Genomic DNA, 57,671 nt, shown 5'->3' with positions numbered 1-57,671 from the left:
CACGCGGGTGCTCACCGATCAGGACACCGGCGCCGTCGTCTCCGTCGGCCGCACTTGGCGCGTACCACCCGCGCAGATGCGCCTGCACCTCCACCTCCGCGATCAGACCTGCCGCTTCCCCGGCTGCACCCGCACGGCCTCAACAGCCGAGGCCGACCACACGATCGAGTGGCGCAACGGCGGCGAGACCTCGCTCGAGAACCTCGTCATGCTCTGCACGTCCCACCACCACGTGCGGCACGGAGAGCAGTGGAGCTACGACCGGATCGATGACCACGGGACCCTCGTATGGACGAGCCCGACCGGCCGGCGGATCAGCAACCGGCCACCGCCTCTGCCCGGGCGGCCGCCGGACCGGCCGCCGGGGCCCCGTTTCGACACTGTTCCCGCACCGTTCTGACGGTGGACGGATCTCGATACGCCCGCTCCGCGGGCTACTCGATCAGCAAGAGGTGCCCGCTGTGGGCTACTCGATCAGCATGGTGTGCCCGCGAGGCGTGCTGCTCGATCAGCCTGCAGTGCGCGCGCAGCGCGTCGGCGTGCGCCGCCGACATGCTGGTCGAGTAGCGCGCAGCGCGTATCGAGACCCACCGTGACCAGGCATGCCCCGAAGCTCTGACGCGGGTGGATCTACTTGGAAGAGACGCCCGCAGACATGCTGGTCGAGTAGCGCGCAGCGCGTATCGAGACCCGACCCCCGGACGGCGGTGGATCTCGAGACGCCCGCGAGGCGGGCTACTCGATCAGCATGAGGCGCGTGCACGGCGCGTCCGGGTGCACCACGGACATGGTCAGGCGCGGGCGGCGGCAAGCAGGGCGCCGAGGCGGTCGAGCTGGGCCGGGTCCTCGAGGGCGGAGCCGACGGCGGCGACGCGGACGCCGGCGTCGAGGAAGTCGGAGACGTTGGCGGCGTCGAGGCCGCCGGTGGCGACGAAGCGGATGCCGGGGAAGGGGCCGCGGATGTGCTTGAACCAGCCGGCGCCGAGCCAGGTGGCGGGGAAGGCCTTCAGCCAGGTGAGGCCGAGCGAGGCGGCGAGCTGCACCTCCGAGGGGGTCGCGACTCCGGGCAGCAGCGGGAGGTCGACGGCGCCGGCGGCGGCGAGGATGCGCTGGTCGAGGCCCGGTGAGACGAGGTAGCCGGCGCCGGCCTCGCGGGCGAGCGCGACCTGCTCGGGGCGGACGATCGTGCCCGCTCCGACGGTCTTGCCGCGCTCGGCGCCCAGGCGCGCGACCTCGCGGAGGGCGACCTCGTCCACCGCGGTCTGCAGCGGCACCTCGACCGAGTCGATGCCGAGGTCCCAGGCGGTCGTCGCGAGCGCGATCGAGCGCTCCACGCCCATGCCGCGCAGGATCGCCATCAGCGGGGCGCCCGCGAAGACCTCGTCGAAGGGGCTCGCGGTCGGGCTCGCAGTCGGGGTGGTCGCGGGGGTGGTGGTGAACGCAGTCATCGTCGTGCCGTTCTCTCGTCGAGGGAGTCGCCCGCCACGGCGAGGGTGAGGGCGGCGCGGTCGTGGCCGCGGCGCAGGCGTGCTCCGGGGTCGGCGCCCTGGAGCAGTGCGGCCAGGTAGCCGCCGGCGAAGGCGTCGCCCGCGCCGACCGCATCGAGCACCTCCACCTCGTGCGAGGGCTCGAAGACCCAGTCGGCAGCGTCGGCACCGGTATCGGCATCAGCACCGGCATCGGCACCGGCGCAGAACACCGTCGCGCCGATGTGGCCGTCCTTGACGACCAGCTCGGCGACGTCCGGGAACAGCGCCCGGACGTCCTCGGCGGTGCGGGTGCCCCACAGCGTCTCCGCCTCGTCGCGGCCGACGAAGACCACGTCGGCCAGCCGGACCAGCTCGGCGAGCACCGGCGCGGCATCGGCGACGCTCCAGAGCGCGGCGCGGTAGTTGACGTCGAGGCTCACCGGAATGCCGAGCTCGCGGGCGCGCAGGGCGGCGCGACGGAGGAAGCGGTCGGCCGGCTCCGAGAGCGCCGCGGTGATCCCGGACAGGTGCAGCAGCGCCACGTCGTCGAACGGCGCGGCATCGGCGTCAGCGGTGTCGAGGTACGCGGCGGCCGAGCCCGCCCGGTAGTACGAGACTCCGCGCCCGGGGTCCTTCACGTAGACGCCGGTGGGATGACCGGGGTCGCGGACGACGCGCGAGACGTCGATCCGCCGCGCCGCGAGCTGCCGGAGCACCCGCTCGCCGAGCGCGTCGGCGCCGAGCCGGCTGTGCCAGCGGACGGGGACGCCGAGCGCCGCCGCGTGCGCGAGCACGTTCGACTCCGCACCGCCCGCGTCGACCAGGAAGTCGTCCGCGTCGGCGACGGACCCGCCGCAGGGCACCAGCACGGCCATGGTCTCCCCCATGGCCAGCAGCACCCCGCCGACAGCGGATCCGGACGTCACGCCAGGTCCTTCACCGGCGCCGCATCCATGTCGTCGAACGCCTGGTTCTCGCCCGCCATCGCCCAGACGAAGGAGTACGCGGCGGTACCGACGCCGGAGTGCAGCGACCAGCTCGGCGAGAGGATCGCCTGGCGGTCGGCCACGACGAGGTGCCGGGTCTCCTGGCGCTCCCCGAGCAGGTGGATCACGCGCGCGTCCTCGGGCAGGTCGAAGTAGAGGTAGCACTCGGTGCGGCGGTCGTGGGTGTGCGCGGGCATGGTGTTCCACATCGAGCCCTCGTGCAGGGTCGTCACGCCCATCACGATCTGGCAGCTGCGCACGCCGTTCTCGTGGATGTACTGGTTGAGCGTGCGGCGGTTGCTCGTCGCCTGCTCGCCGAGCTCGCGGACGGTGCCCTCGCCGGGCGCGACGAGCACCGAGGGGTAGGTCGTGTGCGCGGGGGCCGAGAAGAGGTAGAACTGCGCGCCGGAGTCAGTCGAACCGGCGTCATCCGAGCCGTCGGCGTCCTCGAACGCCACCGCCTCGATCCCGCGACCGAGGTAGAGGCAGGCGCCCGAGACGAGCGTGTACGTCTCGCCGTCCGCGGTCACCGTGCCGGTGCCGCCGACGTTGACGATTCCGAGCTCGCGGTGCTCGAGGAACGTCTCGCTGCGGATCTCCTCGTAGCCGGTCAGCTCGAGGCGCTGCCCCGCGGGGACGGCGCCGCCGAGCACGATGCGGTCGTGGTGCGTGTAGACCAGCGTGATCTCGCCGGCGACGAACACCTCCGGGACGAGGTACTCCCGGCGCAGGTCCTCGGTGCTCATGCCGGGGATCTGCGAGGGGTTGGTGGCGTAGCGCTGCTCCATGGGGAGACTCCTGTCGGGTCGGTTCTGGTCGGGTGGGTTCGGGGAGCCGGTCGGCGTCAGCGCACGAGCCAGCCGCCGTCGACGGGGAGGATCGTCCCCGTGACGTAGGCGGCGGCGTCCGACGCGAGGAACACGAAGGCTCCCTGCAGGTCGGCGGGCGTGCCCCAGCGGCCGGCCGGGATGCGCGCGACGATCGACGCCTCGCGGGCCTCGTCGGCGCGGATCGCGGCGGTGTTGTCGGTGGCGAGGTATCCGGGGGCGATCGCGTTGACGGTCACTCCGGAGGCGGCCCACTCGTTGGCGAACGCCTTGGTCAGCCCCGCGACCGCGTGCTTCGACGCGGTGTAGCCGGGCACGGTGATCCCGCCCTGGAAGGACAGCATCGAGGCGACGGTGATGATCCGCCCCGAGCCCTGCGCGATCATCCGCCGGCCGGCCGCCTGAGTGAGGTGGAAGACCGAGTCGAGGTTCACCTTGAGCACCTCGTCCCAGTCGGCGGCGCTGTGCTCGGCCGCGGGGGTGCGCTTGATCGTGCCGGCGTTGTTGACCAGCACGTCGATCCGGCCGAGCTCGGCGACGACCTCGTCGATCGCGGAGTGCAGCTCCTCGGACGTCGCGGTCGCGAAGTCGCGGCGGATCAGGTGCGCCCGACGGCCCAGCCCGCGGATCAGCGCGGCGGTCTCGCTCGCGTCGCCCCGGTCGATCAGCGCGATGTCGGCGCCGGCCCCGGCGAGCGCCAGCGCGGCGCCGCGGCCGATGCCCCGGCTGGTCCCGGTGACGGCGGCGACCCGGCCGTCGAGCCGGAAGGCGTCGAGGGTGAAGGCGGCGGGGGTCATGGTCGTCCCTTTCGGAAGGTCGTGGTGAGGGAGCCGATCCCGTCGACGCGGATCGTCACCGCGTCGCCGTCGGCCAGCGGGCGGTGCGCCGCGAGCGCCTCCGGCAGCTTCTGCGGGCTGCCCGTCGCGATCACGTCGCCCGGCTCGAGGGTCATCCCCTCGCTGAGGTGGTGGACGAGCGCCGCCATGCTGAAGACCAGGTCGGCGGTGCTCTGCGAGACGGTGACGACACCGTCGCGGACCACCTCGACGCGGAGGTCGCCGGTGTCCGCGATCTCGTCGGGCGTCACGAGCCACGGGCCGAGCGGAGCGAAGCCGTCGGAGCACTTGCCGAGCGTCCACTGGCTGGAGCGGCCCTGCCAGCTGCGCTCGGAGACGTCGTTGATCACGGTGTAGCCGGCGATGTGCGAGGCCGCCTCGTCGAGCGGGATGTCCCGCCCGCCGCGGCCGATCACGAGCGCGATCTCGCCCTCGTAGTCGACGTCGGTCGCCGTCAGCGGCAGCGTCACCGGGTCGCCCGGGGCGCCGAGCGTGTTCGGCGTCTTGACGAACACGTCGGGCGTCGTCGGCACCGGCCGGTCCTCACCGCCGGCGGGCACGTGCCCGCGGTAGTTGTAGCCGATGCAGAGGATCTTCCCCGGCACGACGGGCGGCAGCAGGCGGAGGGAGTCGAGCGGGACGGTCGAGGTGCCCACCGCCCGGGCCGCGGTCAGCAGCGCGCGGTCGGCGAGCAGCTCCGTGACGGTCGCGGTGCCCAGGTCGAGCACGCGGTCGCCGTCGCCGTCGAGCACGACCCCTGTCCGAGCGCCCTCGGCGCTCTCGAATCGGACGAGTCTCACCAGTAGGGCCGCCATTCCGGTCGCGAGACGCGCATCAGCGCCTCCAGGTAGAAGTAGTCGCCCCAGAGCGTGCCCTCGTCGACGCCCACGTTCTTCGGCAGGTCGTAGACGCTGTGCAGCAGGACGGTGTCGGCGGCCTCGGGACTCTCGGGAGCGCACTCCCGGATCAGCGCCGCGAGGATCCGGTGCGCGGCGTCGCGCCAGCGCTCGGCGCACTCGGCGTCGGTCTCGACCAGGGCCAGCTCGAGCAGCCCGCAGACCGCGATCGCCGCCGCCGAGCTGTCCCGGGGCGCGTCGCTGCCCTCGGTGTAGACGAGGTCCCAGTAGGGCACGAGGTCGCCCGGCAGGTGCGCGAGGAAGTACTCGGCGCAGGCCCGCGACGCCTCGAGCAGCGCGTCGTCGCCGAGCACGCGGAAGCCCATCGCGAAGCCGTAGACGCCCCAGGCCTGGCCGCGCGCCCAGCAGGAGTCGTCGAACGCGCCCTGCTCGGTGCCGCCGCGCAGCGGCTCGCCGGTCTCGGCGTCCCAGTAGAAGGTGTGGAAGGTCGACGAGTCGGGGCGGAGGATGTTCACCCGCAGCGCCTCGATGTGGCGCGCGACGGCCTCGGCGTAGCGCGGGTCGCCGGTCTGCTCGCCGGCCCAGGTCAGCAGCGGCATGTTCATCAGCGAGTCGATGATCGTGCGGCCGCGCTGCTTCGGGTCGCGGAGGTCGCCCCAGGCCTGGACGATGCCGGCCGTCGGCAGGAACCGCGTCATCAGGTGCTCGGCGGCCTCGAGCGCAGCGGTGCGGCCGAGCTCGTCGCCGAGGAGCCGGAAGGGCGCGACGCAGGAGAGCGTGTAGAGGAAGCCGAGGTCGTGGGTCTCCAGGTCCTCGCCCTCCCGCACGCGGCGGGCGAAGTCGTGAAGGTGGCCGCGGGCGGCGTCGAGGAAGACGTCCTCGCCGGTCGCCTCCCAGGCGATCCACTGCATCCCCGGCCAGAAGCTCGTCGTCCAGCCGCGGTTGGCGCCGGCGGCGAAGCCCTGCGCCGCGGGGCGGATCGGGTAGCGGCCGTCCGTGGTCGTGTCGTCGGGGTAGGCGGAGCCGAAGGCCCCGATCATCCGGCGGACGACCTCGAGGGCGTCCGCCACGGCCTGCTCGGTGGTCGTCCTCCCCGTGGTGGGTGGAGTGGTCGTCATGGGGAGAGTCCTTCGTGGGAGGTCAGGCCGCGACCGGCTGGTCGGCGGCGAGCGCGGGGCGGAGGGTGAACCGGGCGTTCGCCCAGACCAGGTAGAGGGCGGGAGCGGCCGAGACGCCGAGGGCGAGCGCGGGCGAGGCGGTGAAGAGGTACGCCTGGAACGCGAGCACCAGCAGCGAGACGACGGACAGGTGCCAGCGGCGGGCGGCGAGGAACACCGCCGCCTTGACGGCCTGGCGGAGCGTCGATCCGCCCGCCTCGGCGAGGGCGACGAGCGCCACCGGGACGCAGCCGACCACGAGCAGGGCGATGACCGCGAGGAACGGGATGACGACCACGCCGATCTGCGTCGGCGCGAGGAACCGCACGTCGACGAGCACCAGCACGACGACCGCGGTGGCGGCGGCCAGCAGCCGTACGGGCCGGCGCCAGCTCGCCCGCCACGCCCGCCAGAACGTCCGCACGACCGCGGTCTCGCCGCGCGAGTGCGCCGCGAAGACCGCGGCGGCGCCCATCAGGGCCGGCGCGCAGAGCGGCAGGGCCGCCGCGAGCAGCGGCCAGGAGAGCACCGGATCCGTCGTCACCAGCAGCAGCACGAGCGGCAGGCAGGCGACCAGGAGCAGCACGTTCGTCACCAGGATCAGGTAGGCGACGCCGAAGAGCGAGGCGTAGAGGCCGTTCGGGATGCGGCGCACGATCAGCCCTTCAGTCCGCTGGTCGCGATGCCCTCGACGAAGTACTTCTGACCGAGGAGGAAGATCACGGCGATCGGGACCACCGAGATGACGAGCCCCGCGAACAGCAGCGCGTAGTTGGCGTCGTAGAGGGTGCTGACGAAGCTCTGCAGGCCCAGCTGGATCGTCCACAGGTCCGGGTTCCGCAGGTAGATCAGCGGCCCGAGGTAGTCGTTCCAGGTGGCGACGAAGGTCAGCAGCGTGAGGCTCGCGATCGCGGGGATCGACAGCGGCACCATGATCCGCGCCCAGATGCCGTACTCGCTCAGGCCGTCGATCCGCGCGGCCTCGGAGAGCTCCTCGGGGATCGTCTCGTAGAACTGCTTCATCAGGAACACGCCGAAGGCGCCGAAGGCCTGGATCAGGATGATCGCCCAGAGGGTGTTCGAGACCTTGAGGTTCGACAGCAGGATGAACTGCGGGATCATGTACGACTGCCACGGCACCGCGATCGTGCCGATGTAGACCAGGAACAGCACGTCGCGGCCGGGGAAGCGCATCCGCGAGAAGCCGTAGGCGGCGAACGAGCCGGTGACCACCTGCAGGATCGTGACGACGACCGCGAGCAGCAGCGTGTTCCGGATCCAGGTGAGCATGCCCGACTGGGTCCAGATCTCGACGTAGTTGCTCCAGACCCAGGTCTCCGGGAACCACTTCACCGGCACCGAGAAGACCTCGTTCGGCGTCTTCACCGAGCTCGTGATCATCCAGAAGAACGGCAGCAGCAGCGCCGCCGCGGCGATGATCATCACGGCGTAGCCGAGGAGGCGGCCGGCCTTGCGCGCCGGGGAGCGGCCGGCCTCCGTGCGGCGCGGCGGCAGCGGCTCGTTCACGCCGACGACGGTGGGAGCGCCGTCGGGGATGAGAAGTCCGGTCATCGGGACTCGCTCCTTCGGTTGAGGAAGAACTGGGCCAGCGTCACGAGGATGCAGAGCAGGAAGAGCACGACCGAGACCGCCGACGCGTAGCCGAACTGGTTCTCCTGGAAGCCCTTCTGGTAGATGAACTGCGAGAGCACGAGGGTCGCCTGACCCGGGCCGCCCTGCGTCATCACGAGGATCAGGTCGAAGATCTTGAACGAGTTGATGGTGAGCATCACCGTCACGAAGAAGGTGGTCGGCCGCAGGCACGGGATCGTCACGTTGACGAAGCGCTGCCAGACCGAGGCGCCGTCGACGCGGGCCGCCTCGTGCAGCTCGCGCGGCACGGTCTGCAGCCCGGCGAGGAACAGGATCATGTAGTAGCCCATGTCCCGCCAGGTGCTGATGATGACGACCGCGGGCATCGCCCACTCGGACGAGGTCAGCCAGCCGGGCGGGTCGGAGATGCCGATCAGGCCGAGCAGCTGGTTGATCGGGCCGTACTCCGGGCTGAAGAGCAGGTTCCAGACCACGGCGATCGCGACGATCGAGGTGATGTAGGGGAAGAACGCGGCCGTGCGGAAGAACGCGACGCCGCGGAGCTTGTTGTTGAGCAGCAGCGCGAGCCCGAGCGAGACGACGAGCGTCAGCGGAATGTGCAGCGCCGCGTAGTAGAGCGTGTTCAGCAGCGCGATGCGGAAGCTCGCGTCGCCGATCAGGCGCTGGAAGTTCGCGATGCCGACCCAGTTGGCCTGGCCGAAGACGTTCCAGTCGGTCATCGACATGTAGAAGAGGGTGATCACCGGCACGAGCGTGAGCGCGGCGAAGCCCAGGAAGTTCGGGAGGATGAAGGTCCAGCCGATCAGCATGTTCCGGACGGCGTACGCGGAGCGTCGTCGTCGGGGCGGCAGGGGCGACGGCGTCGGCGGAGTCGACGGGCCGGCATCCGCGGCGGCGAGGGTCGTCATGAGACCTCCAGGGTCCGAGGGGGGAAGAAGAGGGGGCGGTGGCCGGCCCGTGCGGGGCCGGCCACCGCGGGGAGTCAGTTCGTGCCGACTTCGTTCTTCACGCGGTCCTCGGCGCTCTTCACGGCGTCGTCGAGGCTCGTCGAGCCCGACATGACGGCGGTGTGCAGGTCGAGGAGCACGTTCTGGACGGCGGCCGTCTTGGCCGAGGTCGGGTTCTCCGGCTTGGTGTCGTGCGTGGACCAGGCGAACTTCGAGACCTCGTCGGTCGGCGCGCTGTCGACCGCGAAGTAGGCCTCGGCGACCGCGTCGCTGGTCAGGGCGGGGGTGATGCCGAGGGAGGCGACGACCTCCGCGCCCTCCTCGCTCGACGCGAACTCGAGGAACTCCTTGGCCGCGGCCTGCTTGCCCGAGTCGATGCCGGCGTTGATGCCGAAGCCGGTCGGGTCGCCGAAGGTCACCGGGGTCTGGTCCATGCCGGTCGTCGACTCGTCGAACTGCGGGATCGGGGCGAAGCCCCAGTCGAAGGTGTCCGAGTCGCCGGAGGCCTGCTGGGCGATCAGCGACGCGACGAACCAGGTGCCCATCGGCATCATCGCGGCGTTCTGCTTGCCGAACTCGGCCTGGTAGGTGAGCTTGTTCGCGACGACGGTGTTGTACTCCGCCTGCGCGCCCGCGTCCTGGAGCGCGAGGGCGCGCTCGTAGTAGGGCTCGAGGTAGCCGTAGTCGGCGTCGAGGATGTCGATGTCCGGGGTCTGCGCGCTCGCGAAGCCCTGCACCGTCGACTGCCAGCTGTGCTCGTAGGTGCCGACGGCGCTGCTGCCGGCCGCGGCGAGCGCGGTGGTCAGCTGCTCGGCGGTGGCCTCGTAGTCGTCCCAGGTCCAGGAGCCGTCGGGGTAGGCGACACCGGCCTGGTCGAAGAGGGCCTTGTTGTAGAAGAGGACCCAGGAGTCCTGGCGGTAGGGCGCCGCCCACTGCTTGTCGTCGACCTGGTAGGCCTCCACGCCGCCGAGGTCGTCGGGCAGCTCGATGTCCGAGACGTCGAGGAGCTGGCCGCCGGCCTGGTAGGTGACGACGTTCTTGACGTTCTTCTGCGTGACGATGTCCGGACCGCTGCCGGCCGCGAGGTCCGCGGTCATCAGGGTGTCGTAGTTGGTCGCGTCGTACTCCTTGACCTCGATCGTGACGTCGGGGTCCTTCTCGTGGAACGCGTCGGCGAGCGCCTGGAACTCCGGCGTCGTGCTCAGGCTCCAGCCGGAGAGGCTGAGCGTGATCGGGCCGTCGGCCGCGGGGGCGTCACCGCCACCGCCGCCCGAGCAGGCGGTGAGGGACAGGGCGGCGACCAGGGCCACTCCGGCTGCGGCGAATCTTCTCTTCATGCGTGCTGCTCCTTTGCATCTGCGTCCGGGACTCCACCTCGGGTCCTCGGGTACCGGAGCTGCCGAGCGGCGCGTCCGGAATCTAGGAGTCGGTGCTCGGTGACGAGGCCGTCGGGCCAGGTCGCCGTCACGGACAGGGCGTCGCCGTCGGGGGCGACATCGACGGCGGCGACGTCGACGGAGGCGGGGCCCGCGGAGGGGGCCTCCGCTCCGGTGGTTCGGTCGGCGGTGAGGCCGACCAGCGCGACGACGAGGGCGCCGACCTCCGCCGGGAGGGTGAGCGTCGGCACGCCGACCGCGGGGCCGAGCGGGCTCGCGCCGTCGCGGGCGACGACCTCGGGGACGGCGCCGGGGGTGAGGGAGGTCAGGGTGCTGGTGAGGGTGCCGTTCGAGGCGGTGGCCGTCGCGGCGCTCGTGGCCGCGGCGATCTCGGCGCCGGCGATCGGCCAGCCGCCGATCCGCAGGCCGATCTCCTCCGGCCGCACGCCCTCGGCGAGCTCGTCGATCCGGACGAGGCGCAGCTCCCACGGACCGCGGACCAGCGAGTGCACGCTGATCCGGCCGGCGACGCGGACGGCGCCGCGCAGTCCCTCGCCGTGGCGGTGGCTGCTGCGCTCCGGAGTGATCCAGTGCGCGTCCCAGCTCGAGCCGGCCACGCCGACCCGGCCGTCCGCGTCCAGGCGGACCTCGGTCAGCGTCATGCCGGTGCGGTGGGTCGCGTCGCCGTCGGCGTCGACCAGCGCGACGCTCTGCTCGAGCGCCTCCGCCCAGCCGCGCTCGTCGAGCAGCGGCGCGGTGGCGGTGGAGTAGCCCAGGCGGGCGTAGAGCGGGGAGTCGCCGGTCGTCGCACCGGGCAGCGCCTTGTCGGTGCCGTGGTTGACGACGCGGACGATGCCGTCGGCCTGCGTGCCGGAGACGATCCAGCCGGGCGAGACGATCGCGCGGAGGTCGTCGCCCTGCTCGATCGGGAGCAGGTCGGCCGGGAGCGGCTCGGAGGCCGCGGACCAGACCGGGTGCTCGGCCGGGAGCAGGATGCCGAGCATGCCCTTGACCGCCCAGTACGGCGAGCCGGGGCCGGAGTAGGACTGCGCGAGCTCGCGCCACGGGTCGTGCCAGCCCATCGAGAGCAGGCCGTCCTCGCCGGGGGCGCCGTTCTCGGCGAAGTGCCCGACGATCGCGCTCGCGGCGCGGCGGAGCCGGCCCGGGGAGTGCGAGGGCACCTCGGCGATCACGCCGGCCCAGAACGGCGCGGCGGCGGCGAAGCGGTAGATCAGGCTGCGGCCCTGCAGCAGCGGCGAGCCGTCGCCGCCGACCAGCGCCAGCGCGTCGGAGAGATAGCGGTCGAGCCGGGCGACGTCGGCGGCGGCGCGCGGGGCGGCCAGCTCGGCCGCGCCGGACATCCGCGCCCAGAGCACCGGGTACACGTGCAGGGCCCAGCCGACGTAGTGGTCGTAGGCGCGCTCCGCGCCGTCGGCGAGCCAGCCGTCCTCGCGGACGAAGGAGTCGTGCCGGGCGAGGTCCGCGGCGACGTCCTGCGCGGACCACGGGCCGCCGACCGAGCGGAGGAAGGTCTCGACGACCAGGCGGAACCAGACCCAGTTGGTCTGCGGGTAGCTGTCGTCGCCGACGACGGGGGCGAGGTAGTCGACGACGCGCTGCTGGGTCCGCGTGTCGAGGCGGTCCCAGATCCAGGGCCGCGTGAGGTCGAGCACCAGCGCGATCGACGCCGCCTCGACCTTGGCCTGCGCGTGCTCGTCGATCCGCACCCAGCGGTCCTCCGCGTCGGGGTCGACGCCGGTCTCGACGCCGCGGCGGTAGAAGTCGATCAGCTCGTCGACGCCCTCGCCGCGCGCTCCGGCGATGCGGAAGCCGGCGAGGAGGAAGGTGCGGGCGAAGCCCTCGAGGCCGTCGACCGCGCGGCCGTAGCCGCCCTCGGCGCCGGGGAGGGTGATCCGGCCGTGGCTGGCGCTGGCGTAGGGGGCCACCGCGGTGAGGAGCGCGTCCGCGACGGCGAGCCAGTGCTCGCGCGTCCAGTCGGCGCGGAGGTTCCCCTCGTTCACGGCGGTTCTCCTTTGAATCGTGATGTCCGCGCTCTCTCCCACGCTGACGTGAGCGGCACTGAACAGAACAGGACTATACATACGGAAATCGATCACCTCAAGGATTTGGTTGAAGCAAAATGATTGATTATGATCAGTTACATGCCCCAGCACCCCGCCCCGGCATCGTCGCCGGGCGTGATCGAGTCCTTCCGCGGCCCGCTCGCCGCCGCGTTCTCGCCCGACCGTCCGCTCTCGGCGCGCGGCGTGCTCCTCTCTCCCGAGCAGTCGCTGCCGGTGCCGACCGCCGCCGACCGGGAGGCCTGGGCCGCGGCCGATGCTCCGACCCTGGCCGCGGTCGCCGAGCGAGCCGCCGCCGATCTGCTCGCGCCGTGGCCGCAGCCGCTCGCGAGCCAGGCCGTGCGCGTGCACCGCGACGGGAACCGGGACGCCTGGGAGCAGCGCGCGTTCGAGCGGCAGCGGCGCCTGAGCCGCGCGGTGCTGCTGGCCGCGAGCGCCGGCGGCGGCGCGGGCGACAGCTCCGACTCCTGGCTCGACGAGGTCGCCGACGGCGTGCAGCTGCTCTGCGAGCAGAGCTCCTGGTGCTGGCCGGCCCACGACGACGCGCTGCGCCGGCACGGCTCGGTGCTCGCCGACGTCGCCGACCCCTTCCTCGACCTCGGCGCCGGCGAGGTCGCCGGCCAGCTCGCCTGGCTCGACCACGTCCTCGGCGAGCGCCTCGACGACCGCTATCCGGGGCTGCGCCGCAGGATCCGCCGCGAGACCCGCGAGCGCGTGCTCGCCCCGTTCCTCGCCCGCGACGACTGGCACTGGCTGGGCCTGGACGGCGACGTGCACAACTGGAACCCCTGGATCACCGGCAACGTGCTGGTCGCCGCGCTGCGCCTGCTCGACGCGCCGGGCGAGGCGGACGAGCGCGCCGCCGTCGTCACCCGCGCCGTCGCCGCCCTGGACCGCTACGTCGCCGTGCTCCCCGAGGACGGCGCGATCGACGAGGGCTACGCCTACTGGTGGAACGGCGCCTGCCGCGCCCTCGAGGCGCTCGACGTCCTCGCGCACGCGACCGGCGGCGCCTGGGACGCCTCGGCCGTACCCGCCCTGCGCGCGACCATCGCCTTCCCGCACCGCTCGCACCTCGGCGGCGACTGGTACGTCGCGCACGCCGACGGCCAGGCGCTGCAGTCGCGCGACCAGCCCTGGCACGCGGTGCACCGGGCCGGCCGCCGGGTCGGCGACACCGCCGCGATGGCGCACGCCGCCGCGCAGCGCTCCCCCGCCGAGCCCGCCGCCTCCGAGAAGGAGGGACTCGGCCGCCTGCTGCGCGGGGCGACCGACCCGCTCTGGACCACGGCCCCCGCGGCGCCCCCGCCCCTCCCCCGCGAGGTCTGGCTCGACTCCGTCCAGGTGCTCCTCGCCCGCACGACCGAGGGCTCGGCCGAGGGTCTGACCCTCGTCGCCAAGGGCGGCCACAACGCCGAGCACCACAACCACAACGACGTCGGCGCGTTCCAGGTGGCGAGCGACGGCGTGCCCGTCGTCGTCGACGCCGGCCGCCCCACCTACACCGCCGCCACCTTCGGCCCGGAGCGCTACGGCATCTGGACGATGCGGAGCGAGTGGCACAACCTGCCCGTCGTCCGCGGGCTCGGGCAGCCGCCCGGGCGGGAGGCGGCCGCGGCGGACGTCTCGGTCGCGCTGAGCGACGCGTCCGCCGCGTTCTCCGCGGAGCTCGCCGCCGCCTACCCCGGGACGGGCCTGCGCTCCTGGCGCCGCACCGTCTCCCTCGACCGCCCGTCCGCAAGGGTCCTGCTCGAGGACCGCTGGGACCTCGCCCCGTGGGACGATCAGGACGATGAGCCCGGCACCGCGATCCGACTGCTCCTCGCGGGAGACGTCGTGACCGAGCGCGGAGCAGCCCGCGTCCGCCCGCTCGGTGGCGCGCGGCCGCTCCGGATCGCCTGGGACCCGGCCTGCGAGCACCGCACCGTCGTCCGTGAGCTGGACGATCCGATGCTCACGAGCGTCTGGGGCGAGCGGCTCACGCTGCTGGAGATCGACGCCACCGCGCGCAGGGAGCTGCGGATCGCGATAGACCTGGACCCACCGATCGGAGAGCAACGATGAGCGACCAGACCCAGTCCCCACCCCTCGCCGCCGAGCGACGGGCGCACATCCTCGCGGCCCTGGGCGTCGACGGCGCCGTCCGCATCTCGCAGCTCACCGAGGCGCTCGGCGTGGCCACGGTCACGCTCCGCCGCGACCTCGTGCAGATGGAGCGCGAGGGCCTGCTCAGCCGCGTGCACGGCGGCGCGGTCGTGCTCTCCGGGTCGGCCGGCCACACGGCGCCCGCCCCGGAGCCGGAGGAGGTCAAGCTCGGCTCGATCGCCGTCCTGGTCCCCTCGCTCAACTACTACTGGCCCGGCGTGCTGCACGCGATGGAGGCGACCGGCCGCAGCCTCGGCTACGACGTCGTCCTGCGCGGTGCCTCCTACGAGCTGCAGGACGAGCGCCCGGTGCTCGAGCGCCTGCTGCGCTCCGGCGACGTGCGCGGGCTGATCGTCGCCCCCAACACCGACACGGAGCACTCCGGCGACGTCCTCCGCTGGCTCGCCGACTGCGGCGTCCCGTCCGTCCTGGTCGAGCGCGACGCCGTGCTCGAGCCCGAGGGCACGCCCGCCGAGTCGGTCACCACCGACCACGCGCTCGGCGCCGTGCTCGCCGCCCGCCACCTCGCCGAGCTCGGGCACCGCAAGGTCGGCCTGATCCTGTCGCGGAACTCGCCCACCTCGCGCAAGATCGCCGCGGGCTGGCTCTCCGCCTGCGAGGCGCTCGGCCTCACCCCCGCCGACCACTTCGAGGAGACCCTGCCCGACCGCGGCAGCGCCGACTTCTCCGAGGTGGTCAACGCGGCCCTGGAGACGGCCCTCGAGACCGGCGTCACCGCGCTGCTCGTGCACTCCGACCCCGAGGCGATGGCCTTCGTCGACCTCGCGCTCAACCGCGGCATCTCGGTGCCCGGCGACCTCTCGGTGATCGCCTACGACGACGAGGTCGCCCAGCTGTTCACCCCCGCGCTGACCGCCGTGAGCCCGCCGCGCGCCGGCGTCGGCGAGGCCGCCGTGCGCCTGCTCGTGCAGCGGATCGAGGACCCGGAGCGGCCCGTGCACCGCGTGCAGCTCAACCCGAGCCTGATCGTCCGGGCGTCCACGGCGGCTCCCGGCCGACCGGCGGACGGGCAGCCGGACGGCGCGCGGTGATCGACCGCCACGAGCACTCGCCGTGGTCGTTCTGGACCGAGGCCGCGCCGGAGCAGCGGTCCCGCCAGCTCGAGCTGCAGCGCGAGCTGCTCGCCGCGCACCCCGGCTGGAGCCTCGGCACCGACTGCTTCGTCGCGGAGTCGGCCGCGGTCGACCCCGAGCGCCTCGTGCTGGGCGACCGCTCCTACCTCGCGGCGGGCGCGTACCTGACGGGCGACGTCGAGATCGGCGCCGACTGCTCGCTCAACCCCTACACGGTGGTGCGCGGAAGCGTCGTCCTCGGCTCGGCCGTGCGGGTCGGCGCGCACACGTCGATCCTCGGCTTCAACCACTCGATGGAGCCCGGCACCGAGGTGTTCCGCCAGCCGCTGAGCTCGCGCGGCATCCGCATCGGCGACGACGTCTGGATCGGCTCGCACGTGGTCGTGCTCGACGGCGTGACGGTGGGCGACCACGCGGTGCTCGCCGCCGGCGCGGTCGTGACGAAGGACGTGGCGGCCGGTGCGGTCGTCGGCGGCAACCCCGCGCGGCGGCTGCGCTGGCGGGTGCCGCCCGTCGCCGCGGAGGTCTCGGACGCCGCGCGGCTGGCGGACCGCGCGCGCGAGGAGATCGAGGGGATCCTGCGCGGGGCGCTCGTCGACGACGGGCCGGCAGCTCAGGACGGACCGGCTCTTCACCACGGACCTGCACTCCACGACGGGCCCGCCTTCCACGACGGACGCGCACTCCACGACGGGCCCGCCTTCCGCGACCGGCCGGGCGCCGCCCCGACCGACCGCGCGCTCGGCGACGCGGTCGAGCTCGCCGACCTCCTGCTCGGCACGCCTCCTCCCGGCGTCGATCCCGCGGCCTTGATCGCCCGGCTGCGCGGACTGCCGGTCCCGGGGATGGACGTGTGGACCGATCCGGAGGCCGCGTACCGCGTGCTGAGCGCGGGCTACGCGCTCGACCTGCTCGGCTCGGAGTTCGCCGAGCCGCTGACCGCCGTGACCGAGGAGACCCCCGAGGGCCTCGTCGCGCGGCTCGACGGACTGCGCTGGCGCGACGACCCGTGGAACGCCGGCCACCACGTCGACGCCCTCGGCACCGCCCTGCACTGGACGCGCCGCCGCGGTGACGCGGTTCCGACCGGCCTCGAGGAGGCGCTCTACGGCTGGCTGCTCACCCGCGCCGATCCCCGCAGCGGCATGTGGGGCGAGGCGTCGGCCGACCGCGGACTGCTCCTGCTCGTGAACGGCTCGTACCGCGCGACCCGCGGCACCTTCGTGCAGGACGGCCGCCCGCTCCCCTACCCCGACGCCGTCCGCGACACCGTCCTCCGCCACGCCCGCGACGATCGCTGGTTCCGGCCCGAGCGCGTCGACGCCTGCGCCGCCCTCGACCTCGTCCACCCGCTCTGGCTCACCCGCGGCAGCACCTACCGCGCCGCCGAGGTGGAACCGCTGGCGAGGACCCTGCTCGCGGACGTCCTCGGCCGGTGGCGCCCCGGCCGCGGCTTCGCCTTCCGCCTGCACGCCGCCGACGCCGGCCTCCAGGGCACCGAGATGTGGCTCGCCGTCCTCTGGTACCTCGCCGATCTCCTCGGCGCCTCCGACGCCCTCGGCTACCGCCCCCGCGGCGTCCACCGCCCGGAGCCGGCCCCGCCCCGCCCCATGCTGATCGAGTAGCCCGCGCAGCGGGCGTATCGAGATCCACCCTCCCCAGCACGCCGGGTCTCGATACGCCGCCTCCGGCGGCTACTCGACCAGCAGGTGTCGGCCCGCGAGTGGACTCGAATCGGGGCCCGACACAGAACCAGACCCCGATACGCGTCCCCTCGCGTGCCTCACCGCCTCCGACTGGACGCTCACCGGGGCCTGCTCGGGGTGCGAGGCCCCTCACGGGTCCGTTCGAGGACTCATGCTGATCGCACAGCCCGCGGAGCGGACCCCATCCATGCTGATCGAGTAGCCCGCGCAGCGGGCGTATCGAGATCGACCAGCGCCAGAAGACGAGTCTGCAGACCGCCCTGCTGACGACGGCGGGTCTCGATACGCCCCTGCGGGGCTACTCGACCAGCATGAGGCGGCGCAGCCGCGTCCTCTCCCTCACCACCGAGACGCGAAGCGGCTTCACCGCTCGAGACGCGGCCGGAGGCGCCTACTCGACCACCATGCGGGGCCCGCTACTCGGCCGGCAGCAGCTCCGCCACCAGCGCCTGCACGCGGGCGCGGATGTCGTCGCGGATCGGGCGGACCTCCTCGAGGGGGCGGCCCTTGGGGTCGGCGAGGTCCCAGTCCTCGTAGCGCTTGCCGGGGAAGACCGGGCAGACGTCGCCGCAGCCCATCGTGATCACGACATCGGACGCCTGCACCTGCTCGGTCGTCATCAGCTGCGGTACGGCCTGCGAGATGTCGATGCCCTCCTCCGCCATCGCCGCGACCGCGACAGGGTTGATGCTCTCGCCCGGCTCGGAGCCGCCGGAGCGCACCTGCACGGCACCGCCCGAGAGCTCGCGCAGATAGCCGGCGGCCATCTGCGAGCGGCCGGCGTTGTGGATGCAGACGAAGAGGACGGTGGGGGCGGTCATCCCGGGCTCCTGAGGGTGAGGGGCTGCCCGCGTCGATCGACACCGGCGCGACCGAATCTACCGACAGCGCCCATCGCCTCCGCGTTCACGAGGGTTTCGGCGGTGCAGCCGGCGAGCGACCGCGGGCTCCGCCTCCTCGCCCCCGCAGAGCCCACGGTTCAGGAAGGCAGATCCGGGGCCGGGTAGGCGTCCCAGCCGCCGTCGCCGGCGTCGTCGCTGGCCTCGGCGGCGAGTCTGCGACGGATGTAGGCGCCGAGATAGGGAAGAGAGAACTGCACGTGTCCGCGACCCGCGGCATGGACGTAGCCGCTGTCGATGAGGCGCTTCTTGTAGACCTGGACGTACGCGTCGGAGACGTCCATGCGCTTCGCGATGTCGGCGATCTTCGTGCGGTCGTCGTCCTCGGCCATCGCGTCGAGGAACTTCTGGTCGACGTCGGAGAGGTCGCCGTAGACGCGGCTGATGACTCGACTCTCGACCGCCTTGATGGCCCTGTCGTGCGCGACGGTGGCGTCGGCGAGGCTGATCGTGGGTGCAGTGGAGCGGTTCCGCCAGGCGTAGTCGCCGGCCAGCTGCACCAGGTACGGATAGCCCTGCGAGAGGGAGACGAGCACGGCGAGCGCCTCCTCGTCGATCCTCCGTCCGCCGAGGCCAGCGGTCTCCGTGAAGACTCGGCTGGTCTCCGGCGCGGACAGCCGCTCGAATTCGACCTCCCGAGAACGCCGGAGGAAGGTGGTGTGCTCCTCGGCGAGGAGTGCGTCGAGGCCGACCTTCACCCCGGCGAAGACGACCATGATCTGCGCACCGTCCTGAAGCGCGTGCGAGACCTGCAGCGCGAATCGGCTCAGCTCCCGCAGGCGGACCTTGCCGGAGGAGACCTCGTCGATGGTGATGAGGATGCCGCCCTCCCCGCCCAGCGCGGAGGACAGAGCGACGAGGTCGTACCGCAGCTGCGGTTTCACGCTGCGGTGCCGTTCGACGTACTCGATCTCGGCGCTGAACTCCCACAGCCCGAGCGAGGTCAGTCGCGCGCGGCTGCCCGGGGTCATGTCGTTGATCAGGGCGGGGATCGTGGAGTCCATCACCCGGTCGAGGAGACCGGCACTGGCGTCCTCGCTGATTACCAGCCACCCGGCGGCGCGAGCGTCGTCCTGAAGGGTGGTCAGGAAGGAGGTCTTGCCGGCGCCGCGCAGCCCGGAGACCAGGACGGAGTGGTTCTCGCCGAAGTCCAGGGTGTCGAAGACGGCTCGGAGCTCCGTGAGCGCTTCCCCGTGGCCGCCGAAGACGGCAGGCTTCTTCCCGTAGCCCGGGGTGAACGGGCTGGGCGCTGTCTCCGCCATCGCGATCTCCGAATCTTATTTATTTTATTCTATTCGGCCTCGGCCTCGACCGTGAGCGTGAGGTGCTGGCGCAGCAGTCCGCGCAGACCAGCAGAGGGCGGAGACGAAGCCTGCTCACGATGCGAGGCCTCTCACGATGCCGATCGAGCGGGCCGTTCATGCTGATCGAGCAGCCCGCGCAGCGGGCCGTTCATGCTGATCGAGCAGCCCGCGCAGCGGGCGTATCGAGATCCACCACCGTCAGAACGCGAGTCTGCAGACCCGCCCTGCTGACGACGGCGGGTCTCGATACGCCCCTGGCGGGGCTACTCGACCAGCATGACGCGGCGCCGCCGTGGACCAGCGCCTGCCCGCGCTTCTGGAGTCGCGGGCGCCCGCCCGCTCGACGCACACTGGGCGGGCCCCCTCCCGCGACGACCCCTCGGACGGATCACCGTGCTCACCGGACTCAGCGCCTTCCCGCTCACCCCGCTCCGCGACGACACCGTCGACGAGCCGGCCTTCGCCGCGCTCGTCGAGCGCCTCGCCGCGGCCGGCGTCGACTCGATCGGGGCGCTCGGCTCGACCGGCTCCGCCGCCTACCTCGACCGGGAGGAGCGCCGCCGGGTCGCCGCGCTCGCGGTGCGGCATGCGGGCCACGTGCCGGTCGTCGTCGGGATCAGCGCGCTGCGGACCTCGCAGGTGCTCGCCCTCGCGGAGGACGCGCAGGAGGCGGGCGCCGCGGCGGTGCTGCTCGCTCCCGTGAGCTACCAGCCGCTGACCGACGACGACGTCCTCGGCCTCTACGAGGACGTCACCGCGCAGCTCTCCGTCCCGCTCGTCGTCTACGACAACCCCGGCACCACGCACGTCACGATGACCGACGAGCTCTACGGCGCGATCGCGCGGCTGCCCCGGGTCGCCTCGATCAAGATCCCCGGCGTCCCCGCCGATCCGGCCGCCGCGGCCGAGCGGGTGACCGCGATCCGAGCGCGGGTCCCCGCGGGCGTCACGATCGGCGTCTCCGGCGACGCGTCCGCCGCCCGCGGCCTGCTCGCCGGCTGCGACGCCTGGTACTCGGTGATCGGCGGCACGCTCCCCGGCCCCGCGCTGACGATCGCGCGCGCCGCGCGGTCCGGCGACCGCGCCGCCGCCGAGGCCGAGTCCGCCCGGCTGCAGCCGCTCTGGCACCTCTTCGCCGAGCACGGCGGCAGCTACCGGGTGATCGCCGCGATCGCCGAGCATCTCGGCCTCGCCGCCCCGGACTGCCTGCCCCGACCGATCCGCGGCCTCGACGCCTCGGCGCGCACCCGGGTCGCCGAGGTCGTCGCCGCCCTCGACCTCGGCACCCCGGCCGGCTGAGCTCCCGGCGCGTCCAGCACCACCCGCCCGTCCAGCGCCAGCCGATCCAGGAACGCGTCGTCGTGGCTGACGACGAGCAGTCCCCCGCGCCAGGCCCGCAGCACCTCGACCAGGTGGTCCGCCGTCGCCAGGTCGAGGTCGTTCGTCGGCTCGTCGAGCACGAGCAGCTGCGGCACCGGTCGCGCGAGGACCACGCCGGCGAGCGCCACCCGGAAGCGCTCCCCGCCGGAGAGCGTCGACGCCGGCCTGTCGACGATCGCGCCGCGCAGCAGCAGCCGCGCGAGCGCGTCGCGCAGGGCCGGGATCGGCAGGTCCGGCGCGGCCCGGGCGACGTGCTCGAGCACGGTGCGGTCGTCGTCGAGCATGTCCTCGCGGTGCTGGGCGAGGTAGCCGATGCGGTCGGTGAGCGCCCGGGCGTCCGTGCCGGGCACGGGATGCGGGCGGTCCGGCTCCGCGCCGACGAGCCGCTCGAGCAGCAGCGTCTTCCCGGTGCCGTTGGCGCCGATCAGGCCGAGGCGCTCCGGCCCCTGGAGCACCGTGGTCCGGCCACGGACGGTCAGCTCGGCGAGCCGCCGCGTCGCGGGCACGCCCGGGTCGGGCAGGTCGAGCCGCACCGCGTCGTCGTCGCGCCGCCGCCCGGAGGCCTCGTCGACCCGGTCCTTCGCGCGCGCCTCGGCTTCGGCGTGACCCGAGCGGAGCCGGCCCGCGGTCCCCTCCGCGCGGCCGCGCCGGAAGTCGGCGGCGCCCTTCGGCATCGACCGCCCCGACTTCTCACCCGCCTTCGCGCGCCGGGCGATCGTCGTCTGCGCCTCGATCCGCTGGCGCTTCTCGGCGCGCAGCACCTGCTCGGCCGCCCGGACGTCGCGCTCGACGGCCGCGCGCTCGACGGCGAGCCGCTCCTCGAAGTCGGAGAACGTGCCCGCCGAGGTGCGCAGGTCGCCGTCGCGCAGCTCCGCGATCTCGTCGACGTGCTCGAGAAGCTCCCGGTCGTGACTGACGACGACGAGGGTGCCGCGCCAGCCGTCCACCAGCGCGAGCAGCAGCTGCCGGGAGCGGCGGTCGAGATCGTTTGTCGGCTCGTCGAGCACCGCGATCGGCCGGCCGCGCAGCGCCACCCCCGTCACGGCCGCGAGGACCGCCTGCCCGCCGGAGAGCATCGAGACGGGACGGAGCAGATCGGCGGCGTCGAGGTCGAGTCCGGCAGTGCCCAGCGCGGCGACGGCCCGGGCCTCGACGTCCCAGTCATCGGCGAGCGCCTCGAAGCGGTCCGCCCCGGCGTCGCCGGCCAGGATCGCGTGCAGCGCGTCGAGCCGGCCGCGGATCCCGAGCAGATCGGCGACGGTGTCGTCGGCGCCGCGCGGCAGGCGCTGCGGCAGCAGGTCGACCGCGCCGGTCGCGGTGACGGTCCCGCCCGTCGGTGCGAGGTCGCCGGCGACGAGCCGCACGAGCGTGGACTTGCCGGCGCCGTTGGCTCCGACGAGGGCGGTGCGGCCGCGGCCGAAGGCGGCGGTCACGTGGTCGAGGACGACCGAGCCGTCCGGCCAGGCGAACGAGCAGTCGGTGAGGACGAGGGACGGAGGGGTGGGTGAAGTGGAGAAGGGCACGGTGCTCCCGGTGGTCGCGTCGGCGCACGACGACCACCGCTCTCCGCCGGGGCGGGAGCGCGCGTCCGCCCGGTTCAGCGGGCGGGAGCAGGGGTCGTCAGTGCGAGGGCAGCTGCTGCGTCGTGGACGCAGTACCGGTGCTGATGCGCACGAGACCGTCTTTCCTGCGGGGAGCCCCCGTGTCCGCGAGCCGATCGGCCGGCCGGTGAGGTGGCCGCCCCGACGTCGCGGCTCGCGACGAGGTACGCGTCGACGCTACGCGCGGTGCGGGGGCGGCCGCAAGGGAGGGGCGTCACGGCCGCCCGATCGGCCGAGGACCAATTGGCCAACAGCCTGTTGGCCGATTGTCGCGTCGCGGATCCTCGCTACTGCACCAGTGCCAGCAGCGCGCGGATGTCGGCGGCGAGCAGGTCCGGCTCCTCGTGCGGCGCGAAGTGGCCGCCACGGGGCATCGGCGTGTACCGGACGACGTCGTAGCTGCGCTCCGCCCAGCTGCGCGGCGGGTGCGTGAGGTCGAAGGGGAAGACGGCGAGCGCGGTCGGCACCTCGACCCGGCCGACCCGCGCCGTCCGCCCGGTCGCGTACTCCCAGTAGGGCCGGAGCGACGTGGCGATCGAGTCGGTGAACCAGTAGAGCGAGGCGAGGGTGAGCAGGTAGTCGTCGTCGAAGCGGGTCGCGACGTCGCCGCCGCAGTCGCTCCAGGCCCGGTGCTTCTCGAGGATCCAGGCGAGCAGGCCGACCGGCGAGTCCGACAGCGCGGGCGCGAGGGTGAGCGGCCGCGTCTGCTGCTGGTGCTCGTAGGCACCCTCGTCCGCGAACCAGGTGCGCTGCTCCTCGACGTGCTCGCGCTCCTCGGCGGTGAGGGAGTCCTCGTCGACGTCCCGCGGCGAGGCGACGGCGAGCAGGTGGATCCCCGCCACCGCCTCCGGGTGGCTCTCGGCCAGCCGCGACGTGATGCCCGCCCCCAGGTCGCCGCCGTGCGCGGCGTAGCGGGCGAAGCCGAGCTCCTCGGTCATCAGCCGGTGCCAGAGCTCGTGGGTCTGCTCGTCCAGCCCCGGCCGCTGCGGCGAGAACGGGAAGCCCGGCAGCGCGGGCACGACGATGGTGGCCGCCTCGGCCGGGTCGCCGCCGAACCGCGACGGAGTGGCGAGCCGCTCGGCGAGCGCCACCAGCTCGAGCGCGGAGCTCGGCCAGCCGTTCGTCAGGACGATCGGCAGGCGGCCGGGCCTCTCGGCCTCGAAACGCAGGTAGGCCACCGGCGTCCCGTCGAGGTCGGCCTGCGCCCAGGGCAGCGCGCGCATCCGCCGCTCCTGCGCCGGCCAGTCGAACTCCTCCGCCCAGCGCCGGGCCAGCCGCCGCAGCTCGGCCTGGTCGGTCCCCGCCGACCAGCCCTCGACCGGCCACTCGGGCGACCAGCGGGTCCGGCGGACGCGCTCGCGGAGCTCGGCCCACTCCCCTGCGGAGACAGCGGGGACCGGCGAGGCGGGAAGGGACGGGGTCATCGCTCGACCGTAGCGGCGGGGGCCGACATCAGAACAGGTCGGGGCTCTCCTGCTCCCGCGCCGTCGACGACTCGACGTCGGCGACCTCGTGGCGCAGCGACGCGGTGACGTCGCGGGCGCCGGCGACGGACTCGACCCGCACCGTCACGCGCTCGACGGGTACGACGGTCCGGGTGAGGGCGATCCGCTCCTCGTGCAGGACCACGACGATCGGCTCCTGCGGGGCCGCCGCGATCGCATCGGGCAGCGGCGGCCCGTCGGCGATCGGCTCGCGGGTGACGCGCAGCTCCTCCCGTCGGACCTCGACCGTGATCGTGCGCTGCTCGGTCACGACGACCCGCCTGACCCGGACGCGCTCGGTCGCGTGCCTGCGCGTGCCGACGAGGAGGCGCTCCTCGTGCAGGACCACCTCGGCGGTCGGCGCCGGCTCGGACGCAGTCGGCTCGGACGCGGTCGGCTCGGTCGAGGTCGGCTCGGTCGGTGTCGCGCTCATGCGGTCCCCTCGATCTGCTGCGGACGCGGCCGGCCCTGCTCGGAGCGAGCGGGGCCGGCCGCGGGTGGTGCGGGTGGTGCGGTCGTGCGTCTAGCGGGGGCGGCGCGCGGTGGTCGCCGGGGCGGCCTGCTTCGCCTGGTCGGCGGCGCGCTTCGCCTGCTCGGTGACGGAGGGGGCGTTCTGCGCCTCCTGCTGGATCTTCGGCGCCTCCTCCTCGGCCTTCGTGAGGATCGCCTCCCAGCGCTGCTGCATCGGCTTGATGAGGCCGCCGCCCGCGCCGACGATGATGACGCCCGCGATGATCGCGAGGACCGCGATCAGGATCGGCGTGGTGACCGTCGTCGCGACCTCGATCTGGTTCAGGGCCGCGGTGACCCCGAGGAAGAGGATGAACACCGCGACGATGTTGCCGAGGGCCTTGCCGTAGGAGAGACCGCCCAGGGTGTTCTGGATCAGGCCCTTGGCGCCCGCGGCGATCGCGGCGGCGAGGACGACGATGATGATCGCCACGATGATCTTCGGCAGGAAGCCGATGATGCCCTGCAGCAGGTCGCTGACCGGGTTGGGGCCGAAGACCCCGAAGGCGAACTGCAGGACGAAGAGCACGAGCGTGTAGTAGATGATCTTCGACACGATGTCGGAGGCGTCCAGCGTCGAGTTCGCGAGCGCCTTCTTGATGCCGCCGCGCTCGACGGCGCGGTCGAAGCCGACCTTGGTGAGCAGGCGCGAGAGGCCCTTCTCGATGAGCTTGGCGACGATCAGGCCGACGATGAGGATGAGCAGGAACAGCAGCGCGAGCGGGACGAACGCGATGACCGCGGCCAGTCCGTTCTGCAGAGCGGCGGGGAGATCCATGGGGGAGCCTTTCGGGCACGGTCCGGAGCAGGACGGGTGGGTGGTGCAGGGGGTCGTGCGGAGTGGAGCGGGTGCGGCGGCCGGTGGGCGGTGCTGCTCACCGGCCGCCGCGGGGATCGCTAGGAGCGCGCGTCGCGGTCGGCGACGGTCTCCTCGGCGGAGGTGCGGGTGCCGGTGGCCTCGGGCTCGACGAGCTCGATCTCCTCGTGCGAGACGTCGGCGTCGACGGTGCGCTGCTCGGTGACGGTCTCGGTGCCGAGCGACACGCGCTCGACGGGGACCGTCTCCTTCGCGGTGACGACGCGCTCCTCGGTGAGGATCACCTCGTGCTCCTCCTCGCTGAGGTCGGGACCGGCGAGCGCGTCGCCGGCGTTCGCGTCGGTGATCGGCTCGCGGGTGAGGGTGACCTCGTCGTGGCTGACCGGGACCGTCTTCGAGACCTGCTCGGTGACGATGTGCTTGCGCAGGCGGGCGCGGCCGGCCTCGACCCGCTCGGTGCCGACGCGCAGGCGCTCCTCGGAGCGGGTCATCGCGTCGTCGGTGTTCGGACCGGACGTGTCGTGGCCCTCGGTGCCGCGGTCGCGGTCGGCGGCGCTGTCGGCGGCGCTGTCGGCAGTGCGGTCGACGCCGCTGTCAGTGCCGGCGCCGCGGTCGGCGTCCTGGTCGTAGAGGGGCGCCTCGGTCGGCGCCGCATCGGTGCCGCCGAGCCCGTAGTACGAGTAGAGGGCCTGCTCCTCGTCGGCGGAGAGCTGTCCGTCGTCCTCGATGCGCGGGGCGTCCTTGACGAAGGCCTTCTCGTAGCCGACGCGGAGGACGCCGCCCTCGTAGCTCGCGTCCGCGAGGGGCGCGAACGACTCCGAGGAGCCGAACAGGCCGGTGCGGACGGTGACCCAGGTCGGGGTCTGCGTGCTGTCCTCGACGTAGACCTGGCCGACGGTGCCGATCTTGGCGTCGTCGCTGCCGTGCACGTCGGCGCCGATCAGGCTGTCGATGCTGCTGCTGTCGATCATGGTGCTCTCTCTTCTCTCCCGGGACGGTGCCGCGGGGTCGCTGATGCGGGGCGGAGGCGAAACGGGGCGCCGCCACCGGCGCAGCGGGTTCTGCGGGGTGGAGCGCGCTCCTCGGGGAGGCGGACCGGCGCGGGGACCGCAGGGAGCACGGTCCGGCAGCGGCACACTTACAGCGTAAGCCTGGTCGGAGCTTACGGTGTAAGGGTTGTTACGGTGGAGGTGCTTGCCTTCGCGGCACCGCACCTGGTATCCGGGCGGGCGGGCACTGCAGGAAGGCGCGGTGCATGACCGACAGCGAGAAGCCGAAGCGGAGCGGCTCCCCCGCCCGCAAGCTCAGCCGGGACCTCATCGTGGAGACCGCGCTCGCGATGATCGACCGCACCGGCCCCGAGGCGCTCTCCATGCGGACCCTCGCGCAGGAGCTGGGCGTCGAGGCGATGTCGCTCTACCGCTACGTGCACGGCAAGGAGGACCTCCTCGAGGGCGTCATCGCGCTGCTGATGCGCGAGCTCACCGTGCGGCTGGACGAGGCCGAGAGCCGGCACTGGCAGGAGTTCCTGCAGACGGCCGCCCACGAGGTCCGGCGCATCGCGACCGACCACCCGAGGGCCTTCCCGCTGGTCGCGACCCGGCATCCCGCGGCTCCGTGGCTCCGCCCGCCGCTGCGCAGCATCGAGGCCGTGAACACCTTCCTCCGCTCGCTGACCGGCAGCGGGCTCACCGACGCGCAGGCCGTCGGCGCCTACCGCTCGTTCAGCAGCTTCCTGCTCGGCCAGCTGCTGCTGCAGGCCGTGGTGCAGGGCGCCGAGACCTCGCCGACCGACCTCCCGCTCGACGAGGGCGACGCGACGATCCCGCAGGGCGACGGGAACATCTCCCTCGACGTCGCGCCCGAGGTGCGGCGGCTCCGCGGCCTGCTCAGCGAGGACCACAGCGACGAGGAGTTCGAGATCTCGCTCGAGGTGCTCCTGGACCGGCTCGACCGGGAGCTCTCGCAGTAGCCCTCGCCGGCTCCGCGGGGCACGGCGACCCCCAAAGACCCGTTTGACGGTCCGCGGGACCGGGCGTGACGATGGCCGCATGTCCACTCTCGAGGAGCTGCGCGCCACCGCCCACCCGATCCGGCTCCGGCTGCTGTCCCTGGTGACCGGCGCCGCGGCGAGCGCCGCCGAGGCCGCGCGCGAGCTGGGGCCTCTCGCAGGCGACCGCGAGCTACCACTTCCGCGTGCTCGAGCGGGCCGGGCTGGTGCGGGTGGTCGAGACGGTGCGGCTGCGCGGCGGTGAGGCGAAGCGCTACCGGCACGAGTCCTCCGGGCGACCGTTCGACGTGACCGCGGCCGTCGACGCCGGGCCGGCGGAGGACCGGCAGCTGTACCTGGAGGCGCTGATCGAGGAGCTGCGGCGCCGATCCGCGGCCCGCGCCGACGGCCCGCAGCTGTCGACGGACGCCGAGCTCTGGGTCGATCCGGAGACCTGGCGGCGGGTGGTCCGGCACGTCGGCGAGGCGTCCGCGCTGCTGCACGCGGCGGCCCGGCCGCCCCGGAGCCCGGGCACGGTGCCGGTGTCGATGACGACCGCGCTGTTCCCGCTGCGGCGGCCGTGACTCCGCGCGGGACTCCCCGGCCCGGCCCTCTCGCGCACCGCCCGTTCCGGTGGCTGCTCGCCGCGCGGACGACCGCCGTGCTCGGCAACGCCGTCGCACCGATCGCCCTGGCCTTCGCGGTCCTCGACCTGACCGGCTCGGCGACCGACCTCGGCCTGGTCGTCGCCGCGCGCTCGCTCGCCAACGTCGCCGTGCTGCTGCTCGGCGGCGTCCTCGCCGATCGGCTGCCGCGCTCCGTGATCATGGTCGGCACCTCCCTCGCCGCCGCCGGCACGCAGGCGGTCGTCGCCGCCCTGGTCATCAGCGGGACGGCGAGCATCCCCGCCCTCGTCGTGCTCGGCGTGCTGAACGGCGCCGTCGCGGCGGTGAGCCTTCCTGCCGCGTCTGCCCTCGTCCCGGAGACGGTCCCCGTGGGCGAGCTGCGCCCCGCGAACGCGCTGCTCCGCCTCGGCCTCACCGCCGGGACGATCGTGGGCGCGTCGGGCGGGGCGGGCGTCGTCGCGCTCGTCGGGCCGGGCTGGGGCCTCGCGATCGACGCGGCCGGGTTCGCGCTCGCCGCTCTCCTCTACTCCGGGCTGCGCCTGCCCGCGGCGACCCGGTCCGGCGCCCCCGGCTCCGTGCTCGGCGACCTCCGCGAGGGCTGGCGGGAGTTCTCCGGCCGGCGCTGGGTCTGGATCGTCGTGGCCCAGTTCACGGTGCTGAACGCGGCCTTCGTCGGCGCGACCACGGTGCTCGGGCCGGTGATCGCCGACGGGTCCTTCGGCCGCGCGGCCTGGGGGCTGGTGATCGCCGCGCAGACCGTCGGCCTCGCGATCGGCGCCGTCATCGCGCTGCGCTGGCGGCCGCGGCGGGCGCTGGCCATCGGCGTCGCCCTGATGGCGGTGACGGCCGTCCCGGTCGCGGCCCTCGGAGTCGTCCCCGCGCTCCCCGCCCTGATCGTCGCCTTCGCGCTCGGCGGCGTCGCGCTGGAGGTGTTCGCCATCGCCTGGGACCAGTCGCTGCAGACCCATGTGCCGCGCGAGGCACTCGCCCGGGTCTACTCGTACGACATGGTCGGTTCGTTCCTCGCCGTTCCGCTCGGCGAGGCGCTCGTCGGGCCGCTCGCCGACCTCGTCGGCACGCGGGCCGTCCTGCTCGGCTGCGCGGCGGTCATCGTCGCGGCGTCGCTCGCCGCGGTCGCCAGCAGGAGCGTTCGCGGCGTGGGCAGCGCGCCGGCGGGCACAATGGCGGGCATGGACTCCGAGAACAGCCCGGCCGCGACCGAGACCAGCCCGACCGCCGACGCCCCGGCCGCGACCGGCCGCTACGCGCACGGCCACCACGAGAGCGTCCTCCGCTCGCACCGCTGGCGCACCGTCGACAACTCCGCGGCGTACCTGCTGCCGCACCTCGCGCCCGGCGTCTCGATCCTCGACGTGGGCTGCGGCCCGGGGACGATCACCGTCGACCTCGCCGAGCGGGTCGCCCCCGGCCGGGTGCTCGGCGTGGACGCGTCGGCCGAGGTGATCGCGCAGGCCGCGGCCCTCGACTCCCCCGCGGAGTTCGCGGTCGCCGACGCCTACGCGCTGCCGTTCGCGGACGACTCCTTCGACGTCGTGCACGCGCACCAGGTCCTGCAGCACCTCACCCGTCCGGTCGACGCGCTGCGCGAGTGGGGCCGGGTCGGCCGCCTCGTCGCCGCGCGCGACGTCGACTACGCCGGCGTGCTGATCCACCCCTTCACTCCAGGCCTGCAGGCCTGGGCCGCGCTCTACCAGCGGGTGCACCGCGCCTCGGCCGGCGAGCCCGACGCGGGCCGGCGCCTCAAGGCCTGGGCGCGGGAGGCCGGCTTCGCGAGCGTCGAGGTCACCGCGTCGCTCTGGGTGTTCGAGAACGCCGAGGACCGCGCCTGGTGGGGCGGGATGTGGGCGGACCGCGCGGTCTCCTCCTCCTTCGCCACCGTCGCCCTCGAGCGCGGCCTCGCCACGCAGGCCGAGCTCGAGGCGATCAGCGACGCCTGGCGCGCCTGGGCCGCCGACGAGGACGGCTGGCTCTCGATGCCCCACGGCGAGCTGCTCGCGCGCTGAGCGCCGACGGGAGGGTCGTTGCGCTCGCGGCGGACACGGCTGCGGAGCGGAGCGGTGATCCGGTTCAGTGGGGGCATGCGCAGAGTCCTGGTCCTGGGTGGCAGCGGATGGCTGGGGCGCCGTCTCGCGGAGCGGGCGGTCGCGGCGGGGGACGAGGTCACCTGCGTGGCCCGCGGCGAGGCGGGAGCGGTTCCGGGCGGCGCGCGGCATCTGCGTGTCGACAGGCGCGACTCGGACGCCTACGACGGACTGCGCGGCGAGTGGGACGAGGTCGTCGAGCTCGCGCACGCACCCGAGCTCGTCGGGCCGGCCCTCGACCGGCTCTCGCCGGCGGCCGCGCACTGGACGCTCGTCTCCTCCGTCTCCGTGTACGCCGATGTGGAGCGGATCGACGCCGATGAGTCCGCCGCCCTGGTCGAGCCGGTGGACCCGGAGCAGTACGCCGAGGCGAAGGTCCTGGCCGAGCACGCCGCCGCCGACGTCCTCGGCGGCCGGCTGCTGATCGCGCGTCCCGGGCTGATCGCCGGGCCCGGCGACCCGAGCGACCGGCTGGGGTACTGGCCGGCCCGCTTCGCCCGCGGCGGCACGGTTCTGGCTCCCGAGACGGAGGGCCGGTTCGCGCAGGCGATCGACGTCGACGACCTCGCCGACTGGCTGCACGCGGCGGGCTCGGCGGGAGTGACCGGAGCCGTCGACGCCGTCGGCCCAGCCGTGCCCCTGGGCGACCTCCTCGCCGCCGCCGCCGAGCTCGCCGCCTTCCGCGGCGACGTCGTGCACGCCGACGACGAGACCCTGCTCGCGCACGGCGTCGGCTACTGGGCCGGCCCGCGGTCGCTCCCGCTGTGGCTGCCCGCCGAGGCGGTCGGATTCAGCTGGCGCAGCACCGCCTCATACCTCCGCGCCGGCGGCCGCCACCGTCCGCCCGCGGAGACCCTGCGCCGCGTCCTCGACGACGAGCGCGCCCGCGGACTGGACCGGCCCCGCAGGTCCGGCCTGGATCCTCGGGACGAGCGGGCCGTCCTCGACGCACTGCGCTGACCGGCGCCCTCGGCGAGCCCGTCCGCTCGCCGTCGCCGCACAACATCAGCTGAGACGGGTGGGCCTCGCCCCACAGAGGAGGCCTCCCCTTCTCAGCTGATGTTCTGCGCGAGTCCGCCCCGCTCCGCCCCCTCGTTCGCCGACACCCGTCGGCGAAGAGCCGCGGATCGGCGCCGATCGGACGCCGCGAGCGCCTTCTGTTACGGCGAGCGTCGGCGGCCGTCGCGCCCGCCCACCGCACCGCGCCATCATCATCAGCACACCGACGCGGACGCCGCCACCGAGCATCCCGCGCCCCCTCTCCCACCCCGCACCGGGCACTCTCCGGCGCGCCCGCGCCCCCTCCCGGAAGGACCGACGCCATGATCCGCCTCGAGCAGCTCACCAAGGTCTACGGGCAGGGCGCCGACGCCGTGACCGTGCTCGACCGCCTCGACTTCTCGGTCGGCACCGGCGAGATCTTCGCCGTCGTCGGGCCGAGCGGCGCCGGCAAGAGCACGCTCGCCGCCTGCGTCAACCTGCTCGAGCGGCCCACCTCCGGCACCGTCGTCGTCAACGGCGACGCGCTCTCCCAGCTGTCCGAGACGGAGCTGCGGGTCGCCCGCCGCCGCATCGGCACCGTCTTCCAGTCCGACGGCCTCTTCAGCCGCCGGACCGCGGAGCAGAACGTCGCCCTCCCGCTCGAATACCTGGGCGTCACCGCGGCCGAGACGAAGCGCCGCGTCGCCGAGCTGCTGGAGCGCGTCGGCCTCGGCGACCGCGCCCGCTACTACCCGCACCAGCTCTCCGGCGGCCAGCGCCAGCGCGTCGGCATCGCCCGCGCCCTGGCCCTGCGCCCCTCCGTCCTGCTCTCGGACGAGGCGACCTCGGGCCTCGATCCCGCGTCGACCACCGCGATCACGACGCTCCTCAAAGAGCTGCGCGACGACCTCGGCCTGTCGATCCTCTTCATCACGCACGAGATGGAGACGGTCCGCCAGGTCGCCGACTCCGTCGCGCGCCTCGATCACGGCCGCATCGTGGAGTCGGGGCGCCTCGTCGACCTGCTGCGCGACGCGTCCTCGCCGCTCGGCCTCGCGCTCAACCCGGTGCGCCCCTCGGTGCTGCCCGCCGCGGGGCTCGACGAGTGGGTCGTCGGCTACGCCCGCGACGGAGTGCCGGCCGATTGGGTGACGCGGCTGTCCGACGCGGTCGGTCCGGTCGCGCTGCTCGGCGCGGCGATCGAGACGGTCGACGGACGCGCCGTCGGCCACGCGACGATCGGCCTCGGTCCGGTCGAGGAGCGCCGGCTCGCGCACGCCGCCGACGCTCTCGGGCTGTCGGTGCGGCGGGGCGCCGTCCGGTCGGACGCCCTCGTCGAGGAGGCGGCGGCATGAGCGCGCTCATCTCCTCGGCGGCCCTCGGCCCGCTGCACCTCGACAACAGGGTCCCGCTCGCCGACATCCCCGCGCTCGTCCTCCCCGCGCTCGGCGAGACGCTGATCATGGTCGGCATCGTGATGCTGATCGTCGTGCTCGTCGGCGTCCCGCTCGGCGCCGCGGTGCACAACCTCGCTCCGGGCGGCCTGTTCGAGAACCGCGCCGCGCACCAGAGCCTCAGCTGGATCATCAGCATCGGCCGGTCGCTGCCGTTCCTCATCCTGATGGCCTCGATCATGCCGTTCACCCGGCTGCTCACCGGCACCAACATCGGTATCGCGGCGGCCGTCGTGCCGATGTCGATCGCCGGCATCGCCTTCTTCACCCGCATCGTCGAGAACGCGCTGCGCAGCGTGCCGCTCGCGCTGACCCGGGTGGCCCGCGCCTCCGGAGCATCGCGGCTGCAGGTGATCCGCTCGGCGCAGCTCAGCGAGGCGGTGCCGCAGATCCTCGGCGGTCTGACGATCAACACCATCGCGATGATCGAGTACTCCGCCATCGCCGGGACCATCGGCGCGGGCGGCATCGGCTACGTCGCTGTCACCTACGGCTACCAGCGCTTCGACACCACCGTGATGCTCGCGACGATCGTCATCCTCGTCGCGACCGTCGCCGTCGTGCAGCTCACCGGCGACGCCCTGGTCCGCGCGACCACACCGAGCGCCTCCCGGTCCCGGCGCACCCCGCGCGTCGCCGTCTCCGTCTAGCCGCCCCTCCCCCTGATCCCGCCCCGGGCCCTCCGCCCGGGCGTCCCTCCCGCGCGCCGCCGTCCGGCCGCGACCGCTCGAAAGGCACTGCCATGTCCACTGAGAACCACGGCCCTGAGAACCCCCGCTCCGAGAAGTACGGCCCTGCGAAGTCCGGCCCCGAGAAGTCCGGCCCCGAGGACCTCGGCTTCGAGCTGAAGAAGAAGCGCCGCTGGCCCTGGATCGCCGGAGCCGCCGTCGTCGTCGTCGGCGTCGGAGCGGTCGTCGCCGTGCCGCTGCTCTCGCCCGCCGTCTCGGCGAACGAGCAGGAGGGCGCGACCCTCTACGTCGCGACCGCCGAGGGCAACGCCTCGGAGCAGGCGCTCGTGAACTTCGTGGCGGAGGAGGTGGCGCCGCGCTACGGCATCACGGTCGCCTTCAAGGGCCTCTCGGACAGCAACACGATCAACCGCGCCGTGAGCGAGGGCGAGGTCGCCGCGACGGTCTACCAGCACAAGCTCTGGCTCGGCCAGGTCCTCGAGGCCAACCCCGACTTCGAGGAGGAGGCGGCCACGCCCGTCTTCCGCTGGGGCTTCGGACTCTGGAGCGACAAGCACGGCGACGTCTCCGAGATCCCCGACGGCGGCACGATCTCGCTCTACTCCGACCCGGCGAACGAGGCCCAGGGCCTCTGGCTGCTGCAGTCGGCCGGCCTGATCACGCTGAAAAAGGGCACGGAGCCCGGCACCGCGACCCAGGACGACATCGCCTCGAACCCGAAGAACCTGAAGTTCACCCTGCTCGACTTCGCCGCCCAGTCCCGCGCCCTGCCCGACCTCGACGCGGCCGTCGGCTACACCGAGTACTACCTCGCCGCCGACATCCCGATCGAGAAGCAGATCTTCGCGCCCCAGGCCCCCGACGACTTCGCCGGCCAGCTCACCATCGGCTCGAAGTACAAGGACACCGCCAACATCGAGAAGCTCGTCGCCGCCTTCCAGGACCCGGCCGTGCAGGAGTTCCTCGCCACCGACGAGACGGTGAAGGGCATCCTGCTGCCGATCGAGGGCTGACCGGGCGGATGGGGCGGCGGCGGTTCCGCCCGTCGTCCGCCTCCGGCACGCGAAACCACCTCCGGCACGCGGAACCACCTCCGGCACGCCGGAACCGTCTCAACCCGCGAGCCCGAGCCGGGACTACGAGCCGAGAATCACCTCACCGGCCGCACCCCGCACCCCGGCACGCGAACCCACTTCGGGCACGCCGGAACCGGCTGATCCCGCGAGCCCGAGCTCATTCCGCGTGCCGAAGGTCACCGCGGCAGCCCGCCCCACCACCTCCGGCACGCGAAATCACCCCCGGCACGCCCGAAACCACAGATCCGGCGAGCCCGAGCCGAAACCACGAGCCGAAAGTCGACTCGACGGCCACTCCGGCACGTCCGGCACGCGAATGCACCTTCGGCACGTCAGAACAGGCTGATCCTGCGAGCCCGAGCTCGTTCCGCGAGCCGGAGGTCGCCCCGAGCGCCCGAGCCCCACCCCCGGCACGCGGAACCACCCCCGGCACGCCGGAACCGGCGGATTCCGCGAGCCCGAGCCGGATCCACGAGCCGGACGCGACTCCCCGGGCAACCGACCGCCCGATACCGCCGCCGCGGGAACACGGAGGCCGCCACCCGCGTTGGCTCTCTCATGACCGTTCCCCTCTCGATCCTCGACCTCGCCCCCATCGCACCCGGAGAGACCGCGCGCGACAGCTTCGCCGCCTCCGTCGCTCTGGCGCAGCAGGCCGAGCGGAGCGGGTACCGGCGGGTCTGGTACGCCGAGCACCACAACATGGCCTCGATCGCGTCGAGCGCCACCTCGGTGCTGATCGCCCACGTCGCCTCGCAGACCTCGACCATCCGCCTCGGCTCCGGCGGCGTCATGCTGCCCAACCACTCCCCGCTGACCATCGCGGAGCAGTTCGGCACCCTCGAGACGCTGCACCCGGGCCGCATCGACCTCGGCCTCGGCCGCGCCCCCGGCAGCGACCAGGCCACCTTCCGCGCCCTGCGCCGCGAGCACGACTCCTCCGAGCGCTTCCCGCAGGACGTCCTCGAGCTGCAGGGCTTCCTCGCCGACGAGTCCCGCATCCCCGGCGTCAGCGCGACGCCCGGCGCCGGCACCCGCGTCCCCCTCTACATCCTCGGCTCGTCGCTCTTCGGCGCCCAGCTGGCCGCCGCCCTCGGCCTGCCGTACGCCTTCGCCTCGCACTTCGCACCGGATGCGCTGCACCAGGCCGTCGCCGAATACCGCCGCGGCTTCCGCCCCTCGGAGCAGCTCGACGCCCCCTACGTGATCGCCGGAGTGAACGCCATCGCCGCCGACAGCGAGGAGGACGCGCAGGAGCAGTTCGCGCAGATGAAGCGCGCGCGCCTGATGATGCTGCTGCGCCAGAGCGGCCAGATCCCCGTCGACCAGCAGTTCTCCGAGGAGGAGCTCGACCACCTGCTGACCGCCCCGGTCGGCGCGCACGTCGCGAGCATGACCCACTACACCGGCGTCGGCACCGGCGAGCAGGTCGCGGACTACGTGGCCGAGTTCGCGCGCTCGGCGGAGGCCGACGAGGTCATCGTCGCCCACGCCTCGCTCGCGACGCCCGCCCGCCTGCGCTCGGTCGCGCTGCTCGCGGCGCACTCGCTCGTCGCCGCGTAGCCCGGAGGTCCTGCCGACCCGCGTCCGATCTGCAGGCGATCCTGCCAACGACGCGCTGACGCCCACCCGGCAGCCGCTCCCGGTGCAAGATCACCTGCACAACGGACCCCAGCGCGCACGGCGGGCGGGACCGGGTCCGATCTGCAGGTGATCGCGCCCAGAACGAGCTGAAGCCCACTCGGCACGCGTTCGCCGTGCCGGATCGCCTGCACAACGGACCGCCACCCACCCGACGAGCAGCCCCTGGGTCCGATCTGCAGGCGAACGCGCCCACAACGCGCTGACGTCCACCCGGCAGGCGCTCCCGGTACGAGATCACCTGCACAACGGACCACAGCGCGCACGGCGGGCGGGACCCGGTCCGATCTGCAGGTGATCGCGCGCAGAACACGCGGAAGCCCACTCGGTACGCGCGCCCCGTGCCGGATCACCTGCACAACGGACGGGACCCCGCACAGCGGACCGGTGACCGTCGAATCGGCGCCACGCGGAATGACAGCGCCCCGCCGGAGGTTGCACGGGTGGGCTCCGACACGCCCGATGGAGGCTCCCCGTGCAGATCGTGGACTGGCTGTTCGACGCGCAGATCGTGATCGGCGACCAGACGGTGCTCTGGCGCGAGGTCATCGGCAACGTCTTCGGCCTGCTGAGCGCCCTCGGCGGCATGCGGCGCAAGGTCTGGGCCTGGCCCGTCGGCATCTTCGGCAACGCGCTGCTCTTCACCGTCTTCATGGGCGCACTGTTCGACACTCCGAACCCGGTGAACCTGCTCGGCCAGGCCGGCCGCCAGATCATGTTCATCATCGTGAGCATCTACGGCTGGTACCGCTGGACGCACCGCCCCAGCGACGCGACGACGCTGATCTCGCCGCGCTGGGCCTCCTGGCGCACCCGCGGGCTGCTGGTGCTCGGCATGGTCGGCGGCACCGCGATCCTCACCCCGGTCTTCCGCGCGCTCGGCTCCTACGAGCCGGTCTGGAGCGACGCCTGGATCTTCGTCGGCTCGCTGCTCGCCACCTACGGCATGGCCAAGGGCTGGGTCGAGTTCTGGCTGATCTGGGTCGCCGTCGACATCGTCGGCGTCCCGCTGCTCTTCTCGGCCGGCTACTACGCCTCCGGGCTGATGTACGTCTTCTACGGCGCCTTCACCCTGCTCGGCTTCTTCGTCTGGATGAAGGAGGGGCGCCGCCCGTCGGCCGCCCCGGTCACCGTCGGCTGACCCGCCGCCGCGCCGCGCCCATCCGTCACGAACGGTCGCCCGACTCGCGCGGACACCGCCGTTCGTGACGGATCGATGGCGCCGGACGTCGCGGATCCGGGACGGAGGGAGTTGGATCGGGGGATGAGGACGACGATGACTCCCCCGACCGCCTTCGTCCTCGCCTCGCTCTGGGCGGCCCTCGCCGCCTGGGGCCTGGCGAGCGGAAGCACCCCGTTCCTGATCGGCGGCCTCGTCATGGCCGCCGCCTTCGCCGCGCTCGGCGTCGTGCTGCGCCGCCGCGTGCGCCGCTGAGCGCGTCGCTCCCCCTGGCCCGCCGCTTGGTGGCGTCCCCCTTGCTGGTCGAGTAGCCCTGCAGGGGCGTATCGAGACCCACCGTCGTCAGCAGAGCCGGTCTGCAGACTCACCTGCTGACGCTGGCGGATCTCGATACGCCCGCTCCGCGGGCCACTCGATCAGCATGAGAGGGACCCGCTCAGCGGGCTGCTCCATCGGCAGGAGAAAGCGCGACCGCGCGCAGACATGCTGGTCGAGTAGCCGCGGAACGCGGCGTATCGAGACCCACGCCGTTCGGAGGGTGGATCTCGATACGCCCGCTCCGCTGGCTACTCGATCAGCATGCGGGGCCCCGCTCCGCGGGCTGCTCGATCAGCATGAGGGCGCGAGCGCCGCGTCAGTGACCGCGGGCGATCCACGCCTCGCGGTCGGGCTTCTCCGTGCCGATGGTGGTCGTCGGGCCGTGCCCGGTGCGGACGACAGTGTCGCCCGGCAGGGTCAGCAGGCGGTCGGTGATCGAGTCGATGATCGTCGGGAAGGAGCTGTAGGAGCGGCCGGTCGCGCCCGGTCCGCCCTGGAAGAGCGTGTCGCCGGTGAAGACGGTGCCTAATTCGGCCGCGACGAAGCAGACGGCGCCGGGCGTGTGCCCGGGCGTGTGCCGCACCTCCAGCTCGGTGCCGCCGACGCTGATCACCTGGCCGTCCTCGAGCACGCCGCTCGGCGCGGAGTCGGGGTAGTACGCGTCCCAGAGCACGCGGTCGCCCTGGTGCAGCAGCACCGGCACGTCGACGGACTCCACCAGCGCGGCGACCGCGTCGATGTGGTCGGTGTGCGCGTGCGTGAGCAGCACCGCGCGCAGCGTGCGGTCGCCGACGGCCGCGAGGATCGCCTCCGCGTCGTGCGCCGCGTCGATGACGACGCACTCGGAGTCGTCGCCGACGATCCAGACGTTGTTGTCCACGTCCCAGGTGCCGCCGTCGAGGGCGAAGGTGCCGCTGGTGACGAGGTGGTCGATGCGGGCGGCCATCAGAGCACCACCACCGAGCGGAGCACGTCGCCGCCGGCCATCGTGGTGAAGGCCTGCTCGATGTCGCGGATGCCGATCCGCTCGGTGACGAACTCGTCGAGCGGCAGGCGGCCCTGCAGATACAGGTCGGTGAGCATCGGGAAGTCGCGCTCGGGCAGGCAGTCGCCGTACCAGCTCGACTTCAGCGAGCCGCCGCGGCCGAAGACGTCGAGCAGCGGGATCTCGAGGGTCATCTCGGGCGTCGGCACACCGACGAGCACGACGGTGCCGGCCAGGTCGCGGGCGTAGAACGCCTGGCGCCAGGTCTCGGGGCGGCCGACCGCGTCGATCACGACGTCGGCGCCGAAGCCGTCGGTCAGCGCCTGCACGGCGGCGACCACGCCGGCCTCGTCGAGTCCGCTCGAGTCGATCGCGTGGGTGGCGCCGAGCTCCTCGGCCTTGACGAGCTTCTTCGCGTCGCGGTCGATCGCGATGATCGTGCTCGCGCCGGCCAGCTTCGCGCCGACGACCGCCGCGGTGCCGACTCCGCCGCAGCCGATGACGGCCACGGAGTCACCGCGGGTGACGTTGCCGGTGTTCATCGCGGCGCCGAGGCCCGCCATGATGCCGCAGCCGAGCAGGCCGACGGCGGCGGGGTCGGCGGCCGGGTCGACCTTCGTGCACTGCTTGGCGTGCACGAGCGTCTTCTCGGCGAAGGCGCCGATGCCCAGCGCCGGGCTGAGCTCGGTGCCGTCCGTGAGCGTCATCTTCTGGGTCGCGTTGAAGGTGTTGAAGCAGTACCAGGGCTCCGCGCGGACGCAGGCGCGGCACTCGCCGCAGACGGCCCGCCAGTTGAGCACGACGAAGTCGCCGACCGCGACGTGGGTGACGCCCTCGCCGATCGCGCTGACACGCCCCGCGGCCTCGTGGCCGAGCAGGAACGGGAAGTCGTCGCTGATCCCGCCCTCGCGGTAGTGATAGTCGGTGTGGCAGACACCGCAGGTCTCGATGTCGACGACGGCCTCGCCGGGTCCGGGATCGGGGACGACGATGTCGACGAGCTCGACGGGAGCCCCCTTCGACCGGGCGATGACGCCGCTCACAGTGGTGGGCATGGGGGCTCCTTCGGGCGGGGGCGGGTGGTGCGGGGAACCGTTCCACAGTACCGAGCGGCGCCTGCGCGGGGGCCGTCGGCGGGGTGCGGGCGGACGTGCGGATCCGGCGCCGACGTCCCACCTCCACAAGTTGTCGTACTCGACCGCCCGTTACGACAACTCCTGCGCAGTGGATCGCGCGGATATCATTAGTAATCGATGTAAGGGTTGACGAGGCCGCGCGGAGGGCTCAGGGTGACCCTGCGGGCGCTCACCGACGAGGGCCCGCGGAGAGGACCACCATGACTCGACGAGGAGTCACCACCCGCGCGTCCCGCGCATCCCGCGCCCGCCGCAGCCCGCTGCGCCGCACCCTCCTGGCCGCCGCGCTCGGGGCCGCGCTGCTCGCACCGCTGGTCACGCCGTCGCCGGACGCGGCGCAGGCGTTCCCGGCGAAGTCGAAGGCCGCCGTCCTGCAGTACCTGCAGTCGATCACCGGGACGAGCATCGTCTCCGGCCAGCACAACAAGGAGCCGGCGAGCTCCCCCGCGCAGTACACGCAGCAGGTGAAGGACATCACCGGGCAGTACCCGGGCCTGTGGGGCGGCGACCTGTTCTTCACCGCCGCCGACGCCGCGAACCGCCAGCGCGTCGTCGACCAGGCGAAGACGGAGTGGGCCAACGGCTCGCTGGTCACCCTCGCCTGGCACGCGTGCCCGCCGACCGGGCCGAGCACCTGCGCGTTCGACGGCGGCGTGAAGAGCCGCATCACGGACGCGCAGTTCCAGCAGATCGTCACCGGCGGCACGGCGCTCAACACGACCTGGAAGCAGCGGATGAGCGAGGTCGTGCCGTACCTCCGGCAGCTGAAGGACGCGGGCGTGCCCGTGCTGTTCCGGCCGTTCCACGAGATGAACGAGACCTGGAACTGGTGGGGCGGCCGCTCCGGCGCGAACGGCGGCGCGAAGATCTACCAGCAGATGCGCGACTACTTCGACTCGCAGGGCCTGACCAACCTGATCTGGGTCTGGAACGTGCAGGACAACCCCGCGGGCGGCTGGGCGGGCTACTACCCGGGCGCGAACTACGTCGACGTCGTGTCGCTGGACGTCTGGTACAAGGGCTTCCCGAGCTCCGGCGACTACCAGCAGCTGCAGTCGATCGCCGGCTCGAAGCCGATCGCGATCGCCGAGATGGGGAAGGTGCCGGACGCGTCGCTGCTGCAGAGCCAGACGCGCTGGTCGTACTTCATGATCTGGTCGGAGCAGCTGCGCGGCAGCAACACGAACGCCGCCATCCAGAGCGCGTACTTCCACCCCCGCGTCCTCAACCAGGGCGAGCTGACGCTCCCCTGACCCTGCGGGCGCATCGATCCGTCAGGAACGGCTGCCTCCCGCGCAGTGAGGGAGCCGTTCGTGACGGATCGCTCGTGCGGGACCGGGACCGGGACCGGGACCGGGACCGGGACCGGGAGTAGGGTCTCGCGCATGAGCGCGGCGGACGAGACGGGGCCGTTCTTCCACGGGACGAAGGCGGATCTGCGAGTCGGCGACCTGCTGGTGGCGGGGCGGCGGTCCAACTACCGGCCCGAGGTCGTGATGAACCACGTGTACTTCACGGCACTGCCGGACGGCGCGGGGCTCGCGGCGGAGCTCGCGCCCGGCGAGGCGGAGCCGCGCGTCTACGAGGTGGAGCCGACCGGGCCGTTCGAGGACGACCCGAACGTCACGGACAAGAAGTTCCCGGGGAACCCCACGCGCTCGTACCGCAGCGTCGAGCCGCTCCGCGTCGTCCGCGAGGTGCACGACTGGACGCGGCTGACTCCGGAGGCGCTGCGGGCGTGGCGCACGCGCCTCGCCGAGCTCCGCGACGACCCGCGCGGCGAGATCCTGAACTGAGCGGCCGGTGCTCCGCGGTCGCCAGGGACCGCGGCGCGGGCCGACCGGTCGGGGGCGTTCATGCTGGTCGAGTGGCCGGCCGGAGGCCGGCGTATCGAGACCCACCCCCGTCAGCAGGTGGGTTTGCAGGCGCTGGTCCTGACGCCCGTGGATCTCGATACGCCCGCTTCGCGGGCTACTCGATCAGCATGAGGGCCCCGCTCCGCGTGCTGCTCGATCAGCATGAGGGGCCCCGCCGCGCGGGCTGCGCGGTCAGCAGGTCGGCGGCAGCTCCGCGGCTGCTCGATCAGCAGGGGCGCGGGCCGTCAGGACGCCGCCGTCATGCGGGCGTAGCGGCCGCCGGCGGCCAGCAGCTCCTCGTGGGTGCCCTGCTCGAGGACGCGGCCGGCGTCGAGGACGACGATGCGGTCGGCCGAGCGGACGGTGCTCAGGCGGTGCGCGACGATCAGGGTCGTCCGGCCGGTGCGCAGCCGCTCGAGGGCGCCGCGCACCTCGGCCTCGGCGCGCGGGTCGAGGGCAGCGGTCGCCTCGTCGAGGATCAGCAGCCGCGGGTCGCGGATCAGCGCGCGGGCGATGGCGAGCCGCTGGCGCTGGCCGCCGGAGAGCTGCGCGCCGCGCTCGCCGACGGTCGTGTCCCAGCCGTCCGGGAGCTCCAGGACGAAGCCGGCGTTCGCCGCCCGCAGCGCCGCCTCGAGCCGGTCGTCGCCCGACTCCCCGGGGGCGGGCTCCGCGGCGCCGTAGAGGATGTTGTCGCGGATGCTCCCGCGGAACAGCACCGACTCCTGCGGCACCACCGAGACGAAGCGCCGGACCGTGCGCATGTCGAGGGTCGCGATGTCGAGGCCGTCGAGCAGGACCCGGCCCGCCGAGGGGCGCAGGAAGCCCAGCGCGAGCCGGGTCAGCGTCGACTTCCCCGAGCCGGAGGCGCCGACGAGCGCCACCGTCTCGCCCGCGGCGACGCGCAGGCTCACGTCCGACAGCACCGGCCGCTCGCCGTAGGAGAAGGAGACGTCCTCGAAGGCGAGGCTCCCCTCCAGCGCGTCGACGACGGCGCGGCCCTCGTTCCACTCCACGTCCGGGTCGGTGAGCACGCCGGCGATCGAGCGCTGCGAGGCGAGGCCGCGGGTGATCAGGGGCGCGGTCTGGAAGGCGCCGGTGATCGCCCCGGTCAGCAGGGCGAAGTACGAGCTGAGCAGCACCACCTCGCCGACGGTGATCGGGAGGGCGCCGGTCGCGCTCGCCCACGCCGCGGCGAAGAGCGAGCCCAGGGTGATCACCTGGTAGCTGCTCCAGGACAGCGCGCCGAAGCGCCCGTTCAGCCGGTCGAGCCGGGTGCCCGCCCGCTCGACCCGGTGCGCGGCCTCGACGACCCGCCGCACGGAGACCTGCTCCAGTCCGTGCGCACGGGTGACCTCCTGGAGCGAGGACATCTCGCCGACGGCCGAGGACATGGTCTCGACGTCGAGGCGGAAGGTCTCGTTGCTCGCGGCGGTGCGCGAGCGCAGCCAGAGGATCAGCCCGGCGGCGAGCGGCAGGGTCAGCGCCAGCACGGGCAGGAACTGGGGCACCCGCACCGCCGTCGCGACGCCGGCGCCGACGAGGATCACCAGCGCGTTGAGCAGCGGGCCGAACGCCTGCTGCAGCATCAGCTCCAGGTTCTCCACGTCGCGCACGATCTTGGTCTGGACCACCGACGCGCTGCCGCGGGAGTGGTAGCCGAACGACAGCAGCTGCAGCCGCACCGCCAGCGCCTCGCGCAGCCGGGCGCCCATCGAGCGCACGGAGGAGGAGAACAGCCGCACGAAGACGCCGTTCGCGGTGATGTTGACGGCGATCGTCGCTGCGCCCGCGGCGGCGGGAGCGAGGAGCGCCTCGGGCGGGTCGCCGGCGACGAGGGCGTCGACGACGGCCGCGGTCACGAGCGGGAGGATCCAGAGCGGGCTGTCCTTGACCGCGAATGCGAGCGCGGCGACGACCAGGCGGCCACGCGAGGGGCGGAGGGCCGAGCGGAGCGGGTGCTCGGCGTCGATCGCCGGTGCGGCGGTCACCGGGAGCCGGGCCGGGAGTGCGTGCGGGTGGATCTCGAGACGCCGGCTGGGCCGGCTGCTCGATCAGCATGGAGTGGGCGCTCATCGGCGGCATGGAGCGGGTGCTCGGCGGCAGCCGTCTCTGCGGGGGTGGATCTCGATACGCCGGCTGCGCCGGCTACTCGATCAGCATGGAGCGCGCCGGAGGCGGGCCCTGCATGCTGGTCGCGCAGCGCGCCGGAGGCGGGCCCTGCATGCTGGTCGCGCAGCGCGCCGGAGGGGGGCCCTGCATGCTGGTCGAGTAGGCCGCCGGAGGCGGGCGTATCGAGACCCCCGCGCCCGCCTGACGCCGACCCGTCGAGACCCGCCCGCTCAGCGGAGCCGCCGAGCAGGCCCGGCAGGTGCACGAGAGCCGCCGCGCCGATCAGCGGGCCGGCGCCGCCGAGGCCTGAGGCGCGGATCGACAGCCCGCGGGCGTAGTCGAAGACCGCGCGCTCGCACGCCGCCTCGCGCACGAGGTCGAGGTACGACGCCGTGACCGCCGAGAAGCCGCCGCCGACGGCGAAGTCATGGACGTCGAGCAGCGTCGCCACGTCGGCGATCGCCGTGCCGACGGCCGCGGCCGAGCGCGCCACCGCCGCGAGCGCCACCGGGTCGCCGGCCGCGGCCGCCCGCGCCAGCTCCTCGCCGGTCGTCCCCGCGAAGCCGCGGCGCCGCGCCCAGGCGACGCTGCTCGGTCCGGAGGCGATGCTCTCCAGCGTGCCGTCGCTCCCCTCCTCCGGGTCCGCGTCGCCGACGTGGATCTGCCCGATGTGCCCGGCGTTCCCGGAGCGGCCCGCGACCGCGCGGCCGTCGAGCACGATCCCGCCGCCGACCCCCGTCGAGACGACCAGGGCCACCGAGGACGCCGCGCCGCGGTTCGCGCCCACCCAGTGCTCGGCGAGCGCGATGCAGGTGCCGTCGAGCCGCAGGGCGACCGGCCGACCGGGCAGCAGCCGCTCGACCACCGCGCGCAGGGCGAACCCGTGCAGCAGCGGCAGGTTCTTCGGCCGGATGCGCCCCTCGGCGAGGTCGAGCGGGCCGGCGGAGCCGATCCCCGCGCCGACGACCGAGCCGGCACCCGCAGCGGCGAGCGCCTCCACGACGCACCCCTCCACTGCCGCGCCGAACTCCGCCGGGGTCAGCGCCGGCCCGGTCGGCCGCCGGCTGCGCGAGCCCGGCACGAGCACTCCGTCGGCGCGCACGAGCGCCGCCTCGATCTTGGTGCCGCCGACGTCGACGGCGATCGCGAGCTGCGGGGTCATCTCTTCCTCCGGAAGGTTCTTCTGGACGGCGCGGGTCGTGGCCGACGCGCGTCGCGATCAGCGCGGAGGAGCCGACCGGGAGGCGTGCGCCGGTCCCGGTCGGCTCCGTCGATCGCCGCGGAGAGCGCCGCGGAGAGTCGCCGCGGAGAGCGGCTCGTCAGCCCCAGTCGGCGACGAGCTGGTTGGCGGTGCGCAGCACGCTCGGCGAGACGAGCGCGGCAGGATCGAGCCCGGCCCCGCTCACCCGGAACGTCACCGACTCCCCGGGCAGCAGCGTGACCAGCTGGTCGTCGACGACCGCGGCCGGGTCGACCTTGTCGACGAGCAGCGTCAGGTCGCGCACGAGGTTCTCCGCGGTGACCGTCACCTCCGACCCGCCGTCGACGGCGCGCACCGAGGTCGTCAGCCGCGCCGCCTCGAGCGCGGAGTCGCGGTACTCGGCGAAGAACCAGAACGCGCGCTCCCCCGCGAACTCCGCGACGAGCAGCTCACCCGCCGCGTCGTCCGCGGCACCCACTCCGACCGGCACGGTGACGACGGACCGTGCGTCCAGCGACACCCCCTGCCGCTCCTCCGCGAGCACCGTCCCGTCGAAGCGCACCCGGCGCACGACCAGCTCGCCCGCCCACTCCTGAGCACTGTCGTTCACCGCGACGACCGCGAGCCCCGCGCCGCGCGGCTGCACGGTCAGCAGCCGGTCCGCGTAGACGTGCTTGAGCGCGTAGAGCAGCGGCTTCGCCGTCCCGTCGCCGTCGACCGCGGCCCAGGAGGTGACCGGCCAGCAGTCGTTCAGCTGCCAGACCACCGAGCCCATGCAGCGCGGGCTCTCGGAGCGCTGGTGCTCGATCGCCAGCGTGACGGCCAGCGCCTGGTTGAGCGACATCGCCCAGTGCCAGTCCTCGGTGTCGTCGGGCAGCGGGAGGTGCGCGACGAGTCCGTCGGTCAGCTTGTCGTTGCCGTCGGTCGCCTTCTGGTGGTGGATCATCCCGGGCGACTCGGGGGTCAGCGGCGAGTCCGAGATCGAGCGCTCGATGGTCGACCAGGAGGCCGGGCCCTGCCAGCCGAACTCGGCGACGAAGCGGGCGTGCACGTCGCGGTAGGCGGGGTAGTCGACCCGGTTCCACAGCTCCCAGAGGTGCACGGAGCCGTGGTCGACGTCGTTCGCGAAGATCGCGGTGTCGCCGGACCAGGGGCTGCCCGGCGTGTAGGAGCGCTCGGGGTCGAGCTCGGCGACCAGGCGCGGCAGCAGGTCGAGGTAGTAGCCCAGGCCCCAGGTGCGGCCCTGGAGGCGCTTCTCCCAGCCCCACTCCTCGTAGCCCCAGATGTTCTCGTTGTTGCCGTTCCAGAGCGCGAGGCTCGGGTGCGGCATGATCCGCGTCACGTTGTCGCGCACCTCCGCCTCGACCTCGCTCCAGAGCGGCTCCTCCTCGGCGTAGGAGGCGCAGGCGAAGAGGAAGTCCTGCCAGACGAGGATCCCGCGCTCGTCGCAGAGCTCGTAGAAGTCGTCGGACTCGAAGTAGCCGCCGCCCCAGATCCGCAGCAGGTTCATGTTCGCGAACTCGGCCTGGTCCATCCGGCGGGCGAGGCGGGCGCGGTCGACGCGGGTGATGAAGGCGTCGTCGGGGATCCAGTTGGCGCCGCGGATCCAGACCGGCTCGCCGTTGACGACGAAGCGGAACGAGGTGCCCTCCTCGTCGCGGTCCAGCTGCACCTCGATCGTGCGGAAGCCGATCCGCAGCGTCCGGCCGTCGACGACCGCGCCGCCGACGCGCGCCTCGACGTCGAGCAGCGAGAGCGGCTGCTCGCCGAAGCCGCGCGGCCACCACAGCGCCGCGTCCGCCACCGCGAGCTCGAGCACCGCCGAGCGCTCGCCGGCCGGCACGGTGACGGAGGCGGTCACGCCGTCGACGCTCGCCGTCAGCTCCACCTCGTCCTCCGTCGTCCGCTCCAGGTCGACGTGCACGGCGACGCGGCCGGTCGTCCCGTCGACCGTCACGACCGGCCGGACCGCGGCGAGCCGCGCCTCGCTCCAGGCGTGCAGCGAGACCGGCTTCCACATCCCGACCGAGGCCGCGTCGAGCCCCCAGTCCCAGCCGAAGTTGCAGGCGGCCTTCCGCAGCGCGTTGAAGGGGTGCGAGTAGGTGTGCGGGCGGTAGCCGATCTCGAGGCTGGCCCGGTCGGCCTCCGCGATCGGCGAGGCGAAGCGGACGACGAGCGCGTTGTCGCCCTCCACCAGCAGCCCGTCGACGGCGAAGCGGTACGTGCGGTGCTGGTTCCGGGTGCTCGCGACGACGGTCCCGTTCAGCGTGATCGTCGCGACCGTGTCCAGGCCCTCGAAGACCAGCTCGTGCCGGTCGTGCCCGTCCGGCGACCAGGCGAAGACGGACGCGTACTCCCAGTCGGTCTCGCCGATCCAGGTGACCTTCTTCTCGTTCTGGTCGAGGTACGGGTCCGGGATCAGGCCGGCGGCGAGGAGGTCGGTGTGCACGAGTCCGGGGACGGTCGCCGGGACCGTCGCGCCCGCGATCTCCGCGGGGATCGGGCCGCGGAGGGCGCGCACGCTCCAGCCGTCGTGCAGGGGGCGGAGGGTGGCCGAGAGGCGCTCGGTGCTGGTGTGGGTCACTTGGTGGCTCCTGAGGTCAGTCCGTTGTAGATGAAGCGCTGGAGGAAGAGGAAGGCGATGAGCGTCGGGACGATGACGAGGATCGTCCCGGCGGCGATGACCTCCCACTGTGCTCCGAAGGGGCCCATGAAGCGGAAGAGCGAGGTCGAGATGACCCCGAGATCCTGCGAGGGCATGTAGAGGAAGGGGATGTAGAACTCGTTGTAGACCGCGATCCCCTTGATGATCACGACCGTGGCGATCGCCGGCTTCAGCAGCGGCAGCACGATCCGCCAGTAGACGGTGAAGCGGCTGGCGCCGTCGAGCATCGCCGCCTCGTCGAGCGAGACCGGGATCGACTGCATGAACTGCAGGAAGATGTAGATCGCGACGATGTCGGTGCCGGTGAAGAGCAGGATCGCCGACCAGCGGGTGTTGAAGAGGTCGAGGGCGTTGATCACCTGGAAGGTCGCCACCTGGGTCGTCACCGACGGCACCAGGGTCGCGAGCAGGAACAGCCCCGTGACGAGCCGGCGCCCGCGGAAGCGGAAGCGGTCGATCGCGTAGGCGGCCATGGTGCCGATCAGGATCGTGCCCGCCACCGACACCAGCAGGATGATGCCGGTGTTGAGGAACCCGGTCACCATCCCGCCCTGGCTGAAGGCGATCGCGAAGTTCTCGAAGTTGAACCAGTTGCTCGGCGGGACGAGCGGACCGGTGCTGCGGTACTCCGTCGACGTCTTGAAGGCGAGCATGAAGATCGTGACGATCGGCACCAGCGCGAACAGGCAGGCGACGATCAGCGACGCGTACTTGCCGATCGCGCCGAGCATCGAGCCGCGCCGGGGCCGGCGGGAGCCTCGCGCGGCGGGGGTCACCGGCAGGCCGGTGACGGCCTCCGTGCGGGGCTGCGTGGTGGTCATTCCTGGCCCGCCTTCTCGTCGGGGAACACGCGGCGCTGCACCGCGGTGATGATCAGCACGATCGCCAGCAGGACGACGGCCATCGCCGAGGCGAGGCCGACCTTCGAGTAGCGGAACGCGGTGTCGACGGTCTGGATCACGAAGGTCTCCGACCCGTTGGCGCCGCCGGTCATGATGTACGGCATCTCGAACGCCGACAGGGCGCCCGCGATCGCGAGGATGAAGGACAGCCCGAGGATCCGGCGGATGCTGGGCACGATGATGAAGCGGAACTTGTCGAACGACGTCGCGCCGTCGATGTCCGCGGCCTCGTACTGCTCCTCCGGCACCGACTGGATCGCGCCGAGGAACAGCACGAAGTTCAGCCCCATGTAGCGCCAGACCGAGGTCGCGGCCAGCGAGACGTTGACGACCGACGGGTCGCCGAGCCACTGCGGGGTGTCCTGCACGCCGAAGGCGCCGAGCACGGCGTCGAGGGTGCCGTCTGGCCGGAAGAAGTAGAGGAACATCAGCCCGATCGCGACCCCGTTGATCAGGTACGGGAAGAAGATGACGCCCTTGAAGAAGTTGCGGAACCGGGTCTGGAAGCTGAGCAGCGTCGCGAAGAACAGCGCGAGCCCGAGCTGCGCGACCGCGCCGGCCAGGTAGAAGAGGCTGACGAAGAAGACCTGGAAGATCTCGGGCCGGGTGAAGATCTCGACGTAGTTCTCGAGGCCGACGAACGTCTTGTCCGGGTCGAGGCCGTCCCAGTCGGTGACGCTGTACCAGAACATGTTCGCGACCGGGATGTAGGTCAGGACGACGAGGAACGCCAGAGGCACGGCGAGGAACAGCCAGGGCGTGCTGCGGCGCCCGGTCAGCCGCTGGCGGCGGCCGGAGGGCCTGTCGCCGCGACGGCCGCCGCCGGCCCGCTTGCTCGCTCCGACCTCGAGGGGCGGAGCGTCGGTGATCGCCATGTCGATCCTTTCGGCATCCCGGGGAATGCGGTCGTGAGGGGGTGGGGAGGGGCGACCCGCGAGTGGCGGGTCGCCCCCGGGGCGGAAGGCGCGGCTGCTACTCCGCGACGTCCGCGCGGGCCGCGGCCCAGCGCGAGTTGAGGTCGTCGAAGAGCGACTGCTTGTCGCCGTCGCCGGCGCCGCGGGCCGCGTCGATCAGCTTCTGGCGGTAGGAGTTGCCGAAGAGGTCGATCTCGGCCTCGTTGGCGATGTCGTTGATGACGGCCTCCTTGCCGACCGGGTCGGGGGCGAGCTCGAGGTAGGTCACGCCGAGCGCGTCGAAGTCGGCGAGGGTGTCGGGCGCCGGGTCCGAGATCACCGGGCTGATTGCGCCCTGGCTGGCGGCGAAGCCGGAGTCCTCGGTGAACCAGTCGATCCAGGCCCGGGCGGTCGCCTTGTTGTCGGAGTTCTTGTTGATCGCGAGGAACTTGTCCGAGGCGGTCACCGAGGTGAACGCACCGTCCTGGGTCCACGGCATCGGCCAGAAGCCGATGGTGTCGCGGGGCTTGCCGGCCTTCTCGGCGGCGTCCTGCATCTGCGAGACGGCCCAGGAGCCGAGGACCATCGAGCCGATCTCGCCCTGGGCGAGGAGGTCCTTCGACTCCTCCCAGTTCGTGGTGGTCGGGTCGTCCTCGCTGAGGCCGGCGGCGACCGTGTCGTAGAGCAGACCGTCGATGTTGTACTGGTCGTTACCCTCGGTCCAGGGCGCGTCGTCGGCGATCATCTCGGTGCGGACGTCCTCGCCCTGCACCGTGCCGAGGTTGCCCTCGATGGTCGCGAGCGGCCAGCCGTCCTTGTAGTTCGTGTAATAGGGAGTGACGCCGGTCGCCTTGATCGCCTCGAGGTCGGCCAGGTACTCCTCCTCGGTGGTGGGCGGAGTGGTGACGCCGGCCGCCGCCCAGACGTCGCGGTTGAAGACGTAGCCCATCGCGGAGCCGAAGGTCGAGATGCCGTAGGCGGTGCCGTCGAACGAGCCCTCGTTCGTGAAGCGGTACTTCTCAGAGAGCTCGTCGGTCGAGCCGAGCGGCTCGAAGTAGTTCGCGTAGTCGTCCTTCGTGACGTTGGAGCTCGGGATGAGCAGCACGTCGCCGTAGTCCTTCGAGTTCAGGCGGATCTTGGTGTCGCCCTCGTAGTCGGTGAGCGCCTCGAACTTCACGGTGGTGCCGGGGTACTGCTTCTCGAAGGCCGAGGCGTAGTCGGCGAACGTGGTGTCGACCAGGTCGGTGCGGTTGGTCAGCACGGTGATCTCGCCGGCGGGCTCGCCGGAGTCGTTGCTCGCGCCGGCGGAGCAGCCGGACAGCACGAGCGAGGCCGATGCGGCGACGGCGGCGAGGCCGATCAGCGTGCTGCGGCGGGCGGGCGCCGGGCGGCGGGTGGTGGGTCGGTGCACAGGAGTTCTCCTCGGTGGGCCGTCGCCGCCTTCGGCGACGGGAGGTGGTGGTGGGAACGGAGGGGTGGTGCGGGGGTGGTGCCGGCTGCGGCTCGCGGCTAGTGGCGGCCGAGCCACCACTGCCAGAGGCTCGGCAGGTACTTCTTCACCAGCGACTCCAGCCACGAGGGCACGGACGGCGCGGGGGTCGGAGTGGGCGACGGGGTCGCGGTGGGCGGGGTGGTGGGCGTGGCCGTGGGAGTCGCGGTGGGCGTCGCGGTCGGCGTCGCGGTGGGGGTGGCCGTCGGCGTCGCGGTCGGCGTCGGCGTCGCGGTGGGCGGAGCGGTCGGAGTGGGCGTCGGCGTCGGCATGGTCGTCTCCGCCACGACGGTCTCGACGTCGTCGAGCACCAGCGAGCCCGCGCCCGAGCCGTTCACGTACAGCGCGTACTGCGTGACCGAGGTGAGGTCGAGGTCGGCCGGCGGCGCCCAGGCGGGCGGCGCGAAGTCCTCGAACGGGATCTCGATCCGCTGCACGCCGTCGGCGGACGGGGTGACCGTCGCCTCCCAGTACGCGCCGTTCGCGACGAACTGCACCGCGAGCGGCACCGCCCGGTCGGCGTCGACCGTGAGCGACAGGCCGGAGTAGCCCCACCAGTTCTGCGCGGCGTCGAAGGTCCGCACCGTGCCGGCGTAACCGGCCGTGCCGGTGTCGTAGTCGAAGCGAGCGGCGCTCGTGTCGTTCGCGGGGCTCGGCACCAGCGTCGGCGTGATGGAACCGCCGCCGGTGTTCCGGACGTAGGCGGCCTGCAGCGCGGCGTCGTCGGCGTAGCCGTCGAAGTCCTCGACCACGACCGGCTCGGTCGGCAGCGCCGCCGTGCTGAAGGTGCGCGTCGCCGACGCCGTGGCGCCGAGCCCGTTCACCGCGGAGACCTGCCAGTAGTACCGCGTCTCCGGGTCGAGCTCGACCGGGGGCCGGTAGCTCGTGGCCGAGAGCCCGGTCGTCGAGACCAGCGGATCCGCGAGGTCACTCGAGCTGGAGAGGACGAAGCGGTAGTACGCGGCGTCCGCGGCCGGCTCCCACGAGAAGGTCGGCGTGGCGGTGACGTCCGCCGTGCCCTCGGCGGGCGCCCCGAGCGCGGGAGCCGCGGGCAGGCCGAACGGCGCGGCGTTCGGCGAGTACAGGCTGACTGCGCCGATCTGCGGCGTCCACACCTCGCCCGCGCCCTGCGGCCAGGAGATCCGGAGCCGGTTCACGCCGGTCAGGTCGCGGACCGAGTAGGTGTACTCGCGCCAGTTCCCGGTGCCGCCGCGCGTCTCGACGGCGAGCGGCGTCCAGGTCGTGCCGTCCGCCGATCCCTCGACCGCGAGCGGCACGACCGGCTGGTCGGGCCAGTACCAGGCGGTGATGTCGGCGCCGCTGATGTCGTCGAAGGCGTACTCGAGGCTCGCCGGGTCGGCGCTGTCGCGCTTGACCCGGGAGGCGTCGCCGCCGAAGAGCGCGGGATTGCCGGTGTCGAACGAGAGGCTGCCGGTGTGGGCCGCCGTCCGGGAGAAGTCGTCCAGCGGGTCGACGAGCGCGACCTGGGCGGCGGCGCTCGTGATCGTCGCCCGCTGCAGCACGCCGGTGCTCCAGCTCACCCGCACCCGGTCGCCGGAGAGGCCGGTCGCGGCGACGACGCTCGCGCCGTCGCGCTCGGTGGTCGTGGTGGCGGCGTCGGTCCAGGTCTGCCCGTCGCTGCTCGTCGCCACGGTGATCGCGGACGGGTCCGAGACGACGAACTCCGCCGCGCCGATCCCGTCGCGCTGCCAGGTGACGCTCGCGGCGCCGGTCGCGCTGACGACGCCGCCCGCGGGGGTCGGCGCGATCTCCGCGTTCTCGTGGCCGGCGGTCAGCAGCCAGCTCTGCAGCGGGTCGACCAGCACGGCACCGCCGGCGGCGGCGGCGACCGCGTCGGAGGCGGGACCGCGCTGGTCGTCGTCGCCCACCGGGACGACGCGGTAGCGCACGCCGGCCGGGGAGTCGTAATCCGTGACGGGCGAGGCCGAGGCCGAGACGGCTCCGTCCGTCACGTCGCTCCAGTCGCCGCCGGTCGAGCGCTGCACCAGGTAGCCGGTGGCTCCCGCGGTGCCGCGCCAGGAGACCTCGTTGATCCCGTAGTCCTGCTCGATCGCGATGATCAGCGGGGCGCCGAGCTCGAGCTCGCCGGGCGTGCTGCCCGTGGCGGTGCCGTACTGCTCGATCGCGTCGACGCTCTCCTGCTCGCGCGAGGTCTCGCCCGGGTAGTGCAGGGTGAAGCCGTCGTCGTGCGGCACGAAGCCGCCGCGGTCGTTGTTGCCGAACAGCGACCAGAAGAAGGTGCCCGAGACGTTCGGGTCGGCCGCGGCCGCGCCGAGGAGGTCCTCGCTCGCGGCCGTCGAGGCGTACTCGCCGGCGATGTAGACCTTGTCCGCGCCGGCGACCGTCGCGGCGTCGGCCGAGACCCGCTCGGCGGTCGGCGGGTAGTAGTGCACGTCGACGATGTCGAGGTCGGGCGCCGCGAGGGTGTCCGGGTCGATGTCGAAGCGGCGGCCGGCGGCGACGAGCTGCTCGGGCGCCTGCTCCTTGATGTGGGCGACCTGCGCGTTGATCCAGTCGAGGGTCATCCCCTCGAGCTCGTTGCCCAGCTCCCAGGCCATGATCGTCGGGTCGTCGACGAAGCGCGTCCCGGTGATCGTGTTGGTGTGGCCGAGGATCACGTCGACGTAGTCCTGGTACGCGGCGATCGCGGCCGGGTCGGAGTAGAAGTCGTCCGACTCCAGCCCGAGCGGGGTCGTGAAGTCGCGGTGACCGCCGTGGTAGTACGCCCACTCGTCGGTGAGGGGCAGCACCAGGCGGATGCCGAGGGTGCCCGCGTAGGCGACGGCGAAGTCGATGGTGCGGAACGCCTCCTCGTTGTACTCGCCGAGGCGCGGCATCAGGGCCAGCGGGTCCTCGTCGTTCTGCCCGGTCGAGGTCATCATGTGCGAGCGGACGACGGTGACGCCCAGCTGCGCGGCGGTGTCCAGGGCGTCCTTGATCCGGAAGTAGGTGGGGTAGTCGACGCCGCCCACGTTCTCGTCGAGGCCGAGCCAGTAGATGTTGGTGCCGCTGGCGCGGAACCGCTCGCCGTCGAGGGTCAGGGCGCTGCCGTCGCGCTGCACGAAGGCGGTGTTCTCGCTCGTCCAGTCGGCGGCGGCCGTCTCCGCCGAGGCCGTCGGCGCCGCTGCCGGCGCGAGGACGACCAGCGAGCCGGCCGTGACGGCCAGCAGCGCGGCTCCAGCGAGGGAGCGGCGCAGAGGGACCCGCGAGAACGCGGAGGGGGTGCGGTGGGCACGTGTCATGGGTTAGCCAGGCTCCTTCGACCGGTGACGTGTCTCGGCGCCGCAGCTGATCGGGAGTCGATCACCGCGGCGACGTGCCCAGAGTCGCTGATGCTCCTGCCCCGCGTCAAGTACAAAGATTAATAATTTATGTAAAGATCGGGCATGGCGAAACAGCGTCGACGCGACCGTTCCCGGGACTCAGGCTCCGTGGGACCCGGGCTGCGCCGGTGCGCTCGTAGTGCCGCGCGCCACCACCACGACCGGCGGGCTGGCGATCGATCCGCTCGCCGACTCGGCGATCTCGCTCAGCAGCTCCTGGCCGGTCAGCATGCCGATCACCTGCACGTCGTGCGAGACCGCCGAGAGCGGCGGCTCGCTCAGCTGGCACTGCGCGGAGTCGTCCCAGGCCAGCAGCGACATCGCCCCCGGCACGTCGAGCCCGAGCTCCCGCGCCGCGTCGAGCGCGCCGATCGCCATCAGGTCGCTGTCCAGGATCACCGCGGTCGCCGGCTGCGACTCCTCCGCCAGCGAGCGCAGCGCCCGCCCGCCGGATTCGCGCGAGTAGTCGCCCGAGCGCTCGACCGCCTCGAGGCCCCGCTCCGCGCACTCGCGGAGGAAGCACTCGCGCCGGATGCGCGTGTGCAGCAGCTCCTCCGGCCCGCCGACGTGCGCGATCCGCTCGTGGCCGAGGTCGGCGAGGAACTGCACCGCGTCGCGCATCGCGTCGTCGTCGTTCGTCCAGACCGCGCGCAGCTCGCGCGCCGCGGAGGGTGGACCCACGATCACCGCGGGCAGCCCGAGCTCGCGCACCAGCGCCGGACGCGGGTCGTCCACCTCGAGGTCGACGAGCACGACGCCGTCGACCTCGCCGTCGCGGGCCCAGCGCCGGTAGGTCTCGATCTCCGCGTCGCGGTCGGGCAGCACGTTCAGCAGCACCGAGTGCCCGGCCGGGCGGACCGCGTGCTCCACCCCCGCGATGAACTCGTGGAAGTACGGCTCGGCGCCCATGATCTCGGTGGCGCGGACGAGGGCGAGCCCGAGGGGCCGCGGCGGTCTCGGATCGGTCATGGCGGCTCTCTCTCGGACGGGCGGTACCAGCGTAGGCGCGGGCGCGGGCCGCGGCGCCCGGTCCCGTACGCTGGCGGTCGAGCGGTGAGGAGCAGGCATGGCGCGTCGTGAGGCGACCCCCGCGGCTCCGGGCAGCCGCGCCCTCGTCGTCGACCTGATCCGCTCCTCCGGGCCGATCAGCCGCGTCGAGCTCACCTCGGCGACCGGCCTCACCCAGCCGTCGATCTCGCTGATCGTGCGCAAGCTGCTGACCGACGGCATCGTCCGCGAGACCGGCTCCACGGCCAGCGGCGGCAAGCCGCGGCAGATGCTCGAGATCAACACCCGGGCGCGGATCGGCGTCGGCGTCCAGCTCGGCTTCGAGTCGATCACCTTCGTGGCGACCGACGCCGGCGGCGGCGTGCTCGCGCGCCAGCAGATCCGCGGGGCGGCGCTCGCGGCCCCGGAGGAGGTCACCCGGCGGATCGTCGACGGCTACGCCGCGTTCGTCCGCGGCACCGGCCTCGACCGCCGCACCATCGCCGGCGTCGCGGTCGTCGCCCCCGGCCCGATCGACCAAGCCGCCGGCCGGATCCTCGGCCCGCCCACCCTGCAGGGCTGGCGCGACTTCCCGCTGCGCGAGGAGCTCGGCGCCGGCTTCGGCATCCCGATCCTGCTCGACAACGACGCGGCCGCCGCCGCCATCGGCGAGTTCTGGAGCCGCGGCGTCTCGCGGCACGAGACCTTCGGCAGCATCTACATCGGCACCGGGATCGGCGCCGGCATCGTCCTCGACGGCGCGCTCTTCCGCGGCGCGAGCTCCAACGCCGCCGAGATCGGCCACATCACCATCGCCCCGGGCGGCCGGGAGTGCTTCTGCGGCAACATCGGCTGCCTCGAGCGCTACGCGGCGCCCTCCGTCGTGGTCGAGGACGCGGGAGCGGACCGCGACTCGTTCGCCGACCTCGACCTCACCTTCGAGGTGGAGCAGAACGCCCGCGACTTCGACGTGCTGAGCCTCGCCGCGATCAACGGCCACCCCGCCGCGGAGGCGCTGCTGCAGCGATCCGCCGGGCACCTCGCCGACGGCGCCGTCACCCTCGCCAACCTCTTCGACCTCGACGCGCTCGTCCTCACCGGCCCCGGCGTCGCGATCGCCGGCTCGATCTACACGCGGGCGCTGCGCTCCCGGCTGGAGGCCCGCCGCTTCGCCCGCCGCGCGCACCCGATCAGCGTCGAGCTGTCCGCGAACCCGCGCGACGCCGCGGCGATCGGCGCCTCCTCCCTCGTGCTGCAGAGCACGCTCTCGCCCGGCCACGGGCCCGTGCTGCACCAGCCGGCATGACGGTCGTCGTCACTCCGGGCGGAGCCGTGCGCGGCCGGGTGCTCGAGACGCCGGACGGCGCGGTGCACGCCTTCCTCGGCGTGCCGTACCTGCGCGTGGCCGAGCGCTTCCGGCCCGGCGTCGCGGTGGAGCCCTGGGCGGGTGTGCGCCCGGCGACCTCGCGCGGGCCGATCGCGCCGCAGCCGTTCGCGGACGCGCCCGTCTCCGAGCGGGACTCGCTGCACCTGAACATCTGGACGCCGGATCCCGCCGCCCGCGACCTGCCGGTCTTCGTCTGGGTGCACGGCGGCCTGCACATCGTCGGGTCGAACGCGGAGCCGCTCTCCGACGGCGCGCGCCTCGCCGCCGCGGGCCGGATGATCGTCGTCTCCGTCAACCACCGCCTCGGCGCCCTCGGCTTCCTGACCCTCGAGCACCTGCTCGGCGCGGAGTACGCCGACTCCGCGAACCTCGCCCTGCTGGATGTCATCGCCGCGCTCCGCTGGGTGCGCTCGGGCATCGCCGCGTTCGGCGGGGACCCGTCGCGGGTGACCCTCGCCGGGCAGTCCGCGGGCGCGGTGCTGGTGTCGGCGCTGCTCGCCGCGCCCGCTGCCTCCGGTCTGTTCCGGCGGGCGGTGCTGCAGAGCGGCAATCCGGAGCGGATCGGGACTCGGGCGTACGGCGAGGGTGTCACCGCCGAGCTGCTCTCGCTCGTGGGCCTGGCGGACGACCCGTCGCGGCTGCTCACGCTGCCCTGGGAGGAGGTGGTCGCCGCCCAGCAGCGGCTGATCGAGCGGCGCTCGGCCGGCCACCCGAACCCGACGCCCGCCTTCCGGCCGAGCCTCGACGGCCGCGTGCTGCCCGCGGCGCCCGTGGACGCGGTCGCCGCCGGAGCGTCCTCGACGGTGGATCTGATCGTCGGCACGAACGTGAACGAGGGCTCCGGCTTCGTCGATCCCGGCGGCCCGGACCCATCGCCGGAGCTCCTCGAGCGCGAGCTGGCGCTGCTCCTGCCGCACTGGCCCGCGTCGCGCGGCCACCGGACGGAGGCGTTCGCCGCCGCCCTGCGCGCCGACCTCGGCCGCGAGGTGTCCGGTGCCGAGCTGCTCGAGGCGTGCCTCGCCGAGACGATCTACCGGCAGCCCAGCCAGCGCCTCCTCGACGCCCGCGCCGGCGCCACCGGCTCCACCCGTGCCTACCTCTTCACCTGGGAGCAGCCCGCCTCCGCCGGCGCGCGGCGGGCCGGCCACTCCCTCGAGCTGCCGTTCCTCTTCCGTCACCTCGACGACTCGGACGTCGCCCGCACCGAGGTCGGCGACGCCGCCCCCACGTCCCTCCGCGACACCCTCACCCGCCACTGGTCCGCCTTCGCCGCCACCGGCGCCCCCGGCCCCGACTGGCCCGAGTACGCCACCACCCGCGCGACCCTCCTCCTCGCAGAGTCGCCCCGCGTCGCCCACGCCCCTCGCGACGCCGTCCGCCGCCTGGCCGTGTCGTCCCGCCCGCCGACCCCCTGATCCCGCGCGCCGGACCCCCGCGTCAGAACAGGAGTCTGCAGACCCGCCCTCCTGACGACCGCGGGTCTCGATACGCCGCTGAGCGGCTACTCGACCAGCATGCGGCGGGCGGCCGACGGAAGGGCGACGCAGCCTCCGGCTGCTCCCCCCTCTGC

45 protein-coding genes and 3 pseudogenes (1 of these 48 only partly in view) are annotated in these 57,671 nt (G+C 73.3%); 20 read left to right on the top strand and 28 right to left on the bottom strand.

From position 1 onward, the window contains the following. Window positions 1–400, top strand: partial view of an HNH endonuclease signature motif containing protein gene (locus EDF17_RS14665; RefSeq protein WP_123447351.1) — the end only. Its footprint begins 905 nt before the window's first position; the window shows 400 of its 1,305 coding nt (coding positions 906–1,305); its start codon lies off the left edge, out of view; its stop codon occupies window positions 398–400. A 391-nt stretch (window positions 401–791) separates the two neighbouring features. On the opposite strand, the gene EDF17_RS14660 is transcribed toward EDF17_RS14665, so the two are convergent. The 11 genes from EDF17_RS14660 to EDF17_RS20490 all read right to left on the bottom strand — a co-directional run bounded on the left by EDF17_RS14660 (window position 792) and on the right by EDF17_RS20490 (window position 12,090). After that, window positions 792–1,448, bottom strand: coding sequence for a bifunctional 4-hydroxy-2-oxoglutarate aldolase/2-dehydro-3-deoxy-phosphogluconate aldolase (locus EDF17_RS14660; protein WP_123447350.1), 657 nt, complete (start codon window positions 1,446–1,448; stop codon window positions 792–794). Next, window positions 1,445–2,395: a sugar kinase gene (locus EDF17_RS14655; protein WP_243732909.1), complete on the bottom strand. Its 951-nt coding sequence runs from the start codon at window positions 2,393–2,395 to the stop codon at window positions 1,445–1,447. The genes EDF17_RS14660 and EDF17_RS14655 overlap by 4 nt, the downstream gene beginning before the upstream one ends. Next, complete coding sequence (gene kduI, locus EDF17_RS14650; RefSeq protein ID WP_123447349.1) at window positions 2,392–3,243, bottom strand: 5-dehydro-4-deoxy-D-glucuronate isomerase; 852 nt, start codon at window positions 3,241–3,243, stop codon at window positions 2,392–2,394. The genes EDF17_RS14655 and kduI overlap by 4 nt, the downstream gene beginning before the upstream one ends. Before the next feature lie 56 nt (window positions 3,244–3,299). Continuing rightward, window positions 3,300–4,079: a 2-dehydro-3-deoxy-D-gluconate 5-dehydrogenase KduD gene (kduD, locus tag EDF17_RS14645; protein WP_123447348.1), complete on the bottom strand. Its 780-nt coding sequence runs from the start codon at window positions 4,077–4,079 to the stop codon at window positions 3,300–3,302. Next, a complete protein-coding gene (locus tag EDF17_RS14640; protein WP_243732908.1) occupies window positions 4,076–4,918 on the bottom strand; it encodes a fumarylacetoacetate hydrolase family protein in 843 nt (280 codons plus the stop codon). The genes kduD and EDF17_RS14640 overlap by 4 nt, the downstream gene beginning before the upstream one ends. After that, on the bottom strand, window positions 4,915–6,093 hold the full coding sequence (locus EDF17_RS14635) for a glycoside hydrolase family 88 protein (protein WP_123447346.1): 1,179 nt from the start codon (window positions 6,091–6,093) through the stop codon (window positions 4,915–4,917). The genes EDF17_RS14640 and EDF17_RS14635 overlap by 4 nt, the downstream gene beginning before the upstream one ends. Window positions 6,094–6,115: 22 nt before the next feature. Then, the gene (locus tag EDF17_RS14630; protein ID WP_123447345.1) at window positions 6,116–6,787 is read right to left on the bottom strand and encodes a ferredoxin-NADPH reductase; all 672 of its coding nucleotides are present in this window, start codon (window positions 6,785–6,787) and stop codon (window positions 6,116–6,118) included. Window positions 6,788–6,789: 2 nt separating this feature from the next. Further along, on the bottom strand, window positions 6,790–7,704 hold the full coding sequence (locus EDF17_RS14625; protein ID WP_123447344.1) for a carbohydrate ABC transporter permease: 915 nt from the start codon (window positions 7,702–7,704) through the stop codon (window positions 6,790–6,792). Further along, entirely contained in the window at window positions 7,701–8,654 is a 954-nt protein-coding gene (locus EDF17_RS14620) for a sugar ABC transporter permease (RefSeq protein ID WP_123447343.1), read from the bottom strand. Before EDF17_RS14620 ends, EDF17_RS14625 begins: the two co-directional genes overlap by 4 nt. 74 nt (window positions 8,655–8,728) lie before the next feature. After that, window positions 8,729–10,030, bottom strand: coding sequence for an extracellular solute-binding protein (locus EDF17_RS14615; RefSeq protein WP_123447342.1), 1,302 nt, complete (start codon window positions 10,028–10,030; stop codon window positions 8,729–8,731). Further along, window positions 10,027–12,090 (bottom strand): DUF2264 domain-containing protein, encoded by a 2,064-nt coding sequence (locus EDF17_RS20490; RefSeq protein WP_260321663.1) that lies wholly within the window; start codon window positions 12,088–12,090, stop codon window positions 10,027–10,029. Before EDF17_RS20490 ends, EDF17_RS14615 begins: the two co-directional genes overlap by 4 nt. Window positions 12,091–12,231: 141 nt before the next feature. Here EDF17_RS20490 and EDF17_RS14605 point away from each other — a divergent pair, with 141 nt between their 5' ends. Genes EDF17_RS14605 through EDF17_RS20485 form a run of 3 tightly spaced genes read left to right on the top strand, consistent with a single transcriptional unit; the run spans window position 12,232 to window position 17,014 of the window. Then, complete coding sequence (locus EDF17_RS14605) at window positions 12,232–14,214, top strand: heparinase II/III family protein (protein ID WP_123447340.1); 1,983 nt, start codon at window positions 12,232–12,234, stop codon at window positions 14,212–14,214. Next, a complete protein-coding gene (locus tag EDF17_RS14600) occupies window positions 14,211–15,347 on the top strand; it encodes a substrate-binding domain-containing protein (protein ID WP_123447339.1) in 1,137 nt (378 codons plus the stop codon). The genes EDF17_RS14605 and EDF17_RS14600 overlap by 4 nt, the downstream gene beginning before the upstream one ends. Next, a complete protein-coding gene (locus EDF17_RS20485; protein WP_123447338.1) occupies window positions 15,344–17,014 on the top strand; it encodes an acyltransferase in 1,671 nt (556 codons plus the stop codon). Before EDF17_RS14600 ends, EDF17_RS20485 begins: the two co-directional genes overlap by 4 nt. 497 nt (window positions 17,015–17,511) lie before the next feature. On the opposite strand, the gene EDF17_RS14590 is transcribed toward EDF17_RS20485, so the two are convergent. Together EDF17_RS14590 and EDF17_RS14585 are read right to left on the bottom strand one after the other, a co-directional pair. Further along, window positions 17,512–17,916, bottom strand: a complete 405-nt coding sequence (locus EDF17_RS14590) for an arsenate reductase ArsC (protein ID WP_123447337.1) — start codon at window positions 17,914–17,916, stop codon at window positions 17,512–17,514. 158 nt (window positions 17,917–18,074) lie between these two features. Continuing rightward, window positions 18,075–19,256 carry an ATP-binding protein gene (locus EDF17_RS14585; protein WP_123447336.1) on the bottom strand — a complete coding sequence of 394 codons (1,182 nt, stop codon included), beginning with the start codon at window positions 19,254–19,256 and terminating at the stop codon, window positions 18,075–18,077. A gap of 435 nt (window positions 19,257–19,691) precedes the next feature. Here EDF17_RS14585 and EDF17_RS14580 point away from each other — a divergent pair, with 435 nt between their 5' ends. After that, window positions 19,692–20,597 (top strand): dihydrodipicolinate synthase family protein, encoded by a 906-nt coding sequence (locus EDF17_RS14580; protein ID WP_123447335.1) that lies wholly within the window; start codon window positions 19,692–19,694, stop codon window positions 20,595–20,597. A 152-nt stretch (window positions 20,598–20,749) separates the two neighbouring features. On the opposite strand, the pseudogene EDF17_RS14575 reads toward EDF17_RS14580, so the two are convergent. The 5 genes and pseudogenes from EDF17_RS14575 to EDF17_RS14555 all read right to left on the bottom strand — a co-directional run. Next, window positions 20,750–22,111, bottom strand: a pseudogene (locus EDF17_RS14575) (ATP-binding cassette domain-containing protein); the annotation flags it as partial. 455 nt (window positions 22,112–22,566) lie between these two features. Then, window positions 22,567–23,703, bottom strand: coding sequence for an epoxide hydrolase family protein (locus EDF17_RS14570; RefSeq protein ID WP_123447334.1), 1,137 nt, complete (start codon window positions 23,701–23,703; stop codon window positions 22,567–22,569). Window positions 23,704–23,731: 28 nt separating this feature from the next. Then, complete coding sequence (locus tag EDF17_RS14565) at window positions 23,732–24,196, bottom strand: YsnF/AvaK domain-containing protein (RefSeq protein WP_123447333.1); 465 nt, start codon at window positions 24,194–24,196, stop codon at window positions 23,732–23,734. Between the two features lie 90 nt (window positions 24,197–24,286). After that, window positions 24,287–25,051: a hypothetical protein gene (locus EDF17_RS14560; protein ID WP_123447332.1), complete on the bottom strand. Its 765-nt coding sequence runs from the start codon at window positions 25,049–25,051 to the stop codon at window positions 24,287–24,289. 119 nt (window positions 25,052–25,170) lie between these two features. Further along, on the bottom strand, window positions 25,171–26,061 hold the full coding sequence (locus EDF17_RS14555; RefSeq protein WP_123447331.1) for a PRC and DUF2382 domain-containing protein: 891 nt from the start codon (window positions 26,059–26,061) through the stop codon (window positions 25,171–25,173). Window positions 26,062–26,345: 284 nt separating this feature from the next. Here EDF17_RS14555 and EDF17_RS14550 point away from each other — a divergent pair, with 284 nt between their 5' ends. From EDF17_RS14550 to EDF17_RS19945, 11 genes and pseudogenes are all read left to right on the top strand, one after another. Beyond that, complete coding sequence (locus EDF17_RS14550) at window positions 26,346–27,062, top strand: TetR/AcrR family transcriptional regulator C-terminal domain-containing protein (RefSeq protein WP_123447330.1); 717 nt, start codon at window positions 26,346–26,348, stop codon at window positions 27,060–27,062. Between the two features lie 220 nt (window positions 27,063–27,282). Continuing rightward, window positions 27,283–27,664 (top strand): annotated as a pseudogene (locus EDF17_RS14545) (ArsR family transcriptional regulator); the annotation flags it as partial. Beyond that, window positions 27,661–28,836 (top strand): annotated as a pseudogene (locus EDF17_RS19955) (MFS transporter); the annotation flags it as partial. The pseudogenes EDF17_RS14545 and EDF17_RS19955, both read left to right, overlap by 4 nt. Before the next feature lie 51 nt (window positions 28,837–28,887). After that, window positions 28,888–29,730, top strand: coding sequence for a methyltransferase domain-containing protein (locus EDF17_RS19950; RefSeq protein ID WP_243732923.1), 843 nt, complete (start codon window positions 28,888–28,890; stop codon window positions 29,728–29,730). 75 nt (window positions 29,731–29,805) lie between these two features. Beyond that, window positions 29,806–30,768, top strand: a complete 963-nt coding sequence (locus tag EDF17_RS14535) for an NAD-dependent epimerase/dehydratase family protein (RefSeq protein WP_123447328.1) — start codon at window positions 29,806–29,808, stop codon at window positions 30,766–30,768. 362 nt (window positions 30,769–31,130) lie between these two features. After that, the gene (locus EDF17_RS14530) at window positions 31,131–32,144 is read left to right on the top strand and encodes an ATP-binding cassette domain-containing protein (RefSeq protein WP_123447327.1); all 1,014 of its coding nucleotides are present in this window, start codon (window positions 31,131–31,133) and stop codon (window positions 32,142–32,144) included. Further along, the gene (locus EDF17_RS14525) at window positions 32,141–32,893 is read left to right on the top strand and encodes a methionine ABC transporter permease (protein WP_123447326.1); all 753 of its coding nucleotides are present in this window, start codon (window positions 32,141–32,143) and stop codon (window positions 32,891–32,893) included. The genes EDF17_RS14530 and EDF17_RS14525 overlap by 4 nt, the downstream gene beginning before the upstream one ends. 92 nt (window positions 32,894–32,985) lie before the next feature. Then, the gene (locus EDF17_RS14520) at window positions 32,986–33,945 is read left to right on the top strand and encodes a MetQ/NlpA family ABC transporter substrate-binding protein (RefSeq protein WP_123447325.1); all 960 of its coding nucleotides are present in this window, start codon (window positions 32,986–32,988) and stop codon (window positions 33,943–33,945) included. Between the two features lie 621 nt (window positions 33,946–34,566). Next, complete coding sequence (locus tag EDF17_RS14515) at window positions 34,567–35,571, top strand: LLM class flavin-dependent oxidoreductase (RefSeq protein ID WP_123447324.1); 1,005 nt, start codon at window positions 34,567–34,569, stop codon at window positions 35,569–35,571. A 553-nt stretch (window positions 35,572–36,124) separates the two neighbouring features. Beyond that, window positions 36,125–36,790: a nicotinamide riboside transporter PnuC gene (gene pnuC / locus EDF17_RS14510; RefSeq protein WP_123447323.1), complete on the top strand. Its 666-nt coding sequence runs from the start codon at window positions 36,125–36,127 to the stop codon at window positions 36,788–36,790. 135 nt (window positions 36,791–36,925) lie between these two features. Next, window positions 36,926–37,084: a hypothetical protein gene (locus EDF17_RS19945; RefSeq protein WP_166649694.1), complete on the top strand. Its 159-nt coding sequence runs from the start codon at window positions 36,926–36,928 to the stop codon at window positions 37,082–37,084. Between the two features lie 379 nt (window positions 37,085–37,463). Here the strand turns inward: EDF17_RS19945 and EDF17_RS14505 are convergent, their stop codons facing one another. After that, a complete protein-coding gene (locus tag EDF17_RS14505; protein WP_123447322.1) occupies window positions 37,464–38,093 on the bottom strand; it encodes an MBL fold metallo-hydrolase in 630 nt (209 codons plus the stop codon). Next, complete coding sequence (locus EDF17_RS14500) at window positions 38,093–39,187, bottom strand: S-(hydroxymethyl)mycothiol dehydrogenase (protein WP_123447321.1); 1,095 nt, start codon at window positions 39,185–39,187, stop codon at window positions 38,093–38,095. The genes EDF17_RS14505 and EDF17_RS14500 overlap by 1 nt, the downstream gene beginning before the upstream one ends. A gap of 281 nt (window positions 39,188–39,468) precedes the next feature. Between EDF17_RS14500 and EDF17_RS14495 the strand changes: the two genes are divergently transcribed. Both EDF17_RS14495 and arr read left to right on the top strand, forming a co-directional pair. Then, a complete protein-coding gene (locus EDF17_RS14495) occupies window positions 39,469–40,521 on the top strand; it encodes a glycosyl hydrolase (RefSeq protein WP_123447320.1) in 1,053 nt (350 codons plus the stop codon). A 132-nt stretch (window positions 40,522–40,653) separates the two neighbouring features. Further along, window positions 40,654–41,064: an NAD(+)--rifampin ADP-ribosyltransferase gene (gene arr, locus EDF17_RS14490; RefSeq protein WP_123447319.1), complete on the top strand. Its 411-nt coding sequence runs from the start codon at window positions 40,654–40,656 to the stop codon at window positions 41,062–41,064. 305 nt (window positions 41,065–41,369) lie between these two features. Here the strand turns inward: arr and EDF17_RS14485 are convergent, their stop codons facing one another. From EDF17_RS14485 to EDF17_RS14450, 8 genes are all read right to left on the bottom strand, one after another. Next, the gene (locus tag EDF17_RS14485; protein WP_123447318.1) at window positions 41,370–43,112 is read right to left on the bottom strand and encodes an ABC transporter ATP-binding protein; all 1,743 of its coding nucleotides are present in this window, start codon (window positions 43,110–43,112) and stop codon (window positions 41,370–41,372) included. Next, window positions 43,109–44,395 carry an ROK family protein gene (locus EDF17_RS14480; RefSeq protein WP_185019997.1) on the bottom strand — a complete coding sequence of 429 codons (1,287 nt, stop codon included), beginning with the start codon at window positions 44,393–44,395 and terminating at the stop codon, window positions 43,109–43,111. The genes EDF17_RS14485 and EDF17_RS14480 overlap by 4 nt, the downstream gene beginning before the upstream one ends. A gap of 157 nt (window positions 44,396–44,552) precedes the next feature. Further along, entirely contained in the window at window positions 44,553–47,018 is a 2,466-nt protein-coding gene (locus EDF17_RS14475) for a glycoside hydrolase family 2 protein (protein WP_123447317.1), read from the bottom strand. Then, window positions 47,015–47,830: a carbohydrate ABC transporter permease gene (locus EDF17_RS14470; RefSeq protein WP_208110628.1), complete on the bottom strand. Its 816-nt coding sequence runs from the start codon at window positions 47,828–47,830 to the stop codon at window positions 47,015–47,017. The genes EDF17_RS14475 and EDF17_RS14470 overlap by 4 nt, the downstream gene beginning before the upstream one ends. An 86-nt stretch (window positions 47,831–47,916) precedes the next feature. Then, complete coding sequence (locus tag EDF17_RS14465; protein WP_123447315.1) at window positions 47,917–48,876, bottom strand: sugar ABC transporter permease; 960 nt, start codon at window positions 48,874–48,876, stop codon at window positions 47,917–47,919. 97 nt (window positions 48,877–48,973) lie between these two features. Then, entirely contained in the window at window positions 48,974–50,305 is a 1,332-nt protein-coding gene (locus EDF17_RS14460; protein WP_123447314.1) for an ABC transporter substrate-binding protein, read from the bottom strand. A gap of 98 nt (window positions 50,306–50,403) precedes the next feature. Then, complete coding sequence (locus EDF17_RS14455) at window positions 50,404–53,646, bottom strand: carbohydrate binding domain-containing protein (protein ID WP_123447313.1); 3,243 nt, start codon at window positions 53,644–53,646, stop codon at window positions 50,404–50,406. A gap of 180 nt (window positions 53,647–53,826) precedes the next feature. Further along, a complete protein-coding gene (locus EDF17_RS14450; protein ID WP_123447312.1) occupies window positions 53,827–54,696 on the bottom strand; it encodes a substrate-binding domain-containing protein in 870 nt (289 codons plus the stop codon). Window positions 54,697–54,793: 97 nt separating this feature from the next. On the opposite strand from EDF17_RS14450, the gene EDF17_RS14445 reads away from it, so the two are divergent. Next, window positions 54,794–56,020 carry an ROK family transcriptional regulator gene (locus tag EDF17_RS14445; RefSeq protein ID WP_123447311.1) on the top strand — a complete coding sequence of 409 codons (1,227 nt, stop codon included), beginning with the start codon at window positions 54,794–54,796 and terminating at the stop codon, window positions 56,018–56,020. Further along, a complete protein-coding gene (locus EDF17_RS14440) occupies window positions 56,017–57,516 on the top strand; it encodes a carboxylesterase family protein (protein WP_123447310.1) in 1,500 nt (499 codons plus the stop codon). Before EDF17_RS14445 ends, EDF17_RS14440 begins: the two co-directional genes overlap by 4 nt. Window positions 57,517–57,671: the final 155 nt, after the last annotated feature.

This window comes from Rathayibacter sp. PhB1 (genome assembly GCF_004362935.1).
GTDB classification, from domain to species: domain Bacteria; phylum Actinomycetota; class Actinomycetes; order Actinomycetales; family Microbacteriaceae; genus Rathayibacter; species Rathayibacter festucae.
Note: the sequence above shows the minus strand (reverse complement) of the source record. Positions and strands in the feature narration are given on the sequence as shown.

Coding starts and splice junctions, on each gene's coding strand:
- EDF17_RS14635 (WP_123447346.1), bottom strand. CDS start 6,093: ATGACGACCACTCCACCCACCACGGGGAGGACGACCACCGAGCAGGCC.
- EDF17_RS19950 (WP_243732923.1), top strand. CDS start 28,888: ATGGCGGGCATGGACTCCGAGAACAGCCCGGCCGCGACCGAGACCAGC.
- EDF17_RS14590 (WP_123447337.1), bottom strand. CDS start 17,916: ATGACCGCCCCCACCGTCCTCTTCGTCTGCATCCACAACGCCGGCCGC.
- EDF17_RS14660 (WP_123447350.1), bottom strand. CDS start 1,448: ATGACTGCGTTCACCACCACCCCCGCGACCACCCCGACTGCGAGCCCG.
- arr (WP_123447319.1), top strand. CDS start 40,654: ATGAGCGCGGCGGACGAGACGGGGCCGTTCTTCCACGGGACGAAGGCG.
- EDF17_RS14515 (WP_123447324.1), top strand. CDS start 34,567: ATGACCGTTCCCCTCTCGATCCTCGACCTCGCCCCCATCGCACCCGGA.
- EDF17_RS14480 (WP_185019997.1), bottom strand. CDS start 44,395: ATGACCCCGCAGCTCGCGATCGCCGTCGACGTCGGCGGCACCAAGATC.
- kduI (WP_123447349.1), bottom strand. CDS start 3,243: ATGGAGCAGCGCTACGCCACCAACCCCTCGCAGATCCCCGGCATGAGC.
- EDF17_RS14550 (WP_123447330.1), top strand. CDS start 26,346: ATGACCGACAGCGAGAAGCCGAAGCGGAGCGGCTCCCCCGCCCGCAAG.
- EDF17_RS14560 (WP_123447332.1), bottom strand. CDS start 25,051: ATGGATCTCCCCGCCGCTCTGCAGAACGGACTGGCCGCGGTCATCGCG.
- EDF17_RS14555 (WP_123447331.1), bottom strand. CDS start 26,061: ATGATCGACAGCAGCAGCATCGACAGCCTGATCGGCGCCGACGTGCAC.
- EDF17_RS19945 (WP_166649694.1), top strand. CDS start 36,926: ATGACTCCCCCGACCGCCTTCGTCCTCGCCTCGCTCTGGGCGGCCCTC.
- EDF17_RS14445 (WP_123447311.1), top strand. CDS start 54,794: ATGGCGCGTCGTGAGGCGACCCCCGCGGCTCCGGGCAGCCGCGCCCTC.
- EDF17_RS14565 (WP_123447333.1), bottom strand. CDS start 24,196: ATGAGCGCGACACCGACCGAGCCGACCTCGACCGAGCCGACCGCGTCC.
- EDF17_RS14585 (WP_123447336.1), bottom strand. CDS start 19,256: ATGGCGGAGACAGCGCCCAGCCCGTTCACCCCGGGCTACGGGAAGAAG.
- EDF17_RS14470 (WP_208110628.1), bottom strand. CDS start 47,830: ATGCTCGGCGCGATCGGCAAGTACGCGTCGCTGATCGTCGCCTGCCTG.
- EDF17_RS14495 (WP_123447320.1), top strand. CDS start 39,469: ATGACTCGACGAGGAGTCACCACCCGCGCGTCCCGCGCATCCCGCGCC.
- EDF17_RS14535 (WP_123447328.1), top strand. CDS start 29,806: ATGCGCAGAGTCCTGGTCCTGGGTGGCAGCGGATGGCTGGGGCGCCGT.
- EDF17_RS14615 (WP_123447342.1), bottom strand. CDS start 10,030: ATGAAGAGAAGATTCGCCGCAGCCGGAGTGGCCCTGGTCGCCGCCCTG.
- EDF17_RS14505 (WP_123447322.1), bottom strand. CDS start 38,093: ATGGCCGCCCGCATCGACCACCTCGTCACCAGCGGCACCTTCGCCCTC.
- EDF17_RS14570 (WP_123447334.1), bottom strand. CDS start 23,703: ATGACCCCGTCCCTTCCCGCCTCGCCGGTCCCCGCTGTCTCCGCAGGG.
- EDF17_RS14600 (WP_123447339.1), top strand. CDS start 14,211: ATGAGCGACCAGACCCAGTCCCCACCCCTCGCCGCCGAGCGACGGGCG.
- EDF17_RS14450 (WP_123447312.1), bottom strand. CDS start 54,696: ATGACCGATCCGAGACCGCCGCGGCCCCTCGGGCTCGCCCTCGTCCGC.
- EDF17_RS14455 (WP_123447313.1), bottom strand. CDS start 53,646: ATGACACGTGCCCACCGCACCCCCTCCGCGTTCTCGCGGGTCCCTCTG.
- EDF17_RS14620 (WP_123447343.1), bottom strand. CDS start 8,654: ATGACGACCCTCGCCGCCGCGGATGCCGGCCCGTCGACTCCGCCGACG.
- EDF17_RS14520 (WP_123447325.1), top strand. CDS start 32,986: ATGTCCACTGAGAACCACGGCCCTGAGAACCCCCGCTCCGAGAAGTAC.
- EDF17_RS14440 (WP_123447310.1), top strand. CDS start 56,017: ATGACGGTCGTCGTCACTCCGGGCGGAGCCGTGCGCGGCCGGGTGCTC.
- EDF17_RS14625 (WP_123447344.1), bottom strand. CDS start 7,704: ATGACCGGACTTCTCATCCCCGACGGCGCTCCCACCGTCGTCGGCGTG.
- EDF17_RS14530 (WP_123447327.1), top strand. CDS start 31,131: ATGATCCGCCTCGAGCAGCTCACCAAGGTCTACGGGCAGGGCGCCGAC.
- EDF17_RS14605 (WP_123447340.1), top strand. CDS start 12,232: ATGCCCCAGCACCCCGCCCCGGCATCGTCGCCGGGCGTGATCGAGTCC.
- EDF17_RS14500 (WP_123447321.1), bottom strand. CDS start 39,187: ATGCCCACCACTGTGAGCGGCGTCATCGCCCGGTCGAAGGGGGCTCCC.
- kduD (WP_123447348.1), bottom strand. CDS start 4,079: ATGACCCCCGCCGCCTTCACCCTCGACGCCTTCCGGCTCGACGGCCGG.
- EDF17_RS14465 (WP_123447315.1), bottom strand. CDS start 48,876: ATGGCGATCACCGACGCTCCGCCCCTCGAGGTCGGAGCGAGCAAGCGG.
- EDF17_RS14525 (WP_123447326.1), top strand. CDS start 32,141: ATGAGCGCGCTCATCTCCTCGGCGGCCCTCGGCCCGCTGCACCTCGAC.